This is a genomic window from Streptomyces sp. NPDC018833 (genome assembly GCF_044390825.1).
Classification (GTDB): domain Bacteria; phylum Actinomycetota; class Actinomycetes; order Streptomycetales; family Streptomycetaceae; genus Streptomyces.
Map to the genome: position 1 here is coordinate 29,874 of NZ_JBIRZM010000019.1, position 56,509 is coordinate 86,382.

Below are 56,509 nucleotides of genomic sequence, written 5' to 3' on the forward strand. Positions count from 1 at the left end.
GGCAGGTGTCGCGGCATGGTGCCGGTGGTTTGACGGCAGGTGTCGCGGCATGGTGCCGGTGGTTTGACGGCAGGTGTCGCGGCATGGTGCCGGTGGTTTGACGGCAGGTGTCGCGGCATGGTGCCGGTGGCCTGACCTCAGGCGCGCATACGGCCGCCGGACGCGGGCCCGGAGGCGTACACCGCCGCGGGGCAGCGCACTGCTCCCGCATACGGCCGCCGCCTGTCGCGATCAGCGACACCGGCGGCCGCCGGCTTTTCCGGGCCGGGGCGTACACGGCTTCCAGCCGGTCCCCGGCGCAATCGTTCAACGAATCGCGGGATGATCGCGCTGTGCCAGCTCCTGGGGGTATCTCCCACGGCCGCCAGGCCGCAGGGGGAGGGTGATGCGCGCGGCCGTGGCTCTGCGCGCGGCCGGGTGTGCGCACATCGCAGCACATCGCCGACGCGGCGCCGGCGAAAAATACCGCCCGTCCTCTTTCCAAAAGGAAAAAGGACGGGCGGCTTTTTTGTGCCCGTGTGACCTGACCAGGTCGTGGCCATACTTTCCGGATTCGACGTCAGGTGACAGAAAAAGGCCCCTACTTTGTCTCGGAATTGTGGTGCCTTCGTCACGTGACGAAGTTCGGAGGTCGGTTTTGACCCATCAAATCGGGGCAAGGAAACTCGACTTGGGGTTCGATTCTCGGAAATCCGTGACGGGGGGTCCGGAGTCGATGCACCGGAGCCGTAGTAACGATGGGGAATTCTCACGATGGAGGTCCTGGGTGACGAGTCATACAATCTCGGAAAGGCCGACCGGATTCGGAGAAGTGCTTCCTGAGGGTGAAACGCAGCGCTGGCGAAAGCTGCCGGCTCTCCAGCAGCCGGAATGGGAGGACGCAAAGGACGCGGCCCATGCGGTGCGCGAACTCTCCCGGCGACCACCGCTCGTCGCGATGGAGGAGATACGGACCCTCGGCTATCTGCTGGCAGAGGTGGCCGAGGGGCTGCTCCACGTGGTCCAGGCGGGCGACTGCGCCGAGGATCCGCTCGAATGCCAGCCCGAGCACGTCATACGCAAGACCGCGCTGCTGGACGCTCTCGCCGGCGTCATGTCGCTGAACTCGCTGCGTCCGGTCCTTCAGGTGGGCCGGATGGCGGGGCAGTTCGGCAAGCCGCGCTCCAGTTCCACCGAGGTCGTCGGCGGGGTCGAACTGCCGGTCTACCGCGGCCACCTGGTCAACAGTCCCGAGGCCGACCCGGAGCTGCGCAGGCCCGACCCGCGCCGGCTGCTGTCCGGGCACGATGCGGCGGCCACGGCGATGGACGCGCTGCGCTCGCGGTCCGTCCGTTCGCTCTCGCCGGTCGACGCACCGGTGTGGACGAGTCACGAGGCGCTGGTGCTGGACTACGAACTCCCCCAGCTGCGCCGGGACGAGGAGGGACGTCTCTTCCTCACCTCGACGCACTGGCCGTGGATCGGCGACCGGACCAGGCAGCTGGACGGCGCTCACGTCGACCTGCTGGCCACCGTCGCCAACCCGGTGGCCTGCAAGGTGGGCCCGACCATGGACCGCGACGGGCTGCTCGCCCTGTGCGAGCGGCTCGACCCGGACCGTACGCCCGGCCGGCTGACGCTCATCTCCCGGATGGGCGCAGACCGGGTCGCCGAGCGGCTGCCCGGCTTCGTCCGCGCGGTGCGGGAGGCCGGACACCCGGTCATCTGGATGTGCGACCCGATGCACGGCAACACCTTCAGTTCGCCTGACGGCTTCAAGACCCGCCTGGTCACCACGGTGGTCCGGGAGGTCGAGGAGTTCCAGAAGGCGGTCACGGAGGCCGGCGGCACGGCGGGCGGGCTGCACCTGGAGACCACGCCCGACGAGGTCTCCGAGTGTGTGCACGACGCCTCGCTGCTGGAGAGGGTCGGGGACAAGTACACGAGCCTGTGCGACCCGCGGCTCAATCCGGGACAGGCGCTGGAAGTCGCCTCCGCCTGGCACATGTAGGCGCCCGGCACAAAGGAACGGCGCGAAACGCAACAGGTGTCGGACACGACAACCGACACGCTTCTTGAGAAACCGCACGGGTACGGAATTCGTGCGGAAGGCACACCCCGTACGTCCGCAGCAGGAAATGGCGGAAAGCCGCCGGGATTTCGTGGTGCGGCACAACAGTCCACCGAATCCCGGCGGCCCTGGCCGCCGCAATCCCCGAGCTTTGGGACCACGATGAATGTCGACAAGACGGAAAAGAAGGTAGCCCTCGTCACCGGCGCCGCGGGCGGCATCGGCGAGGCAGTGGTGCGCGCTCTGGCGGCCGACGGCGCCGCGGTCGCCATGGTCGACCGGAATCTGGAGCCACTGGAGGAACTGGCCAAGGAACTGCGCGCGGTGGGGCAGGTGGCCGAGGCCTACCCCGCGGATGTCACGGACAGCGCGGAGGTCGAAGCCGTGGTGGACGCGGTCGAGCAGCAGCTCGGCGGCATCCAGTACCTGGTGAACGGCGCCGGCGTGCTCCGCCTCGGCAAGGCGAAGGCGCTCACGGACCAGGACTGGGCCACGACCTTCGCGGTCAACACCAGCGGCGTGTTCTTCATGTCCCGCGCGGTGGTCAACCGCATGGTCGACCGGGGCTCCGGAGCGATCGTCACGATCGCCTCCAACGCCGCCGGCACGGCACGCGTGGACATGTCCGCGTACTCGGCCTCCAAGGCCGCGTCCACCATGTTCACCAAGGTCCTCGGCCTCGAGGTCGCGCGGTACGGCATCCGCTGCAACGTGGTGGCGCCCGGCTCCACCGACACCCCGATGCTGACCTCCCTGTGGGACGACGGCAGCGCGGCACGCTCCTCGATCGACGGCGTGCCCGGCGCCTTCCGCGTCGGCATCCCGATGGGACGGCTGGCCGCGCCCTCGCACATCGCCGACGCCGTGCTGTTCCTCCTGTCCGACCGTGCCGCGCACATCACCATGCACGACCTCACGGTCGACGGCGGTGCGGCGCTCGGCCACTGACTGTCCGCCACCCACCAGCCGAGAGGAAGATCCCGGATGGCTCTGCCCACGATCAGCCCCTATCCGATGCCGGGTCAGGGGGACATGCCCGAGAACATCGCGAAGTGGACCGTGGACCCGCAACGCGCGGTCCTGCTGATCCACGACATGCAGAAGTATTTCCTGCGGCCGTTCCCGGCCGGGGAGTCACCGGTGACCGACCTGGTCCGCAACGCCACCGCTCTGCGGGAGCGCTGCGCGGAACTCGGCATACCGGTGACGTACACCGCCCAGCCGGGCGGCATGACCGACGAGGAGCGCGGCCTGCTCAAGGACTTCTGGGGCCCCGGCATGACGGTGGAGCCGGAGCACCGGAAGGTCGTCGACGGCCTCACCCCGGCCGAGGGTGACACCGTCTTCACCAAGTGGCGCTACAGCGCCTTCTTCCGCACCGAACTGCTCGACCTGTTGCGCAGTACGGGACGCGACCAGCTCATCGTCTGCGGGGTGTACGCGCACGTCGGCGTCCTCATGACGACCACGGACGCCTTCACCCACGACATCCAGCCCTTCCTCGTGGGCGACGCCATCGCGGACTTCAGCCACGAGTACCACCGGATGGCACTCGAGTACGCGGCGCAGCGCTGCGCCATGACCGTGACCACGAAGACCGTGCTGGACCAGCTGGCTCCGGCGCAGAGCCGAGGGACGCGATGACCGACGACACCATCCTGGATCTGGTCCTGGCGGCGGATCCGCCTCCGTTCGCCCTGCTGCACCGCCCCGAGGCGGGCGGTGCTGACCGGGTCGACGTGCTCATCGGCGAGCTGTCCACCCCGGCCGTGCTCGCGGACGTGCCTTCCAGCGGCGGCGTACGGATGGCCGGCACCGGGCGCGCCGAGCACGACGTGCTCGTGGTGGTGCCCTACCGCCAGATCACCGAGCGTGGTTACGCGGCGGCCGACGACGGCGCCCCGCTGATCACCCTGTCCGTGCGCGACCAGGACTCCCTGCCGCTGCTGGAGGTGCTGGACCGGCTGCCGGACCAGGCCATCTCGGTGTCGGAAGGCGCCTTCGACGTCGACGACGACAACTACGCACAGACCGTGCGGGAGATCCTCGCCGACGAGATCGGCAGCGGTGAGGGCGCCAACTTCGTCATCCGCAGGTCCTTCGTCGCCGATATCGGCAACTGGTCCCCGACGGCCGCGCTGACCTTCTTCCGCCGCCTGCTCGAGGGCGAGCGCGGTGCCTACTGGACCTTCGTCGTGCACACCGGCGACCGTACGTTCGTCGGCGCCAGCCCCGAGCGGCACGTGAGCCTGCACGGCGGCACCGCCGTGATGAATCCCATCAGCGGCACCTACCGCTACCCGGCCACCGGACCGACGCTGGAGGGCGTGACCGCCTTCCTCGCCGACCCGAAGGAGGCCGACGAGCTCTACATGGTGGTCGACGAAGAGCTCAAGATGATGGCCCGGATCTGCGACGGCGGCGGTCGCGTGGTGGGCCCCTACCTCAAGGAGATGGCCCGCCTCGCGCACACCGAGTACTTCATCGAGGGACGCAGCGGCCGCGACCCGCGGGAGATCCTGCGCGAGACCATGTTCGCCCCGACGGTCACCGGCAGCCCGCTGGAGAGCGCGGCGAAGGTGATCGCCAAGTACGAGCCCCAGGGCCGTGGTTACTACAGCGGGGTGCTGGCCCTCATCGGCCGGGACGCCCAGGGCGGACCGACCCTGGACTCGGCCATCATGATCAGAACCGCGGAGATCTCCACCGCCGGCCGGGTCACCATCGGCGTCGGCGCCACGCTGGTCAGGGACTCCAAGCCGGAGTCCGAGGTGGCCGAGACGCGCGCCAAGGCGTCCGGGCTGCTCGCCGCGCTCGGCGCGACGGAGACCGGGCTCGCCCGGCACCCGGACGTGCTGGCCGCGCTGGACCAGCGCAACCGGTCGATCTCGGCGTACTGGCTCCAGGAGCCGGGCGCCCGGGACCGCACGGTGCCCGCGCTCGCCGGCCGGAAGGTCCTCGTCGTCGACGCCGAGGACACCTTCACCGGCATGCTGGCGCACCAGCTGCGCTCGCTGGGCATGGAGGTGACGGTCCGGCGCTTCGACGAGGAGTACACCTTCGACGGACACGACCTGGTCGTGCTCGGGCCCGGCCCCGGCGACCCGCGCGATGTGGGCCACCCGAAGATCGCCCACCTGCACGGCGCGACCAGGGAACTGCTGGCGAAGGGCATGCCGTTCCTCTCGGTGTGCCTGAGCCATCAGGTGCTCAGCACGATCCTTGGCCTCGACCTGGTCCGCAGGGACCGGCCCAACCAGGGCGTGCAGCGGAAGATCGATCTGTTCGGCAGGCCGGAACAGGTGGGTTTCTACAACACCTTCGCCGCGCGCAGTGCCACCGAGACCGTGCGGCCCGAGATCATCGGGGCACCCGTCGGTGTGAGCCGGGACGCGGCGACCGGCGAAGTGCACGGACTGCGCGGACCGGGCTTCCGCTCGGTGCAGTTCCACCCCGAGTCGATCCTGACCGAGGACGGTGTGCGGATCATCGGTGATCTGCTCACCCCCCTGACGGCCGACTGATCCAGGGCAGTTCCTGCCCCGGTCGGCCCGCCGGTCCGGCACCATCCCCCGCCGCCGGACCGGCACGGACGGCGGGCCGCGGGCGCGGTGTTTCCTCCCCTGACACCTCGCCCGCGGCCGCTGCTCCACAGCCCGACACACAGCAGACCGGACAGCAGACCGGACAGCGGACCGGACAGCGGACCGGACAGCAGACCGAGAACAGACCGGACAACAGACCCGACACAGGCGGGTGTTCACCGCCGAGGAGGAACAGCCATGCATGCCGTAGTCGTCTGGTGGGAGCTCGCGGGCACCGGCCGCACCATCGCCGGGCTGCGCGAATTCCTCCGGGACGAGGCCGTGGACCGGTTCGCGGCCGTCCCCGGACTGGTGCTCAAGACCTGGATCTCCGACGAGGCCGGCCAGCGCTGGGGCGCGATCTTCCTGTGGGAGTCCGCCGAGGCTGCCGCCCAGCCGATCCCCACCCGCGCGGCCGAGATCATCGGGGCACCGCCCGGTCACCGCCACGCCTTCGAGGTGGAAGCCACCGTCCAGGGTCTGCACACCCTGGACTCGCTCGCCGGACACGGCCGTGCCCTCGCGTCCTGACCGCCGTCCGGCCGCCGTGCTCATCGGCGCGCCGGGTGCGGGGAAGACCACGGTGGGGCGGCTGCTCGCCGGCCTGCTCGGCGTCGGTTTCCGGGACACGGACGCCGATCTGGAGGCGGCGGCGGGCAGGGCGATCGCCGACATCCTGCACGGCACGGGCGAGGCGCACTTCCGGCTGCTGGAGCGGGCCGCGGTGCATCGTGCGCTGGCCACCCACGCGGGGGTCCTCGCGCTCGGCGGCGGGTCGGTTCTGGACTTCTCGGTGCAGCAGGCGCTGCGCTCGCACACGGTCGTCCATCTCGCCGTTCCGCTGGAGCAGTTGCTGGCCCGCATCGGCGACGCGTCGAGCCGTCCGCTGCTCGCCGACGACCCGGACGGACGGCTGCGCACGGTTCTCGGCGTACGTACCCCCATCTACCGCAGACTGGCCCGCCACACCGTGACGGTGGGGACCGGGGAGCGCCCCGAGGAGGTGGCCGGCCGGATCGCCGCGCTGCTCTCCGGGCGGTCCGCGGGGGCCTTCCCACGAGCGAAGGAGCCCGTGTGAGCACCGTATTCCCAGGTCTCGTGCCCGCCTCTCCCGAAGCGCTGGGCGGCCGGCATCCGCTGCGCGTCAGAGCGGGCGGTGAGCGGCCGTACGACGTCCTGATCGGCCAGAAGGCCGCCTCCGCGGTCGTCAGCCTTCTTCCGGAGCGGGCGAAGACGGTCGCCATCGTCCTCGACGAGTCCCTGAGCTGTCAGGTGCGGTCCATCCGCGCGGCGCTGGAGGCCGACGACCGCCGTGTCGCCGTGCTCCAGATCCCGCAGGGCGAGGCGGCCAAGCAGATCGGCGTCCTGGCCGGTGTCTGGTCCCGGTTCGCCGCGGCCGGGGTCACCGGCGCGGACGCCGTGGTCGCCTTCGGCGGCGGTGCGACGCTGGACCTCGCCGGTTTCGCCGCGGCGACCTGGCGGCGCGGTGTGCCGCTGGTCCTGGTGCCGACGACGCTGCTCGGCATGGTCGACGCGGCGGTCGGCGGTGCCGCCGGCATCAACGTGCCCGAAGGACGGGAGCTGGTGGGCGTGTGCCATCCGCCGGCCGGAGTGGTCTGCGATCCGGAGCTGCTCGCGACGGTCCCCGAGGGGGGTCATCTCGGCGGGCTCGCCGAGATGATCAAGGCGGGCTTCGTGGGCGACCCCGTGATCCTGGACCTGATCGCCGCCGATCCGGTGCGTGCCACCCGTCCGGCCGGCTGCGACGCCGCCGGACTGATCGAGCGCGCCGTACGGGTCAAGACCGCGGCCCTCGCCCGGCAGGACGAGGATGTGGCCTGGAGCCTCGCCTACGGGCACACCCTCGGCCGCGCGATCGAGCGCGTGGAGCACTACCGCGTACCGCCGGGGCACGCCCTGGCCGTGGGCATGGTCTTCGCCGCCGAACTGGCCCGGCTCGCGGACCGGTTGGACGACGAGTCCGTGGAACGCCACCGCGAGGTGCTCGCCGCCGTCGGACTGCCCACGTCGTACCCCCGCGAGGCGTGGGCCGGGCTGCGGAAGGTCCTGACGGCCGGCGCCGGGGACGACGCGGCGCCGCTGGTCGTGCTCGACGCCATCGGCAGGCCCGGTCTGCTGCACGACCCGGAGGGGGCGCTGCAGGACGAGGCGTACCGCCGGATCGGCTCGTGAGCGCCGTGCGCAGGCCGCCCGGCCGGCGTCCCCCGGACCGGCGTCCTCCGACGGCCGGCCGGGAGATTCACAGCATGCGCGGTACGGAAAGAAATGTGTGACGATTTTGTGGTGACCAGCAACTGACAGAAAACAGACTAACATCCTTGTTTTTAAGCCCCGAGAGGTCCGCTGCGTGATGACCCTCTCGGGGCTTTGAGCTGCCCATTGCCCCCTTCACCCGCCGGCCTGGCTGCATATGCCAGTGGCTGGCCCCTTTGACCTGACGAACTGTGACTGGCTTATTTCGAATAAAAACCGACTGCGTGGTTTGGTATGGTGGTCGAGTTGGCCAGGTCAGGCACTCCGCGGCGAGCCCGCACCGAGTCCGCTGACCAGGTCGCATCCAGGGAAGGGGGCCCTGTGGAAGGGACCAGGGACAGGGAAGGACGACCGGACATCGCCTGGGGCGATGTCGACGACAACTTCGTGACCGAGTTCTCCAAGCGCATGCTCACGTCACTGCCGCGCCGGGATCAGCGCGAGCGCGGCGAGTGGTACATCTCCGGACTGCTCTCGATCCCCGGGCGCAAGTCCATGCGGTCGATCGCCTCGGTCATCGGCGGGGGAGCTGCCGAGCAGCGGCTGCACCACTTCATCAGCAAGTCTTCGTGGGACTGGCTCGCGGTGCGCAGAGCACTGGCCGGCCACCTGGACCGGACGCTGCTGCCGCACGCCTGGGTGGTCCGGCCGATGTTCGTGGTCAAGACCGGTGAGCACACGGTGGGGGTCGAGGAGTCCTTCGTGCCGCAGCTCGGCCGGGTCGTCAACAGCCAGAAGTCCTACGGCGTCTGGCTGGCCAACGAGGAGCAGAGCGCACCCATCAACTGGCGGCTGATCCTCCCGGCGGACTGGCTCCAGGACAAGGAACGGCGCAGGCGCGCAGAGATACCCGACGGCGAGGGCGAGGCCGATCCCGGTGCCGTCGCGCTGCACGCCGTCCTGGAACCGCTGCGCGCCTGGGGACTGCGCTGCCGTCCGGTGGTGATGGACGCACGCGACCACGACGCGGCCGTGCTCGCACGGAACTTCGCGCGCAAGGGTGTCCCGTTCGTCCTGCGCATCGGCGGCACGACCCTGCTCGTGCCCAACGACACCCTTTCCACCGGGCACGCCGAACGACGGCTTCAGGCACAGCAGTTGATCGAGTGGGTGAAGAAGGCGTCCCGGCAGGTCGGCTGGGTCGATCCGAACAGCTCGATCAACCGCTCGGCGCTCGTGACCGGTACGCGGGTCAGCCTGCCCGCTCCGGGCGGCGGGCTGCCGCTGCAACTGGCGGGCGCCTGGTCGGGATGGGAGCGGCAGCCGGGGGAGCTGTGGCTGACCAACCTGACCGAGGCACCGCCCGCCGTGCTGCTGAGGCTCGGCAGGCTCACCGAACGGGTCGAGCACGACTTCGCCGAGATCAGCACCCGGGTCGGCGTACGGGACTTCGAGGGCCGCACGTTCGGCGGCTGGCACCGTCATGTCACGCTCAGCTCCGTGGCGCACGCCATCGTGACGCTCTCCGCCGCACGCCACCAGGAAGAGCGCAGTGCACGCAGCCTGATCCGCTCCGCCTGAGCGGCCGGGGCCGACGAGCCCCGGACCCGGCCCGCGGCGTTCCCCGCGCTGCGGCCCGGCGTGCCCGCCCCGTGTTCCTCCCGCACGCGCCTGCCCGCGGTGAGTCGCGGAGAGAGGTCTAGGCGGCCCTTCGGTCGAGCTCCGCGCCCACGGCGTGGCGCATGTCCTCCACCGGCACGTCCGAGCGACCGGTCATCAACTCGACCTGACGGACCGCCTGATGCAGCAGCATCGCGTGCCCGCCGACCGACCGTGCGCCGCCGAAGCGCGCGGCCCTCGCGAGCCGCGTCGGCCAGCCCGTGTACACGACGTCGAAGACGTCGGCGCCGCTGCGCGCGATCGCTCCGGCGTACGGATCGGCCGCGCCCGCCGGCAGAGTGGAGACGACCAGGCGTGCGCCGGCGAGGGCGTCGCCCAGCTCGTCGAACGTGTGGAAGCGCACGGCCACACCGAGCCGCGTGGCGGCCGCGCAGACCAGGGCACCGCGGCTGAGTTGCCGTACGACGACCGGGATCTCTCTCTGCCCGAGTTCCCGCAGCGCCGCCAGCGCCGAGCACGCGGTAGCGCCGCCGCCCAGGACCACGGCGTCCGGCCTTCCGTCGCCGCCCAGGCCCTCCTCGCGCAGCGTGGTGGTGATTCCGTGGACATCGGTGTTGTCGCCGTACCGCCTGCCGTCGCGCAGCACCACGGTGTTCGCGCCGCCGACGTCCAGCGCCAGCGGTGTCACCTCGTCGACGTGGGGCAGCACCGCGCGCTTCAGCGGCATGGTCAGGGACAGCCCCGCCCACGACTCGTCGAGCGAGTCCAGCAGTGCGGGCAGCCCCTTTTCGTCGCACTCGACGGAGGAGTACGACCACGCGAGGCCCAGGGCGGTATAGGCGGCGCGGTGCAGCACGGGGGAGAGGGAGTGCGCGACGGGCGAGCCCAGCACCGCCGCACGCATTCCGCTGCGTGGCCTGGACGAGGCGGGTTGGCGGGGGGAGAGGCGAGCGGTGCTCATGTCGGTGCTCCTTGTCGGATCGGCCGGGGCGGAAGGCGACGGCGGTACGGCCGTGGGGGCGGCCGGGGCATGGGCGATCACAAAGGGCAACGGCCGCAGGGGGACCACCCGGCGGTCGAGGTCCGGGGGCGGGTACGAGCACTCCCGGTGGGCGGGAACGACCGCACGGATTGCCGGCTTCCGTTATCTGACACAGGGTTACCCGTAGCGCTTGGTGTGTGCATGCATCGGCCGATACTTCGTCAGTTGCCTCCCCCTCGTGAGCGAGCGGATCTCACGGCGTGCGGCGCGGGGCCTTGCGCCGCGCCGCCGACCGCCCGCCCGGGCCGCGCCGGGTACGGGTCGCGAGGGACGTGTCGTGGTCCTCGCGCACCCGAACGGGCGTGACAGCTCGGCCTCCTGGGCGTCGGTCGGGCAGGAGCGGGCGGCGCCGGACCGGTGTGCCGTCCAGACACCGCCGGGCCGCACGCCCGGTGGGGCGGTTCCCCCGCCGCACGTGACGAAATCGCCGCGAATCGTTTGAGAGCTCAATGACCCGTGGGGGATGGTCAGGTGCGGTTCCGAACCGACCATGCATCGCATTTCCGACAAGGAGCGCACCACCGTGACCAACGTCGCAGTCATTTACTACTCGTCGACCGGTAACGTCCACAAGCTCGCCCTGGCCGCCGCCGAGTCGGCGGAGAAGGCGGGCGCCGAGGTCCGGCTGCGCCAGGTGGCGGAGCTGGCTCCGGAGGCCGCCATCGCCTCCAACGCGGCTTGGTCCGCGCACCGCGAGGCCACGAAGGACATCGCCGTGGCGTCCCTGGACGACCTGGTCTGGGCCGATGTCATCCTCTTCGGCACACCCACCCGCTACGGTCTGCCGGCCGCCCAGCTCAAGCAGTTCATCGACACCACGGGCGGCATCTGGGCCCAGGGCAAGCTGGTGAACAAGGTGGTCTCCTCGTTCACCTCGACCTCGCAGACCCACGGCGGTCAGGAGAGCACCATCCTGGCCCTCAACAACACCTTCTACCACTGGGGCGCGATCATCGTTCCGCCCGGCTTCGCCGACGGCGTGCAGTTCGACATCAAGAACGGCAACCCGTACGGCGCCAGCCACGTCGGCTACAACAACGAGGTTCCCGGCACCGAGAACCTGGCCGCCGCCGAGTTCCAGGCCCGTCGTGCCGTGGAGATCGGGACCGCGCTGAAGCGCGGGCTCGAGGCCGCGTCCTGATCCAAGGGCTCCTCCCCCTGTGCGCCGCGGGCGCGGGCGGACCCACGCGCCCCCGCGCCCCCGGATGCCGCAGGGGACCGGGCGTGGCGGGGATCGATCCCTCGTCCGACGGCCCAGGTCCGCCCCGTTCGTCGACACACCACAGGGAGCCAGTGCTGTGAAACGCGCGTTCTTCCACCTGCCGGTGGTGCTGACGGTCGCCCTCGCCGCGGCCCTCATGCCCGCAGCCGCGGGGTCGGCCTCCCCGTCCGGAGCCGACATCCGCGCCCGTACCACCTGGGACGACTTCCGAGGCGGATTCGACCACACCGGCGACGACGCCAAGTGGTCGCTGACGCCGCTGGGCCCCTTCCCCCACGGCGACGGCCTGACCTCCACCTCGCAGGCGGGGCTGCGCGTCGTGCCCACCGGCACCAATCGCGCGACCGGCGCTCCTGCCTTCGCCTACACCACGGGCAAGGAGTCCGACGGCGGCAATGGCGGCCTCGACCACATCAAGTGGCTCGCCCTCGCCAACCACCCGGCGAGCAGCGGCGTCCTGGGTTTCGACGCCACGCCCGGCACGGTGCTGACGTTCGACTCGACGCTCAGCGCGCGGACGTTCGGAACCGAGCAGCATCCGTTCGGCGACGCCGTGGCGAACCCGCGCGTCGACCTGCGGCTCGCGGCGGGCGCGATGACCACGATCGACCTGGAGTCGAACATGGTCTTCGACTTCTTCGTCACCAACGGCTGGATCTACGCCCTCTACGAGCGGCTGCCCACCCCCGGCGCCGACCACGCGGCCTTCTCCTACGCCCTCCCGGTCGAGCGGCGCCTCAGCGCCGACCAGGTCAACGACCTGGCCATCTCCTACGACCGGGCCGCGGGCACGGTGGTGTGGAAGGTGGACGGCCGCGAGGTCTACAAGGTCGACAGGATCGGCTTCCGGCCCAAGGACCGCACCCATCTCCTCATCGACCTCGGCGGGCGCGAGGAACTGATCGCGCCGCGCCAACTGGCGGCGGGGTTCGGGATGTTCACGCTCCTCGACGCAGACGCGCCCGGCCTGGACGGCACGGCTGCGCAGGCCGACGGCGCCCTGGTGAAGCTCACCGACACCACCTCGTACCACGACCCCGATGCCGGCGCGCCGGTGCCGCAGACCTTCGTCGACCCGGAGAGCCTGCCGGGCAACAGGCTCTGGGGACAGGGTGCGCGTCTTGACGTGCGCCAACTGAGCGTCACCGGCGCCCGGTTCTGACGCCCAAGCCCCCCGCGCAGGGCCCCGCTTTTCCATTCCCGGTCCGACCGGAAAGGAAAAGCGGGGCTTTTTCCATGTGCTCGGGCATATCCGGCCAACTGACGAAGTAACCGGCCACACATTGATCGAAGGCCATGGCGCAACGCAGAGTTGAGGGGACTCCAGAGGTTATTCGCATCGCTTACTTGCGAGCGGAATGAATTGCTCGCGGCCGTCCAGCGGTGTGAATCCACTGTCCCGTCCGCGGAGCATCGCCCCTTCAGCCCGCTACCAGGAGAATCCTGATGACAGCACGATTCACCGGCAAGGTCGCACTTGTCACCGGAGGTGGTTCCGGTACCGGCAGAGCGACCGCGCTGGCCTTCGCCAGGGAGGGCGCCACCGTGGTGGTCGCCGGGCGGGAACCCCGGGACCTGACGGACACCGTCACCCTGATCGAGAAGGAGGGCGGCGAGGCCGACGCCGTCATGGCCGACGTGACGCACGCACTGGACGTCATACGGCTCGTGAAATCAACGGTGGAACGCCACGGCGGGCTGCACATCGCGTTCAACAACGCCTGCTGGGTCCCCCACCCGCACATGATCGTGGAAACCTGCGAAGCCGTATGGGGTGAAGTCCTTTCCACCAATCTCACCGGTGTCTGGCTGTTGATGAAGCACGAGATCGCCCATATGCGGGAGCATGGCGGCGGTGTGATCGTCAATCATTCCACCAATGTCAGCGTCAACGGCCGCCGGCTCGGATTCGGGGCCTATGCGTCCACGAAAGCGGCGCTGTCCGCTCTCACCAAGGCCGCCGCGCAGGAGCACATCGGCGACGGCATCCGCATCAACTCGATCAGCCCCGGTGACGTGGAGGCCACCAACGGCCGCGCCGAATGGGAGGAGCACGTGAAGACGTCGGCCCCGGCCGGCCGGGTCGCGCGCACCGAGGAGATCGCCGACACCGTGACATGGCTCGCCGGCCCCGAATCCAAGTTCGTCGTCGGGCACGACCTGGTACTGGACGGCGGGGTGACCCTCTGATGTCCGGGACACGTGCCCGGACCGCCCGTATCCCAGGGTCCAAGTCCCTCACCAACCGGGCCCTGCTGCTGGCCGCCGCCGCCGACGGGACGAGCGAACTGACCGCTCCTCTCCTCAGCGACGACACGGTCGCCTTCCGTCAGGCGCTCATCGACCTCGGCGTCGGCGTCGAGGTGCGCGACGACCGCTGGACGGTGACGGGACTCGGCCGCGCGCCGCGGGCCGGAGCAGCTGTCTGGTGCGCCGACGCGGGCACAGCGGCACGCTTCCTGCCCGTCCTCGCCGCGGCGGGCGAGGGCGAGTTCCACTTCGACGGGTCGGATCAGCTCAGGGCCCGGCCGCTCGGCCCCCTCACCCGCGCCCTGGTCGAACTGGGCGCACGCGTGGAGACGGGCGACGGCGGCGGACTGCCGCTGCACATCACCGCTCGGGGGCTGGCGGGCGGCGAGCTGACGCTCGACTCCTCGGTCAGCAGCCAGTACCTCACCGGCCTGCTCCTGTCCGCGCCGCTGATGCGCGAGCCGCTGACCGTCGCGGCGCAGGGGCTGGTCAGCCGCCCGTACATCGACATGACGACGGCGCTGATGCGCCGGTTCGGCGCCCAGGTCGGCATCGACGCCGAGGGCCGGCTGCGGGTGGAGCGCGGGGGCTACACCGGCACCGGGCTGCGGATCGAACCGGACGCCTCCACCGCCTCGTACGTCTTCGCCGCCGCGGCGGTCACCGGCACCGCCGTCACCGTGCCCCACCTGGGCAAGGACAGCCTGCAGGGCGATCTGCGGTTCGCCGAGGTGCTGGCCCGTACCGGCGCCGAGGTCGAGATCGGCCCGGACGCCACGACGGTCACCGGCACCGGGCGGCTGTCCGGCGGCTTCGACGTCGACATGGGAGACATCTCCGACACCTTCATGACCCTGGCCGCCGTCGCTCCTCTGGCCGACGGTCCGATCACCGTCCACGGCATCCGCCACGCGCGGTTCAAGGAGTCCGACCGGATCACCGCGATCGCGGCGAACCTGCGCGCGGGCGGCATCAGGGTCGAGGAGGGCGAGGACCGGATCACCGTCCACCCCGGACGGATGGCGCCGACCGAGATCGCCTGCCACCGCGACCACCGCATCGCCATGGCCTTCTCCGTCCTCGGGCTCCGCACTCCCGGAATCACCCTCGACGACCCGGACTGCGTCGCCAAGACCTTCCCCGGCTTCCACGAGGAGCTCACAAGGCTCTTCGGCCCGCAGGCGAGCTTCCCCGCGCCGGCGCGCTGAGCCCGGCGCGGCACCCAAGGGGCGCACGGCACTGCACTGCACCCACGGCGCACACCCATGGCACGCACCGCACGGCATGCACGGCACAGCAGACGCCCAACGAGCAGCAGACACACGTAGCGAGAAGAGAGAGCGAGATGACGGACATCATCATTGCGGGCGGTGGGATCGGCGGTCTCGCGGCGGCCCTCAGCATCTCCCGCCGCGGCCACCGGGTCACGGTCCTGGAGGCACGCGACACCTTCACCGAAATCGGCGCCGGCATTCAGCTCGGCCCGAACGCCTTCCAGGCACTCGACCAGCTCGGCGTCGGCGACGAGGTCCGCGCCCGCGCCGTGCACATCGACGAACTGCGCTTCATGGACGGCACCACGGGCGAGAAGGTCGCCTCCATGCCGCTCACCGGCGAGTACCGCCGCCGCTTCGGCAACCCGTACGCGGTCGTCCACCGGATCGACCTCTACGCGCCGCTGCTCGAGGCGTGCCGCGCCGTCGACACGATCGAGCTGCGCACGAACGCCTCGGTGCTGAGCTACGAGCAGAACGCCGGCTCGGTCACCGTACGTCTCACCTCGGGCGAGGAGGTCACCGGCGCTGCGCTCATCGGCGCCGACGGCATCAACTCCTTCGTCCGCAAGCAGCTCGTCGGGGACGGCTTCCCGCGCGTGTCCGGGCACACCATCTACCGTTCGGTGATCCCGATGGAGAAGGTCCCCGAGGAGCTGCGCTGGAACACCGTCACGCTGTGGGCCGGGCCCAAGTGGCACTTCGTCCACTACCCCATCGGCGAGGGCAAGTTCCTCAACCTCGCCGCCACCCGCGACGACGGCGCCACGAAGGCCGTACTGGGCGAACCGGTCGCCAAGGAGCGCGTGCTCGGCGAGTTCCCCGAGCTGGGCGAGACCGCACGCCGTCTGCTGAACCTCGGCGAGGACTGGCGCAGCTGGGTCCTGTGCGACCGCGACCCGGTCGCGAACTGGGCCGACGGCCGGGTCGTCCTCGTCGGCGACGCCGCCCACCCGATGCTCCAGTACGCGGCCCAGGGCGCCTGCCAGGCGGTCGAGGACGCGGTCGTGCTCGGGGAGCTGATCGGCACCGAGGCGTCCGAGTTCGAGGTGAACTTCCAGAAGTTCAACGCCGAACGCCGCGAGCGCACCGCCGCCACCCAGCGCGTGGCTCGCGAGATGGGCCGGCAGCTGTACCACCCGGCGGGCGAGGCGGCCAAGGAGCGCAACGCGATGCTGGCATCCCTCAGCGCCGACGACATGTACGACAAGGTCGACTGGCTGCACGGAAGCAAGGTCGGCGTCCCCGGCCACGTCGCCCCGGCCGTTCCCGCCGGACTGATCTGATCATGGGCAGTCTGCGCTGGCTCACCGCGGGTGAGTCGCACGGTCCGGCGCTGGTCGCGACGCTGGAGGGGCTGCCGGCCGGTGTTCCGGTCACCACGGAGGTGGTGGCCGGCGCGCTGGCGCGGCGGCGTCTGGGGTACGGCCGCGGCGCGCGGATGAAGTTCGAGCGGGACGAGGTGACCTTCCTCGGCGGCGTCCGGCACGGCCTGACCCAGGGCGGCCCGGTCGCCGTCATGGTCGGCAACACTGAGTGGCCCAAGTGGGAGCAGGTCATGTCGGCGGACCCGGTCGATCCGGAGGTGCTGGCGAACCTGGCCCGGCACGCTCCCCTGACCCGGCCGCGGCCCGGTCACGCCGACCTGGCCGGTATGCAGAAGTACGGCTTCGACGACGCGCGCCCCGTGCTGGAGCGGGCCAGTGCCCGCGAGACCGCGGCGCGCGTCGCGCTGGGCGCGGTGGCCCGTGCGTTCCTCAGGGAGACGGCCGGGATCGCGGTCCTGTCCCACGTGGTGGAGCTCGGAGCCGCGCGGACACCGTCCGGGACGCTGCCGCTCCCCGGCGACGTGGACCGGCTCGACGCGGACCCGGTGCGCTGCCTGGACGAGGCCGGGAGCAAGGCGATGGTCGCCGAGATCGACCAGGCCCACAAGGACGGCGACACCCTCGGCGGCGTCGTGGAGGTCCTCGCGTACGGCGTGCCTGTCGGTCTGGGCTCGCACGTCCACTGGGACCGCAGGCTCGACGCCCGGCTCGCCGCCGCGCTCATGGGCATCCAGGCCATCAAGGGCGTCGAGGTCGGCGACGGCTTCGACCTCGCCCGGGTGCCCGGTTCCCAGGCGCACGACGAGATCGTGCGCACGGAGCAGGGTGTGCGCCGCACCTCGGGCCGCTCGGGCGGCACCGAGGGCGGTATGTCGACGGGTGACGTGCTGCGGGTGCGGGCCGCGATGAAGCCGATCGCGACCGTGCCCAAGGCGCTCGCGACCTTCGACATCCGCACCGGCGAGCCGGCCAAGGCGCACCACCAGCGCTCCGACGTGTGCGCGGTGCCCGCGGCCGGGATCGTCGCCGAGGCGATGGTCGCGCTGGTGCTCGCGGACGCCGTCGCCGAGAAGTTCGGCGGCGACAGCGTCAACGAGACCCGCCGCAACATCCGTTCCTACCTGGACGCGCTCGCCGTCGGCTGATGGGAGGGTCCGCGGCCGGGCCTCCGGCCGCGGACCTGACCAAGTAGCGGCGCACCGGTTCGGTGCGGGGACGCGTGAGGGAACACTGGGCGCCGTGGGCAGACGACGGAGGGGGCGCGGCGAGCATCTCCTCTCGCGGGACCCGTACCGGCAGGCCGGCCACCGGAGTGAGTCCGGGCGGAGATGGGATGGACAGCATGCAGTTCGGCATATTCAGCATCGGGGACGTGGGCAGGGATCCGAGCACCGGCCGCACGCCCAGCGAGCACGAGCGCATCAAGGCGATGGTCGCGCTCGCCGAGAAGGCCGAGGAGATCGGTCTGGACGTGTTCGCCACCGGCGAGCACCACAACCCGCCGTTCGTACCGTCGTCCCCGACGACGCTGCTCGGCCACATCGCGGCGCGGACGCAGCGGATCATCCTGTCCACCGCCACCACGCTGATCACCACCAACGACCCGGTGAAGATCGCCGAGGACTACGCGATGCTCCAGCACCTCGCGGACGGCCGGGTCGACCTGATGATGGGCCGCGGCAACACCGCGCCGGTGTACCCCTGGTTCGGCAAGGACATCCGCCAGGGCATCCCGCTCGCCGTCGAGAACTACGCGCTGCTGCACCGGCTGTGGCGCGAGGAACCGGTGGACTGGGAGGGCCGGTTCCGTACGCCGCTGCAGAGCTTCACGGCGACACCCCGGCCGCTGGACGGCGTGCCGCCGTTCGTCTGGCACGGTTCCATCCGCTCCCCGGAGATCGCCGAGCAGGCCGCGTACTACGGCGACGGCTTCTTCGCGAACCACATCTTCTGGCCCAAGGAGCATTTCGTCCGGCTGGTCAATCTGTACCGGGAGCGTTACGCGCACCACGGGCACGGCGCGCCCGAGCAGGCGGTCGTCGGACTCGGTGGCCAGTTCTTCCTGCGGAAGAATTCCCAGGACGCGGTCCGGGAATTCCGCCCCTACTTCGACAACGCCCCTCTGTACGGCGGCGCCCGTCTGGAAGATTTCATGGAGCAGACACCGCTGAGTGTCGGCTCCCCGCAGGAAGTGATCGACAAGACACTGGGATTCCGGGAGACGTTCGGCGACTACCAGCGACAGCTGTTCATCGTCGACGCACACTCGATTCCGCTGAAGACCGCGCTGGAACAACTCGACCTGTTCGGGGATGAAGTGCTCCCGGTGCTCCGCAAGGAGTTCGCCGCGGGCCGCCCGGCAGACGTGCCCGCGGGGCCCACCCATGCGGAGCGGGTGGCCCGGCGGGACCGGGAGCGCGCCGCGCAGTAGGCGCGAGGGGAGTGGAGCAGGGGCTCGTCGGCCACAGCCGGCGGGCCCCTGCTCCGTTACGTGGTCGAGGCTCCGTTCGATCCGCGCCCGGCCACTTCGTCGCGCCGCCGCCGCGAAAATGACGAAGTCCCGTGCGTCCGCTGACACCCCCGCGCGGCGGCGGCCACACTGTCCGGGCCGCGCTACGGCCGGCGGTGGTTCTCCCCGGCCTCAAGCACGGCCCGGACTCCAGGAAAGAGGACCCCTGATGACCCCCTTGGCCGACGCCCGGCCCCAGTCGGTGACGCACGAGACCCCGGCGGACGAATCGCTCTTCTCCTCCGACGCGGGGACCGTGACCGTGTGGTCGGACATCGGCTGCCCCTGGGCGACGCTGGCGCTGCACACCCTGCACGCGGCCGCGAAGCGGCGGCGCGCCGAACTCGTCGTGGACCACCGGATCTTCCCGCTGGAGCTGTTCAACAGCCAGTCCACACCCAAGCCCATCATCGACGCCGAGATCGTGGCGATAGGCGCCAAGGTGCCGGCGCTGGGCTGGCGGCTGTGGTCGGCACCCGAGTACACCTATCCGGTCACCACCCTGCCCGCGATGGCGGCGGTCCAGGCCGCGAAGGCCCCCGAAGTGGGCGGACTGCGCGCCTCCGACCAGCTCGACACCGCGCTCAGGCACGCGTTCTACGCCGAGAGCCGGTGCGTCAGCATCACCTCGGAGATCCTCGCGGTGGCCGAGGTGTGCCCGCTCGTGAACGCCAAGGCGCTGGCCGTGGCCCTCGAGCGCGGCGAGGGGCGGTCCGCCGTGCACCGCAACTTCGCCGTGGCGCAGGGCCCCCGGGTCCAGGGCAGCCCGCATCTGTTCACGGCGGCAGGTGTCGACGTGCACAACCCAGGCGCCGACTTCCGCTGGACGGGGAACCCCCAGAAGGGCGGCTTCCCCGACTTCCATGCGTACTCCGCCGACTGGGCCGACGAAGTCCTCGACTCCGTCGCAGGACCGCAGCAGCGGTGACCGGTCGCCAATTTCCTGTCTGCACCACCTGACAGAGTAAATTGGCTGACTTTGCCGGGGTCGATGGCCGGGTATTTCAATGAGGACAACAAGCTGACTTGTTCTCGCCCTTGTCGTTTCCCGAAGGGAGCACGTCGATGCCTGCCATCGATCCCATTCTCGAGCTGCCTTACGGTGTCACTCCGGACCCGGACGAATTCCTTCGCGCGGCGCTCCGCTGGCATTTCTCGCCGGAGACCGGTTCGCCGTTCTGGCTGGCGCAGGCGGAGGAGCTCGATTTCGACCCCATAGCCGACGTGCGCGGGTTCGACGACCTCAAGCTGTTCCCCAACGTGGCGAACTCCCTGCGCGACGTCCGCGCGGAGGACCTGATCCCCCGCGGCTACGGTCCCCGGCCCAAGGTCGTCGGCGTCTTCGACAGCGGCGGCACGACCGGTGCGCCGAAGCGGATCGTCATGCTCCAGGAGTGGCTGGAGATGCTGATCGCGCACAGCAGCGGCCAGCTCGACGCGCACGGCGTGCCGCGCGACGTCAACTGGCTGCTGTCGATCCCGTCCGGCCCGCACATGGTCGGTGCCACCTTCCAGCAGCTGGTGGCTGCCCGTGGCGGCCTGTCGTTCATGATCGACGTGGACCCGCGCTGGGTGAAGAAGATCATCGCCCGGGGTGCCGAGACGGAGGCCGATCTCTACACCGACCACCTGGTCGACCAGCTCTCCCACGCGCTGGCCAGCCAGGACATCGGTGTCCTGATGCTCACGCCGCCGGTGCTGGAGCGGCTGAGCCGGCGCGACGACCTCGTCGAGCTGATCCGCAAGAAGGTCAAGGCGATCATGTGGGTCGGCACCCAGCTCGACCCCGACACCCGCCACCTGTACCGCACGGAGCTGTACCCGGGCATCCCGCTCTACAGCGGCTTCGGCAACACGATGACCCTCGGGCACGTCAGCGAGCGTCCCGGGCTGAGTGACGACGAGCCGTGCGTCTACGACCCGTTCTCGCCGTACATGACGTACAACGTCATCGACCTGGAGGCCCGCAGGCCCGTCGAGTTCGGCGAGCGCGGCCGGGTCGTCATGAACTACGTCGGCAAGAGCCTGTTCCTGCCGAACAACCTGGAGCGGGACTTCGCCACCCGTATCCGCCCGCTGGAGGGCCAGATCGGCGACTCCGTCGCGGACATCGCCCCCGTGCGCGAGTTCGACGACGAGAAGGTCATCGAGGGGGTCTACTGATGACCGCCGAACCGGTCGCACTCGACGCGCTCGGCCCGAGCGGCCCCTATCGGTCCCGCAAGCGGCTCACCATCCCCGACGTGGCCGGCACCCCCACCGCCGAACTCAGCCTCGTTCCCGCGCTGTTCGTCGGCCGCGCCATGGTCGCGCTGCGCAAGGCGCGCCCCCTGCCGCGGGAGGAGCGGCTCGCCGCCCTCTCCCGCGCGGGCCGCGTCTTCCGCGAGCAGGAGGTCGGCGGGCTGTCGTACGAGGAGTACGAGCGGACCGTGTCGCGGATCTGCGGTGTGCCGCTGCAGGCCGTGCGCTCGGCGGCCGACGAGATCGCCGACTCCGCCGAGCGCGTGCTGACCCCGTCGTACAACGCGCGCCCCACCGGCGCGGTCTCCCACTGGCGCGACCCGCTCACCCGCAACGGCCGTGCCGTGTGGACCCGGCGCGGCGAGGTCCTCGCGGTCAACGCGGCGGGCAACCACCCCGCACCGCACGCGCTCTGGCTGGAGGCGCTCGCCCTCGGCTACCGGGTCGCCGTGCGGCCCTCGCGGCGCGAGCCGTTCACCCCTCACCGTCTGGTGCTGGCGCTGCGCGCCGCGGGCTTCGGTGACGACCAGGTCGTCCTGCTGCCCACCGACCACTCGGTCGCGGACGAGGTCATGGCCGGCGCGGACCTGAGCATCAGCTACGGCGGCGACGACGTGGTCAAGAAGTACGCCGCCGACACGACGGTGCTCGCCCAGGGACCCGGGCGTTCCAAGATCCTCGTCACCGCGGACGCCGACTGGCGCGACCACCTGGACACGATCGTCGACTCGGTCGGTCACCACGGCGGCGTCAAATGCGTCAACACGACCGCCGTGTTCGTCGAGGGGGACCCCGCGCCGCTGGCCGAGGCGCTCGCCGAGCGGCTGGCCGCGCTGCCGTCGCTGCCGCCCGAGGACGAGAAGGCCGTGCTGCCCGTGCAGCCGGCCGAGACCGCACGGAATCTCGAGCGCTACCTGCTTGCGCAGGCCGCCGGGACGACCGCGCACCTCGGCGGGGACGGCGTCGTCGACGAACTGCCCGACGGCAGCGCCGTGCTGCGGCCCGCCGTGCACGAGCTCGCCGGCACCGAGGGCGGCCGGCACCGCATCGAACTGCCCTTCCCCTGCGTGTGGGTGGCGCCCTGGCGACCCGAGGACGGCATCGAGCCGCTGCGCGAGACGCTGGTGCTCGGTGTGATCACCGGCGACGAGGAAGGGCACGCGGACCTCATCGACGCACTGGTGGAGGACCCGACCATCTGCAACGTCCACCTGGGGGACCACCCGACCCACTGGATGGACCGCAGCGTGCCGCACGACGGCTACCTCGGCGAGTTCCTGATGCGCACCAAGACCGTCATCCGCGGCTGACGGGGTCCGCCGTCGCAGGCACCCCAGCCCCACGCGGGCGCGCCCGAGCGCCTGCCCCACGAGCGGGAGGCCCTGTCCATACCCCGGACAGGGCCTCCTCCTGCTCGTCGGCCTCAGCCGCGGCCCAGGCCGATGTGCCGTGCTGCTGCTACCACTCGCCCACGGCCGGCGGCCAGTTGACGCGGGAGGTGAGGACGCAGCGGAAAGTGAGCTCACCATGCTGGCTGCCGGTGACTTCGATCGCCCTGCTGCCGGGGAGCGCGCCCTGTACGTCGCGCGCCTCGATCCAGCAGGGCTCGTCGAACTCCACGTACTTCGTGGGCACGATGGAGGTCGACGTGGGCACGAAGCCGTCGGGCCCCGCATGGGCGAAGGCCGCCTGGTGGGCGGCCTCGACGAGGACCAGACCCGGCACGTGGTCGACCGGGTGGTCCAGCAGGGCCAGGTGCCCGGTGTCGCCGCGCAGTTCCCACCGGCTGGGCCGGTCGGTGGGCGCGAGCGTCACCTCGTCCTCGGCACGCCGGCCGACGAGGGCCGGGGCGACGGGGGCGGGGGCACCGTTCGGCCGGGCGGCTGCGTGCTCTCCGCGCAGTCGTCCGTACACGTTCGCAGGCACCCAGCTGAACGCGGCGCTGCAGGTCACGAAGATCGTGCCGTCGTGCGAGAACACGAAGTGCATGTCCAGGCTGCGACGCCCGGACGGTACGCACCGGACGTCGATGTCGACGACGTCCATGGTCCGGTCCACCGTGGGGTAGTCCGGATCCGAGGAATACTGCAGCTTGTTCATGAGGTACTGGTCCGAGGTGGGGGTCTCGAACCCCGCGTGGGCCAGGAGCAGACCGGCCTGGCGGATCGTCTGCGCCACGAGCATTTCGTTGTGCCTGGCCCTCGGGGCCGGGGCGAAGAATCCGTGCGCCACCGTCCAGTCGGCGGAGAGGTGGAACCGGTCCTCGCCCAGTCGCGTCCACGAGGTGATCAGGATGTCGTCCTCGGCGACGCGGTGCACGAACTTCGGGGTGATCGTTCCGCTCGGCCGGCTGCCGAGTGTGGAGACCACCGCTGCCGTCGGCGTGGAGACCGCCCGACGGATCTTACGTGCGGGCCTTTTTCGGGCGTGGATGGACAACTGAGACATAGAACCCCCCAGGCTCGTAAACCTTCTACGTGAGAACGGCCGTCCGTTCCCCTGCTAAGATACGGACTGCCCGGTTTGTTTTGTCAATCGATCCGCGGCAAACTCGAAAAGAACTTGAACGCGAACGGGGAGTGAGAGGAGGCCTGATGGCACGTCAGGAACGCGCGACCAGGACTCGCGCGGCGATCCTGGAGGCGGCGGCGGCCGTCTTCGCGGAGCGTGGCTACGAAGCCGCGACCATCGCGGACATCCTGGCCCGCGCCGATGTGACGAAGGGCGCGCTGTACTTCCACTTCTCGTCCAAGGAAGACCTGGCCAGAGGGGTCCTCGCCTACGCGGTGACCACCGAGGGCGTCCCCGAGCAACCGTCCAAGCTGCAGGAAGTCGTGGACGTCAGCATGGTGCTGGCCCACCGGCTGCCGCGAGAGGCCATGCTGCGCGCGTCCGCCCGGCTCGCCGCGGACCAGAGCTCGCGGGAGCTCTTCGGCGCTCCGTACAGCGAGTGGACCGACCTGGTCGCGAGCCTGCTCAGTCAGGCCAAGGCGCAGGGTGAACTGCTCCCGCACGTGCTGCCGGAGGAGACGGCCGCGATCCTGGTCGGCGCCTTCACCGGTCTGTCACTGACCTCGCAGGAGTCGGCCGACCTCTCCTGCCTGGAGCAGCAGGTGGGCCTGATGTACGACCACATGCTGCCCGCCATCGCCGTCCCTGGAATCCTCGGCAGGCTGGACACCAGGCCGGGCCGCGGCGCCCGGGTGACCGCCCAGGCCGCCGAAGGCGACGGGCCGGACCCGGCGGACGACGACGTGGCCGACATGGCCGAGGAGGGCGCTCAGGCCGAGGAACCGCTCGCGTCGGGGACACCCGCGACGACGGCGGCCGCGGGAGCGTAAGGCACATCCGTCGTCCGGTTCTGCCCGGCGGGGCGCCCGCCCTGCCGGACGACCGGCACATCGATGCGCGACAACGATCACTTCGAAGGGGAGGGCGGTCGCATGACTGCTTCGGGTGCAAGGACAGCGCTGGTCACAGGGGCGAGCCGGGGTATCGGCCGCGGCATAGCGCAGCGGCTGGCGGGGGACGGCTTCCTCGTCGCCGTCCACTACGGGAGCAACGAGGCCGCCGCGAAGGAGACGGTCGCCTCGATCGAGGCGGAGGGCGGACGCGCCTTCGCCGTACGCGCCGATCTCGGCGCCCGCGACGGCGTGGCCGCGCTCTACCGCGGCTTCGGCGATGGCCTGGCCGCGCAGGACGCCGAGCCGGGCCTCGACGTGCTGGTCAACAACGCCGGGCTCGGGCCGACGGCCCGCATCGGGGAGGTGACCGAGGCCGACTTCGACCAGCTGCTCGCGGTCAATGTCAAGGCGCCGTTCTTCCTGGTCCAGCAAGGGCTCGGACTGCTGCGCGACGGCGGGCGCGTGGTCAACATCTCCTCGGGCGTGACCCGGATCGCGTTTCCGGAGGCCATCGCCTACTCGATGACCAAGGGTGCCCTGGACACCTTCACGCTGGCCCTGGCCAAGGAGCTGGCCGGACGCGGGATCACGGTGAACACCGTGGCCCCCGGCTTCGTCGAGACGGACATGAACGCGCCGCTGCGCTCGACCCCGGAGGGAGCGGCCTTCCTGGAGAGCTTCTCGGCCTTCGGCCGGATCGGGCAGCCGGCCGACATCGCGGACGTGGTGGGCTTCCTGGCGTCCCCGGAGTCCCGCTGGGTCACCGGGCAGTACATCGACGCGACGGGCGGCTCACGGCTCTGACAGGGGGCTGAGTCTGGGCGCAGGGCCCGTGCCAGGAGGCGGTGTTCAGGGCCGTACGGGCCGTGGCGGGCTGTGGGCTGTGGGCCATACGGGCGTGGCGGGCCGGCTGCCGGTCGCCGGCCCTCAGGGCTTCGCGACCGGGTGCCCCAGCGGGCAGAGCACGCCCCGTCCCCGGGAGCCCTCCGCCACCAGCATCGCCAGGTGCCCCGCGGCAGCCACCTCCGGCAGCACGAGCTCCCAGATACGGCTGAGCCAGGCCCGGGGCGGCTCCGGCAGATCGTCGGGCTCCCGCTGCGGTACGAGTTCGGCCAGGACTCCGCGGTCGCGCACGGTCGTCTCCAGACCTGACATCAGGTACGCCACAAGGACGGCGACCGTGTGGACGTTCGTACCGGCGAGCAGGGACCCGTCGGCCTGGGCGTGGTGCAGCAGACGGCGTACGGGCTCCGCCCAGGCCACGTTCCAGTGGCGCGGGAGTGCGGCGGTCGCGGCGCGCTCCCGGCCCAGCCGGGCACCGGCCCGGGCGACCGGGTCGGTCTCCAGCAGGACGGCGAGCTCGTGCGTGATGTCGATGACGGACTGCAGGGCCGGGCCGGAGCGGCGGCGGACGCTGTCGACGACGGCCCGGGCGGCGAGATGGGCCGACTCCTGGACGGCGTCGGCGAGTTCGTCCTTGGAGGAGAAGTGGAACGACAGCGCGCCCTTGGACACACCGGCGGCGTCGCTGATGCGGGTGAGGGAGGAGCGCTCGTAGCCGACGTCGTCGAAGGTCAGGGCCGCCGCGCGGATCAAGGACCGCCGGGTCTGTTCCGCCCGCTCCTGCTTGGCCACCGCCGCCACCCCTTCCTCGCGATCCGGCAATACCGGGACATCTCCTGTCTCAGAAACCTACCATGCGGTTTATTTACTGTCTCTTGGCGGGTACGGTCCGACTCGATTTCGCTCTCATTGGTCGTTGAAACTACCGCGAACCGGGAGGTCGGAACCTCGAAGCAGGCCAGACATTGTCACCTCCGCGGGGGTGCGGACGAGAAAGAAACCGTTTAGTCGGTTGTTTGTTTCATCCTCGGTCGTGAGCGGCCCGGGAACATCGGACAGAAGGGGGAGGATCGACCGTGCGTGCGATCCGGTTCAGTCGATTCGGCGGTCCCGAGGTGCTGGAGACCGTCGAGGTGCCCGATCCCGTACCGGGACCGGGCGAGGTCTTGATCACCGTGGAGGCGGCCGGTGTGAACTACGCGGACACTCTGGTGGTCGACGGCTCCTACGCCGTAGCGGAATCGCTGCCCTTGATCCCGGGCAGCGAGGTCGTCGGCCGCACCGAGGCCGGCCGCCGGGTGCTCGCCCGGGTGGCGAACGGCTACGCCGAGCTGGCCGTCGCCAAGGAGTCCGCCGTCGTCGGGATACCGGAGGAGCTCGACGCGGGGCAGGCGCTCGCCCTGCTCATGCAGGGCCTGACCGCCTGGCACCTGCTGAAGTCGGCGGCCCGCCTCCAGCCCGGCGAAACCGTGGTCGTGCATGCGGCGGGCGGGGGTGTGGGCAGCCTCGCCGTACAGCTCGCCGGGGTGTTCGGCGCGGGGCGGGTCCTCGCCCAGGCCTCCACCCCCGAAAAACGCGAACTGGCGCTCGAGCTGGGAGCGGACGAGGTGGCGGAGTACCCGCTCGCGGACCGTGCCGACGTGATCCTGGACGCGACGGGTGGGGAGCTGTTCGCACAGGCGCTGTCGTCGCTCGCGGACTTCGGCCGCCTGGTGACCTACGGCGACGCCACCGGGGCGGGCCTGCCGCCCGTCGACCCGGCGCGCCTGTCCCGCCTGAACGCGGCGGTGGTCGGCTTCTGGCTCCGCCCGACGCTGGCACGCCCCGGGGCGGTGTCGGGCCCGTTGCGGGAGATGCTGCGTCTGGTGTCGGAGGGCCGCCTGACGCCGGTGACGTCATCGGCGTACGCGCTGCCGGAGGCGCGGGCGGCCCACGAGGCGCTGCGGGGGCGCCGCACGACGGGCAAGACGCTGCTGATTCCGTGACGGGGTCGCATCTCCAGCCCGTTCCGGTGGCACCTCCGACGGCTGCCGAACCGTGGGGGAGTTCGAGGACATGCCCGCAGGGCGTGCCGCGACACCGTGGAGTGACCGGGTACGAAGCCTCGGCGGGGCTCCATCGCCGGGCGGGCTGGAAGTGACCGGCGGCGAAGTCCCGGCCCCCGCGGCTCCATCGCCGACGGGTTGGAGGTGTCCGGCGGCGAAGTCCCGGCCCCCGCGGCTCCATCGCCGACGGGTTGGAGGTGTCCGGCGGCGAAGTCCCGGCCGGCGGTCCGGCCCGCGGTCGCGCGCGGCCCCGTGTCCGGTGCCGCAGAAGTGGGCACGCGGTGCCGGTTCACATGCACCCTTTCCGGGCGCGCCCGGTGTCCGGGGGCGTTGCGCCCCCGGGTGCCCTATTTCGCGTCCGCGTACCGCTGCACCACCGCCACCGTGAAAGGAAACCGCACCGGGGTCTCGCCGAAGGCGATGCGGCCCGCCAGCGTGCCCGCCTCGCGGACCGCCCGCGTCACCTGCTCCGCCTCCTCCGCCGGGCAGTGGACGATCACCTCGTCGTGCTGGAAGAACACCAATTCCGCCCGCATCCCCGATACCGCCCGCCGCAGCGCGGCCAGCATCAGCAGCGCCCAGTCCGCAGCACTGCCCTGCACCACGAAGTTCCTGGTGAAGCGGCCCCTCGCGCGCGCGTCCGAGGTCGCGGAGCGGGCGCGGGCCCCGTCCTCCTCCTGGGGGATGCCCGCCTCCTCGGCCTGGCCCTCCTCCGCCCGCGGACTCGTGCGCCCGAGCCAGGTCCGTACGAGGCGGCCCTCCTCGCCAGCCTTCGCCGCATCGTCCACATACGCCACTGCCTCGGGGAACCGGCGCCGCAGGGCCGCCAGGTTCTTGAGGCCGTCGCCCGACGTCTGTCCGTAGATCGCGCCGAGCAGCGCCAGCTTCGCGTGCGCGCGGTCGCCGGAGAACGCGCGGTCGGACAGGGCCGTGTACAGGTCGCCGTCGTGACCGGCGACCTCCATCAGCCCCCGGTCACGGGAGATCGCGGCCAGCACGCGCGGCTCCATCTGGTCCGCGTCGGCCACCACCAGCCGCCAGCCCTCGTCCGCGACCACCGCGCGCCGGATCACCTTGGGGATCTGCAGCGCCCCGCCGCCGTTGGTCGTCCACCGTCCGGACACGGTGCCGCCCGGTTGGTACTCGGGCCGGAAACGACCGTCGCGCACCCAGTCCTGCAGCCAACTCCAGCCGTGCGCGGTCCAGATGCGGTACAGCTTCTTGTAGTGGATCAACGGCTCGACCGCCGGGTGGTCGATGCCCTCCAGCTCCCAGCGCCGGGTCGATGACACCCTGATTCCCGCCCCGGCGAACGCCTTGACGACGTCCGCGGGCAGATCCGGCCGCACCCGACGCCCGAACGCCGCCGACACCTCGTCCGCCAGTTCCGCGAGGCGGCGCGGCTCCCCACCGCCCGCATACCGTTCACCGAGCAACTCGTGCAGCACCTGGCGGTGCATGTCGGCCCGCCACGGCAGACCCGCTCGGTGCATCTCGGCGGCCACCAGCGTCCCGGCGGACTCCGCGGCGGTCAGCAGCCGCATCCGCCCGGGGTGCTCGGCGGCGTCGTGCCGTCGCTGCTGGTCGGCGTAGACCTCCAGCAGCGCCTCCAGCGGAAGGGGGACCGGCTGCGGCTCGAACAGTGAGGACTGCGCGCCCGGCACCGCCGCACGCGCCGGCGGATCGGGCGGTACGGGCGCGTTCCGCAGCCGCGCCCAGGCGGCCGCGGCCGAGCGAGGCTCGCCCAGCCGTCCCTCGTGGCCGAGCAGCAGCAGCTCCGCGGCCTCGATGTCGTAGCACCGGTCGACCCTGACGCCCGCCGCGAGCAGGCGCGGGTGGATCCCGGCCGTGGACCGCCACACCCACCGGTCCACGCCGGGGCGGGACCGGACCGCCTCGACGAGATCGGGCTCGGTGTGGACGGGCCCCGAGGGCAGGCCGTCGGCACCGAGGGGGACGAGCCGCGCCGCCCCGTCCCCGTCCGCCGCCACAGCCCACCGTTCGCCCATGGGTTCGATTGTGGCAGCAGGGTCGGACAGCGCGAGGTCACGCGGCCATCGCGTGGAAAGCGCCGACGTCTCGTCCCGCGAGGTGGCCGGCCTGATCCGGGCGCCCGGTCGCGGCATCAGTCGACGAGGGCGCGGACGACGCGGGCCGGGCTGCCGACCGCGAGCACGCCCGCGGGCAGGTCCCTGGTGACGACGGACCCCGCGCCGACCACGGTGCTCTCGCCGATCGTCACCCCGGGGCACACGATCACCCCGCCTCCCAGCCACACGTTGTCGCCGATGCTCACCGGGGCCGCCCGCTCCCAGCCGGCCCGGCGGCGTTCGGTGTCCAGCTCATGCGTGGGCGTCAGGAGCTGGACGTTCGGCCCGATCTGCACATCGGCGCCGATCGTGATGGGAGCGGCGTCCAGGAAGACCGCGTTGAAGTTGACGAACGTACGGTCCCCGATGCGGATGTTGAAGCCGTAGTCGCACTGGAACGGGGGACGGATCCGCACGTCCCGGCCCAGGCCGCCGAGCAGTTCGGCGAGGATCGGCTCGCGGTCGGCGGGCGCCGCGCCGCCGCCCGCGTTGTATGCGGCGCAGAGCACGAAGCGCCGCTCGGTGTCCTCGGCCAGTTGGGGATCACCAGGCAGGTACCAGTCGCCCGCCAGCATCCGGTCCTTGTTCTCGCCCATGCTCGGGTCCGCCCTCACGTCCGGTCCGCGCCTCCGTACGATGATCCCCACTACGCGGCAGGTCATGGCCGCGAGCACATACACAGGGTGGGGATCCTTCGGTGCGAGAAATGATGCGGGGGCGTGTGCGCGCCGCGGCCGTCACGGCGGCGACGGCCGTGCTGGCGCTGGGCGGGCTGACCGGTTGTTCGTCGGAGACGCAGCCGGAGCCGGAGCCGGCGGCGGCCGCGGGCGACGCGGGCGGGAAGCCCGAGAGGGCGGCCGAGGCGACGCCCGGCTCCGAGCAGCGCGGCACCGCGAACTCCGTGCGCAAGGGCGCCACGATCGGCGCCCCGGGTTCGCCGTGCCCGATGCCCGTCACCTTCGACGTCGCCGCCGACTGGAAGCCCGAAGCGGTCGCGAGCGCCGCGGACGAGGAGTTCGGGGCGCTCCTGAAGCAGGGGCCGGTCACTCTCGTCTGCGAGATCGACGCCAAGCCCGCCGGGAACATCGGCTTCATACGCGTCTGGACGGGCGGCACGGCAGGCGACGACGCCCGCGAGGCGCTGCGGGCGTTCGTCGCCGACGCGGCGAAGAAGCGCGAGAAGGAGTCGTACACCGACACGAAGGCGGGCGGCCTGGCGGCTGTCGAGGTCACGTATGTCAACACCGACGAGATGCTGGACGAGCCGAAGAAGGAGCGTGCCTTCGCCGTGACGACGCCGAAGGGCGTGGTGATCGTGGACCTCGGCGGTTTCGACACGGCGGAGCACGAGGCGATGCTGCCCGCGTACGAGCTGGCCAGGAAGTCCGTGCGCGTCGGCTGAGCGCCGATACGGCTGCGGGGCCCGGCCACGGGCGCGGTGCTCGCCACCGGGACGCCCACCTGGACCGGCCCCCGCCCGCGCCGGGGTCCGTCCCCGTCAGGGGTGCGTCGGCTGGGTCCCGTGCTACTCCGCCGGGGCATTCGTGCCTGGCCGAAGGCGTTGGCCGTCCCCGGCACTCCGCCGCCGGGGTCCGTTCCCGGCAGAGGCACGCCGGCTCCGGCCTGTACCCCCGGCACCTGGCCGGGACGCGTCGGCTCGGGCCGCACCCCGCTGAGGGCCTCGCCGGACCTTTCGGTGTCACGTCCCCAAGGGCGTCCGCCGGGCGGCCGTCGATCACGTCCACCAAGGGACGCCCGCGGGGGAGGCCGGCCCTGCCCCCGTGACACCATCTGGTGTGTGAGTACGGTCGAGAAGGCGCTGGCAGCAGCGCTGTACGCGGACGGCGACGAGGCGCTGGACACCGCCGCCTCCCTCCTCGCGGCCGACCCGTCCGCCGACGCGGAGCTGCGCGGGCGCGGTGAGGAGCAGCTGCGTCGTGCCTGGGAACGCGGCTGGCAGCCCGCCGATGTCATACGCCTGGTCCGGCGTGATCTCGACGACGCCCATGAGCGCCTGACCGCCGAGCTGATCACCGGCGAGTCGCAGGGCTACGGCGACCGGATGGCACCGCGCTGGCGGGCCCAGCTCGTCGATCTGGCGGACCATGAGCCGTACCGGGCCGACCGGTTCACCTACGCGACCGCCGTCCTTCAGCTGTACCGCCTGCTCGCTCGCCTCCCGCGGATCGAGCCGGTCGCGCCGCCGCCCGGTGCGCCCGTCACGGCGGTCGCCTCCCCGCACGAGCCGCGCATGCTCACGCGTATCCGCGCGCTGCTGGCCAAGGCGGAGGCGACGGGCTATCCGGAGGAGGCCGAGGCACTGTCCGCGAAGGCGCAGGAGTTGATGGCCCGTCACAGCATCGACGAGGCCGTCCTCGCCCACGGCGCCCGGAGCAAGGACGCGCCGTCCGCCTGCCGCATCGGCGTGGACGCCCCGTACGAGACGGCCAAGGCGGTCCTGCTGGACGCGGTCGCCTCCGCGAACCACTGCCGCGCGGTCTGGAACAGTCCCTTCGCCTTCTCCACCGTCGTCGGCTTCGAGGGCGACCTCGAATCGGTCGAACTGCTCTACACCTCGCTCCTCGTCCAGGGCACCGCGGCCATGACGACGGCGGAATCCGCGCAGCGGGCGGGCGGACGCCGGCGTACGAAGACGTTCCGCCAGTCGTTCTGGACGGCATACGCGTCCCGGCTGGGCGAGCATCTCGCGGCGGTGGCGGAGGAGCAGGTCACCGCCGACCTGCTCCCGGTCCTGGCCACCCGCGAGGTCGCGGTCGCGCAACGGGCGGACCGGATGTTCCCGCGAACGACAACGACACGTGTCCGCGGGGCGAGTGACCTCGACGGCTGGCGCGACGGCATGTCGGCGGCGGACCGGGCGCGACGCGGGCCGCAGTCCCGCCGCCCGCTCCCGTAGAGGTCCCTGAGACGTCCCCATCAGACGTCGGTGCGGACGATCACGGCCAGGGTGCGCGGGCCATGGACGCCCTCCACGCGCTCCAGCTCGATGTCAGAGGTGGCCGACGGGCCGCTGACCAGTGTGGTGGGCCGCCCGGGCACGAGCCGGGCGACGGCCTCGGGGATGTCCGCCTCTACCGTGGAGAGGTCGACCACGCACACATGGAGATCCGGTACCAGGGACAGCGCCCGGCGGCCCTGGTCGGCCGAGCCGTCGAGGAAGATCGTGCCGGTCTCGGCGCAGGCCACCGCGGACGCGGTGACCACGCCGTCCAGCGCGTCCAGTTCGCGCGCGGGCACGTCCGGCGAATCGACGCGCACCTCACCATCGTGGCCGGCCAGCCAGCCGCGGTCGAGCCCCGCGGGGACGCCGACCAGGCGGGCGCTTCGCTCGCGCAGGACACGGGCGACGACCTCGGCGGTGCGGTCGGCGGTGCAGGGATGGACTTGCGCCCGGTAGTCGACGAGCCGGTCGGCGAAGAGGGCCAGGCGCTCCTCGTCGGGCAGGACGCGGCCGGTGCGGTAGGCACGGGGCACCGTCAGCTCGGCCCGGGGCGCGAGCGCGAGGGCGTCGCGGACCCGGCCGAGCACGGTGTCACGCGCCGACGCCGGTACGTCCGGGGACGCGGTCACCGCTGCTCCTCGTGCTCGCCGGGGCCGTTGCCGCGATCAGGCCCGTCGCGGCTCGCGTCGGCGGCACCGCCGTCAGGGCCGTCGCGGCCCGCGTCGCCGGCACCGGGGCCAAGGCCGTCCCGGTCCGTCGCGCCGGCGTCGGGTTCAGGCGCGTTGTGGTCGACCGGGCCGTCGGCCGGCCGCGGGAGCGCGTGGTGCGCCGCGCCGGCGCCGGCGTCAGTGCCGTCGGCCGCCCGCGTCCGCTCGCCCTCCCGGGCCGCCTCCCGCATCGCCTCGGCTCCCGCCCCGGACGCGAGCCAGGCGCGGAACGTCTGCCGCGGCGGAGCGGGCGTGTCCCTGCTGTCGCTCCAGCCGCGCAGCGGCGGCGGCAGATGCGCGATCGTGCCGTCCCGCCCGGCGGCCACCCGGCCCACCGCCGCGGCTGCCCGCTGCGCGGCGGTGTAGAGCCGCGGCCGCCGCATCACGGCCGCGGCCGCTTTCATCGCCAGCTGCTCCGCGCCGCGCCCGGACCGCTCGGTCTTCTGGTGGCGCAGCTCCACCAGCAGCGACGGGATGTCGATCTTCACGGGGCAGGCGTCGAAGCAGGCGCCGCAGAGGCTGGAGGCGTATGGCAGCGAGGCGTTCGGGTCGTTGCCGACGGCGTGCATCCCCGCCAGTTGCGGCGTGAGCACGGCTCCGATCGGGCCCGGATACGTCGATCCGTACGCATGGCCGCCGACGCGCTCGTACACCGGGCAGACGTTCAGGCAGGCCGAGCAGCGGATGCAGTTGAGCGCCTCGCGCCCGATCCGGTCGGCGAGCGCGGCGGTGCGGCCGTTGTCGAGGAGGACGAGGTGGACGTCCTGAGGACCGTCGCCTTCGGTCACCCCCGTCCACAGCGAGGTGTACGGGTTCATCCGCTCGCCGGTCGAGGAGCGGGGCAGCAACTGGAGGAAGACCTCCAGGTCCTGATGCTTCGGCAGGATCTTCTCGATGCCCATGACGGTGATCAGCGTCTCGGGCAGGGTCAGGCACATCCGGCCGTTGCCCTCGGACTCGACGACGCACAGCGTCCCGGTCTCGGCGATGCCGAAGTTGGCGCCGGACACGGCGACCTTGGTGGTCATGAACTTGTGCCGCAGGTACGCGCGCGCGGCGGCGGCGAGATGCTCGGGCACGGAGTCCAGTTCCGCATCGACGCCCGGGATCTCCCGGAGGAAGATGTCGCGGATCTCCTCGCGGTTGCGGTGGATCGCGGGGACCAGGATGTGCGAGGGCCGGTCGTGACCGAGCTGCACGATCAGTTCGGCGAGGTCCGTCTCCCAGGCGGTGATGCCCTCGCCCGCCAAGTGCTCGTTGAGACCGATCTCCTGGGTCGCCATGGACTTGACCTTGATGACCTCGTCGCTGCCGGCCGCCTTGACCAGGCGGGTGACGATCGCGTTGGCCTCGTCGCCGTCGCGCGCCCAGTGCACCGTGCCGCCGCGTTCGGTGACCTTCTGTTCCAGTTCCTCCAGCAGCTCCGGCAGCCGGTTCATGGTGTCGGTCTTGATCGCGGAACCGGCGTCCCGCAGCCGCTCCCAGTCGGGGAGTTCACCGGTGACCGAGAGCCGCTTGGCGCGGATGGTGCGGGTGGCCCTGCCCAGGTTGCGGCGCAGCTGCCCGTTGCGCAGCTCCCCCTCGGCGGCCTCGGGGAACGGGACGTCACCGCGCAGGTTCCCGCTGCCGTACGGGACGCGCGGCGGCCTGGCGGGCATGCCGAGGAAGGTGCTGCTGCTCATCGGGCGGCCTCCGTCGGGGCATACGGCGAGGTGCGGGTGGCGGCGAGGATCTGGGCGAGGTGCAGGGTGCGGGTGCCGGCGCGGAGGCGGGAGAGACCGCCGCCGATGTGCATCAGACAGGACGCGTCACCGGCGGTGCAGACGTCCGCGCCGGTCGCGAGGACGTGGCGCGTCTTGTCCAGGAGCATCGCGGCAGACGTCCCGGCGTTCTTCAGGGCGAAGGTGCCGCCGAAGCCGCAGCACGCGTCGGCTTCCGGCAGCTCCACCAGGTCGATGCCGTCCACGGCGCGCAGCAGCCGCAGCGGCTTGTCGCCGACCCGTAGCAGCCGCAGCGAGTGGCAGGTGGGGTGGTACGTGACGCGGTGCGGGAAGTGGGCCCCGACGTCCGGGACACCGAGCACGTCGACGAGCAGTTCCGAGAGTTCGTACGTCTTCGCCTTCACCCCGGCGACCGCCGCGACGAGCGCCCGGTCGCCGTACCGCCGGGCGACGAGCTCGTGCTGGTGGCGCACCGACCCGGCGCACGAACCGGAGGGCATGACGACCGCGTCGATGGAGGAGTCGCCGAACCGGTCGGCGAAGTTCCGTACGAGCGGTAGCGGTTCACGCTGGTAACCGGTGTTGATGTGCATCTGGCCGCAGCAGGTCTGCTCGGGCGGGAAGACCACTTCGTGGCCGAGGCGGGCGAGCAGGAGGGCGGTCGCTTTCACCGCGTCGGGAAAGAGGGTGTCTCCCAGGCAGGTGGCGAAGAGTCCGATGCGCATGGAGCGAGCCTCCCGTGGCATGTACGGTCCGACCATACTAACGCGGGCCGTCCACGGGGAAGCGGTCGACGCGGCTTGTTCCCCGGCTTGCAACCTGGCCTACCGGGCGTCGGACTCCGGGCCGTTGGACGCCGGCCCGTCGGACGCCGAGTCGCCTGACGCCGAATGATCGGACGTCGAGCCGTCGACCAGCGCGCCGTGGAATCCGCGGATGTGGCGCTCGGCGAGATCGGCTGCCGCACGGCCGTCGGCCTCCCGCACCAGCCGCAGCAGCTCGGTGTGTTCGGCGTCGAGAGCGGCTGCCGTGGCGGACCAGTCCTCCACCGACTCCAGGGCGCGCAGGATCAGCGGACGCACCGACTCGCGTACGGCGGAGGTGAGCGTCGAGGTGAGCCGGTTGCCCGAGCTGCGGGCGATCAGGACGTGGAAGCGGGTGTCCAGGTCGTTGAACTCCTCGACGCCGATGCCGGGTTCCCGCAGGCGGGCGACGATTTCCGCCGCCTCGGCGAGGTCCTCCGGTGAGGCGTGCCGGGCCGCCGCCTCGAAGCTCGAACGCTCCAGGACGACCCGTGCCTCCAGCATGTCCGCCACGGTGTAGCTGCCGAGCGCGAAGTGCAGCCGCAGGAGTCGGCCGAGCGCGTCGTCCGGATTGCGCACCATCCGCGCGCCCGAGTCCGGACCGCGCCCCGCATGGGCGGTCAGCACGCCCACGGTCTCCAGTACGCGCAGGGCTTCCCGGAGGGCGGACCTGCTGACTCCGAGAGCCGGAGCGAGCTCCCGCTCGGGAGGCAGCCGGTCGCCCGCCTTGAGATCCCCGGAGAGCACGCGCTCCTCGATGCTCTGGAGCACGAGCTCGTGCGTACGGGACTGCCGCACGGGGCGCCATTCGGCAGTCATCGGACACTCCTCGGCTCGGGTGACGGGTTGGTGCGGGGTGGGTGTGCCGGACGCAAAAAATATGTCACACAAGGTCAATGGTCCGACCGGTCGTGCCCCGGTTGTCCGACGCCCTGGACGGGGAAGGCCGCGGACCCCACAAGGGTCCGCGGCCCGACAGGCGGTGCGGCCGCCTCAGGACGACGTCGGCAGGCCCGTGGGCAGCTCGCCCGGGAGTTCGCCGGCGGCGCTCTTTTTCAGCGTGTCCTTCTTGCCCGCGTCCCAGGAGATGACCAGCGTCGTGCCGTCGTTGGACTCGACCGAGCCCAGCGTGCGGTCGGTGTTCCCGTCCGCACACTTCAGCGACAGCGTCATGGTGCCCGTGTCCTTCACCTCGCCGGTGCACGCGTGGCCGTCGGCGAGCAGCGCCGCCCTGCCCTGCTTGACGGACAGCGCGAGGGGCTTGCCGTCGCTCGTGCCCGTCCAGGTGCCCTCGACGTCACGGGGCCTGCCCTCGCCGGTGCCGGAGCCGCCGGTGTCCGCGGACGCGGTGGGTGCGGTGGACGCCTTGTCGCCGCCGGTGTCGTCACCGTCGCTGCTGCCGCAGCCCGTCAGGGCGAGGACGGCGACGACACCCGCCGCGGCGGCCGTCATACGAACGAGCTTGAGCACTGATCTGTCCCCCTGCGGCGACGGACCAACGTGCCCGCCGACCTGGTTGGTTGCAAGACCGCGCCAAGCTACCAGGACGACTTGCGCACGCCGGGGAGGAAGCCGGCGTGGGCCTGCTCACGCACCCGGACCCGGGACAGCCCGAACTTCCGCAGGTGGCCCCGCGGCCGGCCGTCGACGCTGTCGCGGTTGCGCAGGCGGGTCGCGCTGGCATCCCGCGGCTGACGCCGCAACTCGGCCTGCGCGGCCGCGCGTTCGGCGTCGGTGGCCGACTGCCTGCGGATGACCTCCTTCAGCTCCGCGCGGCGCTCGGCGTACCGCTCGACGACGTTCCTGCGGTGATCGTTGCGGGCGATCTTGCTCTTCTTCGCCATCAGACCTTCACCCCCCGGGCCCGGATACGGGCCACGGCGGCCTCGATGCCGATGGTGTCGACGGTCTTCACGGCGCGGGCGCTGAGCGTGAGCCGCACATGGCGGCCCTCGCTCGCCAACCAGTAGCGCTTGCGCTGGATGTTGGGGTCGAAGCGGCGGGATGTGCGCCGGTGGGAGTGGGAGATCCGGTTGCCGAAGCCGGGCTTCGACCCGGTCAGCATGCAATGGGCGGACATGGGTGATGCACCTCTCGTCAGACGAGTTTGGTAATGGAAACCATTTCCATATACTAGCGCCATGGCTCGTAACGAACTCCGCCCGGTCATCAAGCTCCGCTCCACCGCGGGCACCGGCTACACCTACGTCACCCGCAAGAACCGCCGTAACGACCCCGACCGCCTGACCCTGCGCAAGTACGACCCGGTCGCGGGCCGGCACCTCGACTTCCGAGAGGAGCGCTGAGCGCGATGAAGCCCGGCATCCACCCCCGCTACGAGCCCGTCGTCTTCCGTGACAAGGTCGCGGACTTCGCGATCCTGACGCGCTCCACGGCCACCAGCGACAAGACGATCGACTGGGAGGACGGCACCACGTACCCGGTCATCGACGTCGAGATCTCCTCGGCGAGCCACCCCTTCTCCACGGGTCAGGCGCGCGTCCTCGACACCGCTGGACGCGTCGAGCGCTTCGAGCGCCGCTACGGCCCGCGCGAGGCTCGCTGATGTTGCCCGTCGCGATCGTCGCCGGGCTGCACGCCGACGCCCGCAGGGCGACCGTGGAGCGGCTGCTCTCGACGGTGTCCGGCAGCGTCGCGCTGCACCACGACCTGTCGACCGCGGAGCGGGGCACCGTGGTGCGCACGGTCCGCGACGTCTTCCGCGTCCGTGACACCGGCGAGGCGCCGCTGGTGAACGACTGCGCCTGCTGCGCGCTGCGCGAGGACCTCGTGCCCGAGCTGGTGCGGCTCGCCGACGACGGGGCGACGAGCCTCGCGGTCGTCGAACTGTGGGACTCCGTGGAACCCAAGGCGATGGCCGAGGTCGTCGCCGCGAACGGCGGCGAACGGCTCTCCGTCACTTCGGTGATCTGTGCCGTCGACCCGGCGCTGCTCCTGCCGTATCTCGGCAACGGCGACGACCTCGCCGAGGCCGGGCTCGCCGCGGCCGCGACGGACCGGCGGACGATCGCCGACACCTGGGCGCGGCAGCTGGAGTACGCGCCGGTGCTCGCCGTCGTGGACAGCGAGGACGCCGACGAGGAGGACCGCGCGCTGCTGACCCAGCTGCATCCGACCGCCCGGCACATCCCCGTCGGATCGGACGAGCTGGCCACGGCGGCCATGGCCGGGTTCGACGTCGAGGCCGCCGCTGCCGCCCAGCACCCGGCCTGTGCGCTGTTGCCGCAGGAGGCGGACGACTGTGGGGTGAGCACCTACGTGTGGCACCGCGCACGTCCCTTCCACCCCGGGCGGCTGTACGAGGCTCTGGAGGACCTCACCTGCGCGGCCGCCCGAAGCCGCGGCCGCTTCTGGCTGGCCGACCGGCCGGACACCCTGCTGGCCTGGGACGCGGCGGGCGGCGCGCTGTGCGTGGAGAGCGCGGGCCCCTGGCTCGCGTCGCTGCCGGACGCCGCCTGGGAGATGGTGCCACCGGTGCGCCGGGCCGCCGCGGCGCTGGACTGGCACCCCGAGCACGGGGACTGCTGCCAGCACCTGGTTTTCACTTCACCGGGCCTGGACCGCGAAGGCCTGGAACTGCTTCTCGAATCCTGCCTGCTGACCGACGCCGAGTACGCCGCGGGCCGCGACGCCTGGAAGCGGCTGCCACCCGCCTTCGACTCCCTCCTGGAGGTCTGAAATGTCCCCCCGCCGCTCCGACGCGCGCAAGCCCCTGACGTCCCGCCCGAACCCGCTGGACAAGGCGGGCATCACCTACATCGACTACAAGGACACCGATCTGCTGCGGAAGTTCATCTCCGACCGGGGCAAGATCCGCAGCCGCCGGGTGACCCGGGTGAGTGCCCAGCAGCAGCGACTGCTGGCCCGCGCCATCAAGAACGCCCGGGAGATGGCCCTGCTGCCGTATTCCTCCGTGCGCTGAATTCCGCGTGCCGGGCAGGTGTTCCGGCCGCGAGGGAGGGAATCTGTAGTCGCGACGCCACAACGCGTGCACGTGCATCTGCCAGTGCATCCGTCCATGCATCGGCACTTGAATCACAGCTATGATCCCGGATAGTTGACACCCGCACCTTGCACCCCGGGAGCGACCTGTGCACCACGTGTACAACGGCATGGCGGCCACGGAGCTTCAGGGCGTCGTCTGGCAGAAGAGCAGACACAGCAACTCCCAAGGGTCATGCGTGGAGTTCGCGAAGCTGCCCGGCGGTGATGTGGCGATGCGCAATTCACGGCACCCGGACGGCCCCGCACTTGTGTACACGCCCGCGGAGATCGAAGCGTTGCTTCTGGGGGTCAAGGACGGGGAATTCGACCACCTGGTGGCATGAATTCCCTGCGTTCCGCGGGCCCCAGGTCATGAGTGGGGCGGGCCGGCCCCCGATCCGGCCCGCCCTCATGAGGTCAGCCCAGGCGGAACAGCGCCCAGACGACCTTGCCGCGCAGCGATCCGGCGAGCGGATGCCAGCCCCAGCCGTCGCTGAAGGAATCGACGAGAAACAGCCCGCGCCCGGACTCCGCCGAGAAGTCCTCGTCGGACTCCCGTGCCGTGGGCCCGTCATGGCTGGGGTCGCGCACCGCGCACACCAGCCGGCTCGTCCAGCGCATCAGGTGCAGCCGCACCGGCGGCTCCCCGCACGGCGCCGCATCGGAGGGCAGCGCGTGCCGCAGGGCGTTGGTGACGAGTTCGGAGACGACCAGGGCGACATCGTCGAAGCGGTGGTTCAGCTCCCACTGGCCGAGCGTCGACCGCGTGAACTGGCGTGCGCCGCGCACCGCTTCGTAGCGGGCGGGCAAAGAGCAGGAGACGGAGCTGGAGACGGCCGAGGGATCGATCGGCGGAAGGCCCTGCCTTAACGGCTCGAGCATGGTCGATCCATTCGTCCCCATGCGAGGCACTCCCGGGAATCGCGGCTGTGACGCTACAACACGAACGAGCACGCAGGTGCGCGAGTTCCATGGTTCCCAATGCGCAGGGCAGATGCAAGGGCAGATGCACGTGCACGCGCCGGACCTGTCCCGCCTCGTGCCGGTTCTTGCTCATTTCTTCCGGGAATCTCTTACGCAGCTCGTGCGGCCCGCCGTTGCGGTCTTCTCGTTTCCGTAACCGGACGAGTACACGCTGAAGCGTTTTGGTGGCAGAATCCGGCTCTTGGGTTCGGGGGGACCCCTCGTGGAGGATCGACTTCCGCGAAGCGGTGCAGAGATGGGGAGGGTTGGTCGTGGCGGCAGGCGAGGCGGCAGGGTCATGGGGTTTCCCCGGTGGTGACGGTCCGGGCGGAGGCTCGGTGGTGCGCCGCATCCTGTTGGGATCACAGCTCAGGAGGCTCAGGGAGTCGCGCGGCATCACCCGGGAGGCGGCCGGATATTCCATCCGCGCGTCCGAATCCAAGATCAGCCGCATGGAGTTGGGCAGGGTGAGCTTCAAGGCGCGGGACGTCGAGGACCTGCTCACCCTCTACGGGGTCGCCGACGAGGCCGAGCGCCGGTCCCTCCTCGGCCTGGCCAAGGAGGCGAACGTCGCCGGCTGGTGGCACAGCTTCGGCGATGTGCTGCCCGGCTGGTTCCAGACGTACGTCGGACTGGAAGGCGCCGCCTCCCTCATCCGTATCTACGAGGTGCAGTTCGTGCACGGACTGCTGCAGACGGAGTCGTACGCCCACGCCGTCGTCACCCGCGGCATGCCCAACGCCCCCGCGGCGGAGATCGACCGCCGCGTCGCCCTGCGCCTGGAGCGGCAGAAGGCCCTCGTCTCCGAGCACGCCCCGCAGCTGCACGTGGTCCTCGACGAGGCGGCGCTTCGCCGGCCGTACGGCGACCGGTCGGTGATGCAGGCGCAGCTGAGGCATCTGATCGAGGTGGCTGAGCAGCCGAACATCACGCTCCAGGTCATGCCGTTCAGCTTCGGCGGTCACGCCGGCGAGAGCGGGGCGTTCACGATGCTGCGCTTCCCCGAGTCGGACCTCTCCGACATCGTCTACCTGGAGCAGCTGACCAGCGCCCTCTACCTGGACAAGCGCGAGGAAGTGGCCCAGTACGAGCGGGTGATGCGGCGGCTGGAGGAGGACAGTCCGGATGCTGCCGAGACCCGTGACCTTCTTCGAGGTCTCCTCCAACTCATCTGAAACACCCGTACGATGACGTCACATCAGACTCGGCACATCTGACTTCTGTGCTTCCGTCGGCCATCGCCGCGTATGCCTCTGGAGCGATCACATGTCCTTCTTCGATGAACTGGCACTTCAGTACATAGACGGCGAATGGAGGCCGGGCAGCGGCTCCTGGGACATCATCGACTTCAACCCGTTCGACGGCGAGAAGCTGGCGTCCGTCACGGTGGCCACCGCTGCCGAGGTCGACCAGGCGTACCGCGCCGCCGAGCGCGCCCAGGGAGCCTGGGCCGAGACCAACCCGTACGCCCGCCGACTGGTCTTCGAGCGCGCCCTGCGGATCATCGAGGACCGCGAGCAGGAGATCACCGAGGCGATCATCGCGGAGCTCGGCGGTACGCACCTGAAGGCCGGATTCGAGCTCCACCTCGCCAAGGAGTTTCTGCGCGAGGCGATCCAGATCGCGCTGCGCCCCGAGGGCCGCATCCTGCCCTCCCCGGTCGACGGCAAGGAGAACAGGGTCTACCGCCTCCCGATCGGCGTCGTCGGTGTCATCAGCCCGTTCAACTTCCCGTTCCTGCTCTCGCTCAAGTCGGTCGCCCCGGCGCTAGCCCTCGGCAACGCCGTGGTCCTCAAGCCGCACCAGAACACACCGATCTGCGGCGGCTCCCTGGTCGCCAAGGTCTTCGAGGACGCGGGCCTGCCCGCCGGCCTGCTGAACGTGGTGATCACCGACATCGCAGAGATCGGTGACGCGCTGCTGGAGCACCCCGTCCCCAAGGCCATCTCCTTCACCGGCTCCGACAAGGTGGGCCGTCATGTCGCCACGGTCTGCGCCGCCAACTTCAAGCACGTCATCCTCGAACTGGGTGGCAACAGCGCGCTGATCGTCCTCGACGACGCCGACATCGACTACGCGGTCGACGCCGCGGTCTTCAGCCGCTACGTGCACCAGGGCCAGGTCTGCATGGCGGCCAACCGCATCCTGGTCGACCGCTCGGTGGAGAAGGAGTTCACCGAGAAGTTCGTCGCCAAGGTGAAGACGCTGAAGGTTGGCGACCCGGCCGACCCGTCGACCCACATCGGCCCGCTGATCAACTCCTCGCAGGCGGACGCGGTCACCTCGCTCGTCGAGCAGACGGTCGGGGCGGGCGCGACCGCGCTGCTGCACGGTACGGCGGACGGCAACCTGGTCGCGCCGTCGGTCCTCACCGACCTGCCGGACGACTCGCCCGTCCTCACCCAGGAGATCTTCGGCCCGGTCGCCCTGATCATCCCCTTCGACGGCGAGGACGAGGCGGTACGGATCGCCAACGACACCCCGTACGGCCTGAGCGGGGCTGTGCACACAGGCGACATCGAGCGGGGCGTGCGGCTGGCGAAGCGGGTCGACACGGGAATGATCCACATCAACGACGGCACGGTGCACGACGAGCCGATCGTGCCCTTCGGCGGCGAGAAGCACTCGGGCGTCGGGCGGCTGAACGGCGACTCGATGCTGGACGCGTTCACGACCCAGAAGTGGATCTCGGTGCAGCACGGCCGCTCGCAGTTCCCGTTCTGACGCTGCCGTGACGGCACCTGCGTCACGCACTCGGGCCCTTGTGGACAGAAGTTGTCCGCAAGGGCCCGTAGTGTGGCAGGTGTTGCAGGGGAGATCTCGTCTCCCCGGTGATGATCCGATCCCGGAAGGCGGACATCGTGACTCCGCTCCCCGTCTAAGGGGGCTTCCAACCGAAGGGTTGCGGTCCAGCCCGAACCGGCCCCTTGCGGGGCGTGACGAAGCTACCACAAAGCGGGGAAGTGATTCCCCATCAGCTGAAGCCCAGGAGGCGACTCATGGTCACTCACGTTCCCGCGGAAGCCCCCGGCGACGAGCGAGGCGCGCTGCTCTCCTTCGTGGAGGAGCAGCGGGGCGGAATCCGCCGCGCGGTGCTCGGACTGACCGAGGAGCAGGCCGCTTCCCGGCCGACCGTCAGCGAGCTGTCGCTGTCCGGTCTGGTCAAGCACGTCGCCGAGGTGGAGCTGCAATGGCTCCGGCTGGCGCAGCAGCAGCCCAATCCGAAGCAGCGCACCCGGGACACCTGGGCGGAGGGCTTCCGCCTGGCCGGTGACGAGACGGTCCCCGGCATGCTGGAGTTCTGGGCCGCGGTGGCGAAGGAGACGGAGGAGTTCATCCGCTCGGTGCCCAGCCTGGACGACACCTTCCCGCTGCCGCCCGCGCCCTGGTTCCCCAAGGACGGCAGGGTCTCCCTGCGCTGGATGCTGCTGCACCTGATCCGTGAGACCGCCCGGCACGCCGGCCACGCCGACATCATCCGCGAGTCCCTGGACGGGAAGGGTGCCTTCGACCTGGTGGCCCTGGAACAGGGCGGCGGCGCCTGAAGCGCTCCACCCGCGTACCCTAGTCAAAGTTGAGTAGGGAGGTACGCGGATGTCCGCGATCCGGCTTCTGGTCCTGGGCGCCGTGCGCCAGCACGGGCGGGCACACGGCTACCAGGTCCGCAACGACCTGGAATATTGGGGCGCGCACGAGTGGTCGAACGCCAAGCCCGGCTCGGTCTACCACGCGCTCAAGCAGATGGCGAAGCAGCAACTGCTGCACGCCCACGAGACCGCGCCGTCGACGGCGGGCGGCCCGCCGCGCACCGAGTACGAGATCACCGACCAGGGCACGCAGGAGTACTTCGCCCTCCTTCGCGAGTCCTTGACCGCCTACGACCAGAAGCCGGACGTGCTCTCCGCGGCCCTCGGCTTCATCGTGGACCTGCCGCGCGCCGAGGCGGTGGAGCTGCTCCGGCAGCGGGTGCGGGGCATCGAGGAGTGGCGGTCGTCGGTCACGGACTACTACACCCCCGAGGAGGGGCCCCAGTCGCTCGGCCACATCGGCGAGATCATGAACCTGTGGGTGACGCAGGCCGACTCCGGCGCCGAGTGGACGCGGGGGCTGATCGAGCGGATCGAGTCCGGCGCGTACACGTTCGCGGGGGAGGGCGCCCCGTTCGTCGGCGTCCTCGGCGAGGGCGAGGAGAACCCGTACGCCACCGGTGAACCCCATGCGGGGGACGACCGGTAACCGTCACGGGGGACGATCGACAGCCGTCAGTGGTGGAAGGCCGTCGCCGCCGCTGTGTCCCTGCTCAGCGGCTGCGGCTGGTCCCGCAGCTCCGGCAGCAGCATGCGCAGGTCGTCCAGCAGCAGCGCCGCCAGGTCCGCCGAGAAGCCGTTGCGGCACACCACCCGCAGCACCGACAGGTCCTCCCGGTTGGCGGGGAAGGTGTACGCGGGCACCAACCAGCCCCGCTCACGCAGCCGCCGCGAGACGTCGAACACGTCGAAGCGCGTGACGTCCGGCGCCGTCGTGAACGCGAACACGGGCAACTCCTCGCCCTGGGTGAGGAGCCGGAAGTCGCCCAGCGCCCCGATCTGCCCCGCGAGCCCCCGCGCGACGTCCCGCGCCGCCTGCTGCACGGCCCGGTAGCCCTCCCGCCCCAGCCGCAGGAACGTGTAGTACTGCGCCACCACCTGGGCCCCCGGCCGGGAGAAGTTCAGCGCGAAGGTCGGCATGTCCCCGCCCAGGTAGTTGACCCGGAAGACCAGCTCCTCGGGCAGCTCGGCCTGCGAGCGCCACAGCGCCCAGCCGACCCCCGGGTAGACCAGCCCGTACTTGTGCCCGGACGTGTTGACCGACGACACCCGCGGCAGCCGGAAGTCCCAGACCAGGTCCTCGTCGAGGAACGGCGCCACCATCGCACCGGACGCGCCGTCGACATGGACGGGGATGTCGAGACCCGTGCGTTCCTGGAGCGCGTCCAGTGCGGCACACACCTCGGCCACCGGCTCGTAGGAGCCGTCGAAGGTCGAGCCCAGGACGGCGACGACGCCGATGGTGTTCTCGTCGCACAGCTCCGCCGCGGCCTGCGGGTCGAGGTGGAACCGGTCGCCCTCCATCGGCACCAGGCGCGCTTCCACCTCCCAGAACGTGCAGAACTTCTCCCAGCACACCTGGACATTGACGCCCATCACCAGATTGGGTCGGGCGCTCGCGGGATAGCGGTCCGCGTTCCGCTTCCCCCAGCGCCGCTTGAGCGCCATCCCCGCGAGCATGCACGCCTCGCTCGACCCGGTCGTCGAGCACCCCACGGCCGCGGCCGGGTCCGGTGCGTGCCACAGGTCCGCGAGCATGGCCACGCAGCGGCGCTCCAGCTCCGCGGTGCGCGGGTACTCGTCCTTGTCGATCATGTTCTTGTCCCGGCACTCTCCCATCAGGATCCCTGCCTGGGGCTCCATCCAGGTGGTGACGAAGGTGGCCAGATTGAGCCGGGCGTTCCCATCGAGCATCAGCTCGTCGTGCACGAGCTGGTACGCGGTGGAGGGCGGCAGCGGGCCGTCCGGGAGGCGGTGCGTGGGCGGTGCCGACGTCATGCCGCCGACGGGGTCCGCCTCGCCGAAGAACGGGTTGAGCGACAGCCTGCGCCGCTCCGCTCCACCGTCACCGGTCGCGCCCTGATGAAGTGCCATGGGACTCAGGCTCACCCGGGCTTGCACCTCACGCAACGTGAGGCAGCAGCCTGGGACGCGTCACGGAAAGGAAGGAGCGGAAAGCATGAGCCACTCCGTGGGAGAGGTCGCCCGTTTCGCCGGCGTCACGGTGCGCACCCTGCACCACTACGACGAGATCGGGCTGCTCAGCCCGGGCGGGCGCAGCCACGCGGGCCACCGGCGGTACGACGACGCCGACCTCGACCGGCTGCAGCAGATCCTGTTCTACCGAGAGCTCGGCTTCCCGCTCGACGAGGTGGCGGCACTTCTTGACGACCCGAATGCGGATCCGCAGGCCCACCTGCGGCGGCAGCACGAGCTGCTGACCGCCCGGATCACCAGGCTCAGGGAGATGGCCGCCGCCGTGGAGCGAGCCATGGAGGCGAGGAAGATGGGCATCGATCTCACGCCCGAGGAGAAGTTCGAGGTCTTCGGCGACTTCGACCCCGATCAGTACCAGGAAGAGGTCGAGGAGCGCTGGGGCGGCACGGACGCGTACGCGGAGTCGCGGCGGCGCAGTGCCTCGTACACCAAGGAGGACTGGCTGCGGATCCAGCGCGAGTCCGACGAGATCACGCGGCGGTTCGTCGCGCTGATGGAGGCGGGCGCGGCGGCGGACTCCGGGGAGGCTATGGACGTCGCGGAGGAGCACCGCCGGTGGATCTCCCGCAACCACTACGAGTGCACGTACGAGATCCACACGTGCCTCGGCGAGATGTACGTCGCGGACGAGCGCTTCACCCACAACATCGACAAGGCGAAGCCGGGTCTGGCCGTGTACGAACGCCAGGCGATCCTCGCGAACGCGGCCCGTCGGGCCTGAGGGCGGGGTGGGTGTCCGCGGGTGTCCGCCCGGCGGTTCGGCTGCGGTCCTGAGGCGCTCCTCTGCCGGGCGGACACCCGAGCCCCACGGACGCGCCGCGCCCTTCACCGGACCTGCCCGCGACAGGGGACCCCGCCGGGCGGGTCGCCGCCCGGCGGGGGTCTCCCGTCGGGTCACGTGGGTCGCCCCCGCGGGGGCGACAGCGGGTGTGGGCCCGGAGACTGACCCCTGGCGGTCCCGACTGCCGGACCGCCGAGTCATGGCGGCCTGACGACGGGCAGTCGGCCGTGTTGTGGGCCGACACCGGGATGTCGACCGCCACAAGGGCCGACAGCCGGCTGCCCGCCGGCGCCCCGAGCGAGCCGGGCCAACGCGGCCCCGCTCGCCCGAGCTGCCTGCCGCCGGCCTACCCACACGCCTGACAGCCAGGCCGCCGTGGCGCGCCGTTCCCATGGCGGCGGGGCCGATACCGGGCCCGCCGCCACCCGGCGGAGCTGATATCGGGCCGCCGTCCGCCAGGCGGAGCTGGTATCGGGCCGCCGCCCACCCGGCGGGTGTGGGGCAGCCTGGTGCCTGACACCTGGCGGGCCCACACCGGACCCGCCGACCTACGGCGGCCTGACGGCGGGCCGTCGGCCCTCCTGCGGGCCGACACAGTGACGCCGACCGACACACGGCCGACAGCCGGCTCCCGGCGCCGCCCGGAACGGCCACCGCCCGGCCGGAAACAGCCACAGGCCGCCCGGGAAGCCGGCCCGGCCGCCCGACCGCCACCCGGGCGACTCCGCGGCGTGGGCCGTCGGCCAAGCGTCTCCGGCCGGGCTTTGTCCCGGCTCGGGCACAGTGCATCCTGAGCAGGCCGGTGGAACGCGGCGGCGGGCCGGTCCGTTGATAGCTTTGGGCCGACCTCGCACGCCGCCGCGTACCGGCGCATCGCCCGACTACCGACTCAGGAGCCCGGACCTCGTGAACACCCTTGCGCTCGGACCGAGCTGGCTCGACCCGGACTACCTGATCACCACCTTCGGGCTGATCGGTGTGCTCGTCATCGTCTTCGCCGAGTCCGGCCTGCTGATCGGCTTCTTCCTGCCGGGCGACTCGCTGCTGTTCACCACGGGCCTGCTGGTGACCGCGGGCAAGATCGATATGCCGCTGTGGCTGGTCTGCACGCTGATCGTGCTCGCCGCCGTCATCGGCGACCAGGTCGGCTACCTCTTCGGCCGCAAGGTCGGCCCAGCTCTCTTCAAGCGTCCGGACTCCAGGCTCTTCAAGCAGGAGAACGTGGAGAAGGCCCACGACTTCTTCGAGAAGTACGGCCCCAAGTCGCTGGTCCTGGCCCGCTTCGTGCCCATCGTGCGTACGTTCACGCCGATCATCGCCGGTGTGAGCCGGATGAACTACCGCTCGTTCGTCACCTTCAACATCATCGGCGGTGTGCTGTGGGGCGCGGGCGTCACGCTGCTCGGCGCCGCACTCGGCAAGGTCGAGTTCGTCCACAAGAACATCGAGGCGATCCTGATCCTGATCGTCCTGATCTCGGTGGTGCCGATCGCCATCGAGTTCCTGCGCGCCCGCTCCAAGAACAAGAAGGAGGCGGCCGCCGCCCCCGACACCGAGGTGCCGCCGGGCTCGCGCGGCCGCCACGCCAGGCGCTGACCCGGCGCGGGAAGGGGCTGTCCGGCTGCCAGGCCGGACAGCCCCTTCCTTGTTGCACGCGGTTGTACGCGGCGTCCCAGCGCGACGTCCCCGCGCGGCGTACCACCGCGTACGCGCGGACCCGGTCGTCAGAAGCCGCGCGTCCGCTTGGCCGCGCGGCGCCCCCCGGGCGTCTCCGCGCCGGGCACACCCACGGCTCCCGGCACCCGCAGGAACAGCCGGGTGATCTCGGCGCCCAGGTTCACCCCGATCGCGATGGCCAGCGCCAGCGCCGCCGCCTTGCTGAGCGAGGTGAGACCCGTGTTCAGGTCGCCCCTGGCGATCGAGAGCAGTCCGAAGTACGTGGCGCTGCCCGGCAGCAGCGGCCCGATCGCGGCCGTCACATACGGCAGGGCGGACGCGAACCGGTAGCGGGAGAGCATCTGGCCGAACAGGCCCACGAGCCCCGCGGCGGCGGCCGTCGCCGCGACCGGCGAGGCGTCGGCGGTGTCGGCCAGCGCCGCGTAGACGACCCAGGCGACGCCGCCGTTGAGGGTCACCAGCCACACCGTGCCGCGTTCCTGCTGGAGCAGTACGGCGAAGCACAGGGACAGCGCCATCGCGGCCAGCGTCTGCACCACCGGCCGCTCCACGGTGTGGATGGCCGTCTCGGGCTGGAGCCCGGCATCCAGCGCGAAGCCGAGGTACAGCACACTCAGCACGCCGACGACGATGCCGACCACCAGGTAGCCGACCTCCAGCAGACGCGCGGCGGCCGTGATGTAGAAGCCGGTGAGACCGTCCTGCACCCCGGCGACGAGCGCCCGCCCGGGGATCAGCGCGAACAGGCCACCGGTGATCACCGCCGACGCCCGTACCTCCAGCGGGGACAGCGTCAGCGCCACGCCCACCGCGGCCGGCGGCATCGCGGCCGCCACGAACTGGTAGAACTCCGGGAGCCCGCGCCCCGCCGCCAGCCAGGCCAGCCGGTCGCCGAGCATCGCGCTGACCGCGGCCGCGAGGAACACCACGGCATCACCGCCCACCAGTACCGACGCCGCGCCGGCCAGCAGGCCGCCGGCCAGAGTGAGCGCCCAGCCCGGGTAGGGGTGCCTGTTCCGGCGGATCTCCGCGAGGCGCCGGTAGGCCTCCTCCAGCGTCACGTCCGACTCATCGACGCTGATGTCGTGGACCAGCCGGTAGACCGCGGCGAGCCGGGTGTAGTCGGTGCCCCGCCGCCGGACGGTGCGGTTGGCCGTCACCGGGTCGTCGACGAGGGACGGCTGGTAGGTGATCGACAGCAGCGTGAAGGTGACGGTCGGCTCGCAGCGGTCCAGACCGTACGAGCGCGAGATGGCGAACATCGCCGCCTCGACGTCCTCGGCGCCCTCGCCGCCCGCGAGCAGCAGCTCGCCGATACGCAGCGTCAGGTCGAGCACGCGGGGCACGGCGGGGCCGGCCTCGTCCTGCCGGTGCGCGGTCTCCGGCACCGGGCGCTCGCCCACGGGCATGCGCAGCATGGCCCGCATCCGGTCCTGCCAGGGAGCGTCCTTGGTGACCCGTACGACGGGGACACCGTGCGCGGGGGTGAAGGCGGGCGGGGAGTTCCTGGCGCTGTACGTGCTCGGCGGGGCGAACGCCGACCCCTCCGGCTCCGGCGGCGGCTCGGGCACCAGCCCCTCGGGAACGGCGAACTCCGAACTCGGGTGGTCCTCTTCGGGCGCTTCCGGCTGCTCCACGCCCGCGGGCGGAGCGAAGGCGCTGTGCGCCTCGTCGGACTGAGGCTTCCGGTCTTCCGGACCCTCGGGCTCCGCCATAAGTCGCTGTCCTCGCTCCCACTCCCTGGCCCTGTGTCCGGCCCTTCTGCCCAGTATGGGCGCGGGTATGGGGTGCTACGCGACGCGGGCGGGACACCCAGGGTGTCCCGCCCGCGTCAGGGTGTGTCAAGCGGCGTCAGTGCGCGCCGCCCTGCGCCTCCAGGCGCTTGAAGGAGGCCTCGATCTCCGCCTCGGCCTCGGCGCGGCCGACCCAGTTGGCGCCCTCGACGGACTTGCCGGGCTCCAGGTCCTTGTAGACCTCGAAGAAGTGCTGGATCTCCAGGCGGTCGAACTCGGACACGTGGTGGATGTCGCGCAGGTGCTCCACCCGCGGGTCGGACGCCGGCACGCACAGCAGCTTGTCGTCGCCGCCCGCCTCGTCCGTCATCCGGAACATGCCGATGGCGCGGCACTTGATCAGACAGCCCGGGAAGGTCGGCTCGTCAAGAATGACCAGCGCGTCCAGCGGGTCGCCGTCCTCGCCGAGGGTGTTCTCGACGAAGCCGTAGTCCGCCGGGTAGCTGGTCGAGGTGAAGAGTCGACGGTCCAGGCGGATCCGACCGGTCTCGTGGTCCACCTCGTACTTGTTCCGCGAACCCTTCGGGATCTCGATGGTGACGTCGAACTCCACGGGTGGCTCCTCCATGATCAAGACATAGCAAGACGTGATTGACGGTGATTAAGTGTCCCTCACGCATCTGCATGATCGCGAAAGGGGGCGGTGCGGGGTGGTGCCGAAGGTCAGGACGTGGCAGCTCACAGTGGGTGCCGCCGTTGTCGGCCTCGCCCTCGCCGCCGGGGTCGTGGCCGCGGCGGGCCCCTGGGACTCGGGCCAGCGTAAGGCCGAGAGGCAGTGGGCGGTGGCCCACGGCCCCTTGGGTGGCGTACATCACGAGCGCCCGGCGCCCAGGCGCCCGGCCCCCGCGCCCAGCGCCCCCGCCGTGCTCGCCGCTGTCGGCGGCCCGCGGACCACGTCCGTGAAGGCCCCCGCGACCGCACCGGCCGACCTCGCCGAGACCCTCGGACCGCTGCTGGCGGACCCCGGCCTCGGCCCGGCGCCCACCGCGTGCGTCGTCGACCTCGTCACGGGGGAGCGGCTGTACGGGAAGGGGGCGACGACGCCGATGACCCCCGCCTCCAGCGTGAAGATAGCCACGGCGGCCGCGGCCCTGACCGCCCTCGGACCCGAGCACCGCATACCCACCACGGTCGTCGCGACCGCCGAGGCGAAGGAGATCATCCTCGTGGGCGGCGGCGACGCCACCCTCGACCGGGCCGGCCTGGCCCGGCTCGCCGAGCGCACGGTCCGTGTACTGCGCGACCGCCGCGCCGATTCCATACGCCTCACCCACGACACCTCTCTCTACACCGGGCCCCTGCTGCACCCCATCGGCCCCAACGACAACATCGCCCCGGTCAGCGCCCTCATGGTCGACCAGGGACGGAACGACCCCGAGAGCACCGGCGACGCGGTCCGCACCGCCGACCCGGCGGGCGAGGCCGCCCGCGTCTTCGCGACGATGCTCGAGGGACGGGGCATACGCGTCACCGACACCCCCCGCCCCGGCCGGGCGGCAGCCCGCGCCGTCCCGCTCGCCCAGGTCTTCTCCGCACCCCTGTCGGCGGTCGTCGAGCGGATGCTGACCAGCAGCGACAACGACATCGCCGAGTCGCTCGCCCGCCAGACCGCCGTGGCCACCGGCGCCGAGGCCGACTTCGCCGGTGCCGGTCAGGCCGTGACCGCGCAGCTGCGCCGGCTTCAGGTGCCGCTGACCGGAGTCCGGATCGCCGACGGCAGCGGCCTCAGCAGGCAGGACAAGGTCTCCGCCGCCCTCCTGACCACCCTGCTCGCCCGTTCCGCGGACCCGGCCCACCCCGAGCTGCGCCCCGTCCTCACTGGCCTGCCCGTGGCCGGCTTCACCGGCACCCTGGAAAGCCGCTACGAGCCCTCCTCGGCGGGCTCGGGCCTCGTACGCGCCAAGACCGGCACGCTCACGGGCGTGAACGCGCTCGCCGGCACCGTCGTTGCCCCGGGCGGCCGACTTCTGGGCTTCGCCTTCCTCGCCGGCGGCACCCCCTCGCCGGGCGCGGCACAGCCCGCGCTCGACCGCCTGGCGGCGGCGCTCGCCGAATGAACGGACGGGCTCCGGCGCCCGCGCGCACGGCCGGTCCCGCCCGCCGACACCGCTACGCCCGCGCGGTGGAGAACGTACGGTTGACGCATGACGAGCATCGGTGGTGCCGAGATGGTCGACTGGAACCTCGCCGTGGCGACCGCGACCCGCTTCGTGCGGCCCGGTCCCGACGTCAGCCGGGACGAGGCGCGAGCCGTCGTCGCCGAGCTGCGCCGGCACGCCAAGGCGTCCGAGGAACACGTGCGCGGCTTCACCCGGCTGATCCCGCCCGGCTCCCGGCCACAGGACACTCCGGTCCTCGTCGTGGACCGGGCGGGCTGGATCAAGGCGAACGTCGCGGGCTTCCGCGAACTGCTGCGCCCCCTGCTGGACAAGATGCAGGAACGCCGCTCCGGCACCCCCGGCGGCGCCGTGCTCGGCGCGGTCGGCGGCAAGGTGACCGGCGTGGAGCTCGGGATGCTGCTGTCGTTCCTGGCCTCGCGGGTCCTCGGGCAGTACGAGACCTTTGCCCCCGCCACCCGCGACCTGCCGGCCGGCGACCCGGCCGATCCCGACGGCAACGGCAGCGGCAGGCTCCTCCTGGTCGCCCCCAACATCGTCCACGTCGAGCGCGAACTCGAGGTCGACCCGCACGACTTCCGGCTGTGGGTCTGTCTCCACGAGGAGACCCACCGCACCCAGTTCACCGGGGTGCCGTGGCTGCGTGATCATCTCGAGGGTGAGATCCAGTCATTTCTCGGGGAGACCGAGGTCGACCCCATGACCGTTCTCGAGCGGTTCCGGGAGGCCGCGCAGTCCCTCGTCGGGGCCCACCCCGAGGGCGAGGAGGACGAGGGCGGCCACTCCATCGTCGAACTGGTCCAGACGCCCGCCCAGCGCGAGATCCTCGGCCGGCTGACCGCCGTCATGTCCCTGCTGGAGGGCCACGCGGACTACGTGATGGACGGTGTCGGACCCGACGTGGTGCCCTCCGTCGCCGAGATCCGCGAGAAGTTCCAGCAGCGCAGGGCCCGCGGGGCGAGCCGCCTCGACCTCGCCCTGCGCAAGCTGCTCGGCCTGGACGCCAAGCTGCGGCAGTACCGCGACGGCGAGCGCTTCGTGCGGTCCGTCGTGGAGCAGGTGGGCATGGACGGCTTCAACCGGGTCTGGACGTCCCCCAACACGCTCCCGACCAAGGCGGAGATCGCCAAACCGGCGGACTGGGTCGCGCGGGTGCACCGCAAGGCGGAGGGTGCACCGTAGAGGAGAGTCGTGAACGACAGGCCCGCGACGGCGGAAGAGCGCCCCTTCCATCACCCATCCGAGGGACCGTGGACGGTGGCAAGGCGTGCAATGCTCGGCTATTGGCTCGGTTCTGTCACCATCGACGCACTCTGAGTGACTGATCTCCGGTCGCTCTCGTTCCCACCCGACCGAGACACCCCCTCCCGAACTTCACGAAGGGCACCGGACATGGGTCCCCATCCTGCGGTCGCGGCGATACGCCTGGCGGTCCGCCGCGTACTCCACGAAGTCATCACCCAGCACGCCGAAATCGACGAGCGCACCGGCACCGCGCGTGCCGCCACCCGCGCCACGCGCGAGCGCCCGCTCGTCCTCGTCGCCTGCTCGGGCGGCGCCGACTCCATGGCGCTGGCCTCCGCCCTCGCCTTCGAGGCCCCCAAACTCTCCGTCCGCGCCGGCGGCATCACTGTCGACCACGGCCTTCAGGACGGTTCCGCGCAGCGCGCCGCCGAAGTGGCCGCCCGCCTCACCGCCCTGGACCTCGACCCCGTCGAGGCCGTCAGCGTGCGGGTCGGCCGTGAGGGAGGGCCCGAGGCCGCCGCCCGCGACGCCCGCTACGCCGCGCTCGACGAGGCCGCGCAGCGTCTCGGTGCTGCGGCCGTGCTGCTCGGTCACACCCGCGACGACCAGGCCGAAACCGTTTTGCTCGGTCTCGCCCGCGGCTCCGGCATCCGCTCCCTGTCCGGTATGGCCGCCGTCTCGGGGGCGGCCGGCCGCTACCGCCGCCCCTTCCTCCAGATCGACCGCCAGACGGCCCGCAAGGCGTGCATGGTCCAGTCGCTGCCCGTATGGGACGACCCGCACAACGAGGACCCCGCCTACACCCGCTCCCGGCTGCGCCACGAGGGCCTGCCGGCCCTGGAGAAGGCGCTCGGCAAGGGAGTCGTCGAGGCTCTCGCCCGTACCGCCCAGCTCTCCCGCGACGACGCCGACGCCCTCGACAGCTGGGCCGCCGACGCGGCCGCCCGCGTCCGGGACGAGACCGGCGGCCTGGAGTGCACCAAGCTGTTCGCCCTGCCCCCCGCCGTACGGCGCCGAGTGCTGCGCCGGGCCGTCATCGAGGCCGGCGCACCCGCCGGATCCGTGTTCGCCCGGCACGTCGAAGAGGTCGACCGGCTGATCACCGGCTGGCGCGGCCAGCGGGCCATCAATCTGCCCGGCCGGGTTCAGGCGCGTCGGCAGGGTGGCAGACTGGTCATTCGGCAAGGCTGAACCGCCGAGACAGAAAGCGACGCGGGTGAACGAGAAGGACATGGGCAACGACCTTCAGTCGGTGCTCATCACCAAGGAAGAGATCGACGCCAAGCTCGAAGAGCTTGCCGCGAAGATCGACGCGGAGTACGCGGGCAAGGACCTGCTCATCGTCGGTGTCCTCAAGGGCGCCGTGATGGTGATGGCGGACCTGGCGCGTGCGCTCGCCACCCCCGTCACGATGGACTGGATGGCCGTGTCGTCGTACGGCGCGGGCACGCAGTCGTCCGGCGTCGTCCGGATCCTCAAGGACCTGGACACCGACATCAAGGGCAAGCACGTCCTGATCGTCGAGGACATCATCGACTCGGGCCTGACCTTGTCGTGGCTGCTGACCAACCTCGGTTCGCGCGAGCCGGCCTCCCTGGAGGTCTGCACGCTGCTGAGGAAGCCGGACGCCGCGAAGGTCGCGATCGACGTGAAGTGGATCGGCTTCGACATCCCGAACGAGTTCGTCGTCGGATACGGCCTTGACTACGCGGAGAAGTACCGCAACCTCCCCTTCGTCGGCACGCTCGCGCCGCACGTCTACGGGGGCTGAGGCACCGGCACACCCAGGGGGAACCCAGACCGCCTTTCCGCCGTTGGAGCAAGGGAAGGCGGTCCCCGGTGGCCATGCTGAGGTACCGTCCGAAGAACAGTTGTCTTTTCCCATAGCAATCTCATAGCAAGTCCCACAGCAGCATTAACCTACGGGCAGGAGGGACGGAGCGGATTCGCTCCGTATGGATGGACGTGAAGCGATACTTCCGTGGGCCGGTCATGTGGATCGTGCTGGCCGTCCTCGCCGTGGTCGTGCTGATGCAGGTCGTCGGCTCGTCCGGCGGCTACAAGACGGTGGACACCGGCAAGGTCGTCCAGGCGATCGACAAGAACCAGGTCAAACAGGCAAAGCTGACCACTGGCGACGAGCAGATCATCAAGATCGAGCTCAACAAGGGCCTGAAGGTCGACGGCGGCACCAAGGTGCAGGCCAGCTACATCG

55 protein-coding genes (1 of these 55 running past the window's edge) are annotated in these 56,509 nt (G+C 71.3%); 39 read left to right on the plus strand and 16 right to left on the minus strand.

Going from position 1 to position 56,509, the window contains the following annotated elements:
• Positions 1-766: 766 nt before the first annotated feature.
• From ACH5AF_RS29750 to ACH5AF_RS29785, 8 genes are all read left to right on the plus strand, one after another.
• Positions 767-1,990, plus strand: a complete 1,224-nt coding sequence (locus ACH5AF_RS29750; RefSeq protein ID WP_398905867.1) for a 3-deoxy-7-phosphoheptulonate synthase — start codon at positions 767-769, stop codon at positions 1,988-1,990.
• A 222-nt stretch (positions 1,991-2,212) separates the two neighbouring features.
• Complete coding sequence (locus ACH5AF_RS29755) at positions 2,213-2,998, plus strand: 2,3-dihydro-2,3-dihydroxybenzoate dehydrogenase (RefSeq protein ID WP_398905869.1); 786 nt, start codon at positions 2,213-2,215, stop codon at positions 2,996-2,998.
• Positions 2,999-3,034: 36 nt separating this feature from the next.
• Positions 3,035-3,694 (plus strand): isochorismatase family protein, encoded by a 660-nt coding sequence (locus tag ACH5AF_RS29760; protein WP_398905871.1) that lies wholly within the window; start codon positions 3,035-3,037, stop codon positions 3,692-3,694.
• Positions 3,691-5,574, plus strand: coding sequence for an anthranilate synthase family protein (locus ACH5AF_RS29765; protein WP_398905872.1), 1,884 nt, complete (start codon positions 3,691-3,693; stop codon positions 5,572-5,574). The genes ACH5AF_RS29760 and ACH5AF_RS29765 overlap by 4 nt, the downstream gene beginning before the upstream one ends.
• Positions 5,575-5,832: 258 nt before the next feature.
• Entirely contained in the window at positions 5,833-6,165 is a 333-nt protein-coding gene (locus tag ACH5AF_RS29770; protein ID WP_398905874.1) for a hypothetical protein, read from the plus strand.
• Positions 6,149-6,712 carry a shikimate kinase gene (locus ACH5AF_RS29775; RefSeq protein WP_398905876.1) on the plus strand — a complete coding sequence of 188 codons (564 nt, stop codon included), beginning with the start codon at positions 6,149-6,151 and terminating at the stop codon, positions 6,710-6,712. The genes ACH5AF_RS29770 and ACH5AF_RS29775 overlap by 17 nt, the downstream gene beginning before the upstream one ends.
• A complete protein-coding gene (locus ACH5AF_RS29780; RefSeq protein WP_398905878.1) occupies positions 6,709-7,827 on the plus strand; it encodes a 3-dehydroquinate synthase family protein in 1,119 nt (372 codons plus the stop codon). Before ACH5AF_RS29775 ends, ACH5AF_RS29780 begins: the two co-directional genes overlap by 4 nt.
• A gap of 402 nt (positions 7,828-8,229) precedes the next feature.
• A complete protein-coding gene (locus tag ACH5AF_RS29785) occupies positions 8,230-9,429 on the plus strand; it encodes an IS701 family transposase (protein WP_398905879.1) in 1,200 nt (399 codons plus the stop codon).
• Positions 9,430-9,547: 118 nt separating this feature from the next.
• Here the strand turns inward: ACH5AF_RS29785 and ACH5AF_RS29790 are convergent, their stop codons facing one another.
• On the minus strand, positions 9,548-10,429 hold the full coding sequence (locus tag ACH5AF_RS29790) for a shikimate dehydrogenase (RefSeq protein ID WP_398905881.1): 882 nt from the start codon (positions 10,427-10,429) through the stop codon (positions 9,548-9,550).
• A gap of 604 nt (positions 10,430-11,033) precedes the next feature.
• Between ACH5AF_RS29790 and wrbA the strand changes: the two genes are divergently transcribed.
• From wrbA to ACH5AF_RS29840, 10 genes are all read left to right on the plus strand, one after another.
• On the plus strand, positions 11,034-11,651 hold the full coding sequence (gene wrbA, locus ACH5AF_RS29795; protein WP_398905883.1) for an NAD(P)H:quinone oxidoreductase: 618 nt from the start codon (positions 11,034-11,036) through the stop codon (positions 11,649-11,651).
• Positions 11,652-11,808: 157 nt separating this feature from the next.
• The gene (locus tag ACH5AF_RS29800) at positions 11,809-12,894 is read left to right on the plus strand and encodes a DUF6081 family protein (RefSeq protein ID WP_398905885.1); all 1,086 of its coding nucleotides are present in this window, start codon (positions 11,809-11,811) and stop codon (positions 12,892-12,894) included.
• Between the two features lie 284 nt (positions 12,895-13,178).
• On the plus strand, positions 13,179-13,922 hold the full coding sequence (locus tag ACH5AF_RS29805) for an SDR family NAD(P)-dependent oxidoreductase (RefSeq protein ID WP_398905886.1): 744 nt from the start codon (positions 13,179-13,181) through the stop codon (positions 13,920-13,922).
• Positions 13,922-15,190, plus strand: coding sequence for a 3-phosphoshikimate 1-carboxyvinyltransferase (gene aroA / locus ACH5AF_RS29810; protein ID WP_398905887.1), 1,269 nt, complete (start codon positions 13,922-13,924; stop codon positions 15,188-15,190). The genes ACH5AF_RS29805 and aroA overlap by 1 nt, the downstream gene beginning before the upstream one ends.
• A gap of 137 nt (positions 15,191-15,327) precedes the next feature.
• Complete coding sequence (locus ACH5AF_RS29815; protein WP_398905889.1) at positions 15,328-16,542, plus strand: 3-hydroxybenzoate 6-monooxygenase; 1,215 nt, start codon at positions 15,328-15,330, stop codon at positions 16,540-16,542.
• Positions 16,543-16,544: 2 nt separating this feature from the next.
• Positions 16,545-17,729: a chorismate synthase gene (gene aroC / locus ACH5AF_RS29820; protein WP_398905891.1), complete on the plus strand. Its 1,185-nt coding sequence runs from the start codon at positions 16,545-16,547 to the stop codon at positions 17,727-17,729.
• Positions 17,730-17,926: 197 nt separating this feature from the next.
• Positions 17,927-19,015 (plus strand): LLM class flavin-dependent oxidoreductase, encoded by a 1,089-nt coding sequence (locus ACH5AF_RS29825; protein WP_398906048.1) that lies wholly within the window; start codon positions 17,927-17,929, stop codon positions 19,013-19,015.
• A gap of 247 nt (positions 19,016-19,262) precedes the next feature.
• Positions 19,263-20,021, plus strand: a complete 759-nt coding sequence (locus tag ACH5AF_RS29830; protein ID WP_398905892.1) for a DsbA family protein — start codon at positions 19,263-19,265, stop codon at positions 20,019-20,021.
• Positions 20,022-20,158: 137 nt separating this feature from the next.
• The gene (locus ACH5AF_RS29835) at positions 20,159-21,256 is read left to right on the plus strand and encodes a phenazine antibiotic biosynthesis protein (RefSeq protein ID WP_398905893.1); all 1,098 of its coding nucleotides are present in this window, start codon (positions 20,159-20,161) and stop codon (positions 21,254-21,256) included.
• Positions 21,256-22,644, plus strand: coding sequence for an aldehyde dehydrogenase family protein (locus ACH5AF_RS29840; protein ID WP_398905895.1), 1,389 nt, complete (start codon positions 21,256-21,258; stop codon positions 22,642-22,644). The genes ACH5AF_RS29835 and ACH5AF_RS29840 overlap by 1 nt, the downstream gene beginning before the upstream one ends.
• Before the next feature lie 148 nt (positions 22,645-22,792).
• On the opposite strand, the gene ACH5AF_RS29845 is transcribed toward ACH5AF_RS29840, so the two are convergent.
• Positions 22,793-23,704, minus strand: a complete 912-nt coding sequence (locus ACH5AF_RS29845) for a ScbA/BarX family gamma-butyrolactone biosynthesis protein (RefSeq protein WP_398905897.1) — start codon at positions 23,702-23,704, stop codon at positions 22,793-22,795.
• Positions 23,705-23,928: 224 nt separating this feature from the next.
• Here ACH5AF_RS29845 and ACH5AF_RS29850 point away from each other — a divergent pair, with 224 nt between their 5' ends.
• Positions 23,929-24,675: a ScbR family autoregulator-binding transcription factor gene (locus tag ACH5AF_RS29850; RefSeq protein WP_398905898.1), complete on the plus strand. Its 747-nt coding sequence runs from the start codon at positions 23,929-23,931 to the stop codon at positions 24,673-24,675.
• A gap of 102 nt (positions 24,676-24,777) precedes the next feature.
• A complete protein-coding gene (locus ACH5AF_RS29855; RefSeq protein WP_398905900.1) occupies positions 24,778-25,542 on the plus strand; it encodes an SDR family oxidoreductase in 765 nt (254 codons plus the stop codon).
• A gap of 123 nt (positions 25,543-25,665) precedes the next feature.
• Here the strand turns inward: ACH5AF_RS29855 and ACH5AF_RS29860 are convergent, their stop codons facing one another.
• Positions 25,666-26,403 (minus strand): ScbR family autoregulator-binding transcription factor, encoded by a 738-nt coding sequence (locus ACH5AF_RS29860; protein WP_398905901.1) that lies wholly within the window; start codon positions 26,401-26,403, stop codon positions 25,666-25,668.
• Between the two features lie 254 nt (positions 26,404-26,657).
• Between ACH5AF_RS29860 and ACH5AF_RS29865 the strand changes: the two genes are divergently transcribed.
• A complete protein-coding gene (locus tag ACH5AF_RS29865) occupies positions 26,658-27,566 on the plus strand; it encodes a zinc-binding alcohol dehydrogenase family protein (protein ID WP_398905903.1) in 909 nt (302 codons plus the stop codon).
• Between the two features lie 407 nt (positions 27,567-27,973).
• Here ACH5AF_RS29865 and ACH5AF_RS29870 read toward each other — a convergent pair whose 3' ends face one another.
• Both ACH5AF_RS29870 and ACH5AF_RS29875 read right to left on the minus strand, forming a co-directional pair.
• Positions 27,974-29,635: a bifunctional 3'-5' exonuclease/DNA polymerase gene (locus ACH5AF_RS29870; protein ID WP_398905905.1), complete on the minus strand. Its 1,662-nt coding sequence runs from the start codon at positions 29,633-29,635 to the stop codon at positions 27,974-27,976.
• A gap of 116 nt (positions 29,636-29,751) precedes the next feature.
• Positions 29,752-30,312, minus strand: a complete 561-nt coding sequence (locus tag ACH5AF_RS29875; protein ID WP_398905906.1) for a sugar O-acetyltransferase — start codon at positions 30,310-30,312, stop codon at positions 29,752-29,754.
• A gap of 110 nt (positions 30,313-30,422) precedes the next feature.
• On the opposite strand from ACH5AF_RS29875, the gene ACH5AF_RS29880 reads away from it, so the two are divergent.
• Positions 30,423-31,118, plus strand: a complete 696-nt coding sequence (locus ACH5AF_RS29880) for a lipoprotein (protein ID WP_398905908.1) — start codon at positions 30,423-30,425, stop codon at positions 31,116-31,118.
• Between the two features lie 396 nt (positions 31,119-31,514).
• Positions 31,515-32,633, plus strand: a complete 1,119-nt coding sequence (locus tag ACH5AF_RS29885) for a DUF2786 domain-containing protein (RefSeq protein ID WP_398905910.1) — start codon at positions 31,515-31,517, stop codon at positions 32,631-32,633.
• Positions 32,634-32,653: 20 nt separating this feature from the next.
• Here the strand turns inward: ACH5AF_RS29885 and ACH5AF_RS29890 are convergent, their stop codons facing one another.
• From ACH5AF_RS29890 to rpmB, 7 genes are all read right to left on the minus strand, one after another.
• Complete coding sequence (locus tag ACH5AF_RS29890) at positions 32,654-33,307, minus strand: lactate utilization protein C (protein WP_398905912.1); 654 nt, start codon at positions 33,305-33,307, stop codon at positions 32,654-32,656.
• Positions 33,304-35,067, minus strand: a complete 1,764-nt coding sequence (locus tag ACH5AF_RS29895; protein ID WP_398905914.1) for a LutB/LldF family L-lactate oxidation iron-sulfur protein — start codon at positions 35,065-35,067, stop codon at positions 33,304-33,306. Before ACH5AF_RS29895 ends, ACH5AF_RS29890 begins: the two co-directional genes overlap by 4 nt.
• The gene (locus ACH5AF_RS29900; protein WP_398905916.1) at positions 35,064-35,831 is read right to left on the minus strand and encodes a (Fe-S)-binding protein; all 768 of its coding nucleotides are present in this window, start codon (positions 35,829-35,831) and stop codon (positions 35,064-35,066) included. Before ACH5AF_RS29900 ends, ACH5AF_RS29895 begins: the two co-directional genes overlap by 4 nt.
• Positions 35,832-35,930: 99 nt before the next feature.
• Positions 35,931-36,728 carry a FadR/GntR family transcriptional regulator gene (locus ACH5AF_RS29905; protein ID WP_398905917.1) on the minus strand — a complete coding sequence of 266 codons (798 nt, stop codon included), beginning with the start codon at positions 36,726-36,728 and terminating at the stop codon, positions 35,931-35,933.
• 174 nt (positions 36,729-36,902) lie between these two features.
• A complete protein-coding gene (locus ACH5AF_RS29910) occupies positions 36,903-37,361 on the minus strand; it encodes a hypothetical protein (RefSeq protein ID WP_398905919.1) in 459 nt (152 codons plus the stop codon).
• 86 nt (positions 37,362-37,447) lie between these two features.
• Positions 37,448-37,753 (minus strand): 30S ribosomal protein S14, encoded by a 306-nt coding sequence (gene rpsN / locus ACH5AF_RS29915; RefSeq protein WP_398905920.1) that lies wholly within the window; start codon positions 37,751-37,753, stop codon positions 37,448-37,450.
• Entirely contained in the window at positions 37,753-37,989 is a 237-nt protein-coding gene (rpmB, locus tag ACH5AF_RS29920; RefSeq protein WP_215185951.1) for a 50S ribosomal protein L28, read from the minus strand. Before rpmB ends, rpsN begins: the two co-directional genes overlap by 1 nt.
• Positions 37,990-38,050: 61 nt before the next feature.
• Between rpmB and rpmG the strand changes: the two genes are divergently transcribed.
• The 5 genes from rpmG (at position 38,051) to ACH5AF_RS29945 (ending at position 40,258) form a co-directional block, all read left to right on the plus strand.
• Positions 38,051-38,215: a 50S ribosomal protein L33 gene (gene rpmG / locus ACH5AF_RS29925; RefSeq protein WP_398905922.1), complete on the plus strand. Its 165-nt coding sequence runs from the start codon at positions 38,051-38,053 to the stop codon at positions 38,213-38,215.
• A gap of 5 nt (positions 38,216-38,220) precedes the next feature.
• Complete coding sequence (locus ACH5AF_RS29930; RefSeq protein ID WP_398905923.1) at positions 38,221-38,475, plus strand: type B 50S ribosomal protein L31; 255 nt, start codon at positions 38,221-38,223, stop codon at positions 38,473-38,475.
• A complete protein-coding gene (locus ACH5AF_RS29935) occupies positions 38,475-39,608 on the plus strand; it encodes a GTP-binding protein (protein ID WP_398905925.1) in 1,134 nt (377 codons plus the stop codon). The genes ACH5AF_RS29930 and ACH5AF_RS29935 overlap by 1 nt, the downstream gene beginning before the upstream one ends.
• Before the next feature lies 1 nt (position 39,609).
• Positions 39,610-39,852 carry a 30S ribosomal protein S18 gene (rpsR, locus tag ACH5AF_RS29940; RefSeq protein WP_398905927.1) on the plus strand — a complete coding sequence of 81 codons (243 nt, stop codon included), beginning with the start codon at positions 39,610-39,612 and terminating at the stop codon, positions 39,850-39,852.
• Positions 39,853-40,021: 169 nt separating this feature from the next.
• Complete coding sequence (locus ACH5AF_RS29945; RefSeq protein WP_215185943.1) at positions 40,022-40,258, plus strand: DUF397 domain-containing protein; 237 nt, start codon at positions 40,022-40,024, stop codon at positions 40,256-40,258.
• Between the two features lie 73 nt (positions 40,259-40,331).
• On the opposite strand, the gene ACH5AF_RS29950 is transcribed toward ACH5AF_RS29945, so the two are convergent.
• Positions 40,332-40,796: an ATP-binding protein gene (locus ACH5AF_RS29950; protein ID WP_398905929.1), complete on the minus strand. Its 465-nt coding sequence runs from the start codon at positions 40,794-40,796 to the stop codon at positions 40,332-40,334.
• A gap of 353 nt (positions 40,797-41,149) precedes the next feature.
• On the opposite strand from ACH5AF_RS29950, the gene ACH5AF_RS29955 reads away from it, so the two are divergent.
• The 4 genes from ACH5AF_RS29955 (at position 41,150) to ACH5AF_RS29970 (ending at position 45,113) form a co-directional block, all read left to right on the plus strand.
• Positions 41,150-42,052, plus strand: a complete 903-nt coding sequence (locus ACH5AF_RS29955) for a helix-turn-helix domain-containing protein (protein WP_398905931.1) — start codon at positions 41,150-41,152, stop codon at positions 42,050-42,052.
• A 91-nt stretch (positions 42,053-42,143) separates the two neighbouring features.
• Positions 42,144-43,601 carry an aldehyde dehydrogenase family protein gene (locus ACH5AF_RS29960; protein ID WP_398905933.1) on the plus strand — a complete coding sequence of 486 codons (1,458 nt, stop codon included), beginning with the start codon at positions 42,144-42,146 and terminating at the stop codon, positions 43,599-43,601.
• Between the two features lie 275 nt (positions 43,602-43,876).
• Positions 43,877-44,422 (plus strand): DinB family protein, encoded by a 546-nt coding sequence (locus ACH5AF_RS29965; protein ID WP_398905935.1) that lies wholly within the window; start codon positions 43,877-43,879, stop codon positions 44,420-44,422.
• 49 nt (positions 44,423-44,471) lie between these two features.
• A complete protein-coding gene (locus ACH5AF_RS29970; protein ID WP_398905937.1) occupies positions 44,472-45,113 on the plus strand; it encodes a PadR family transcriptional regulator in 642 nt (213 codons plus the stop codon).
• Positions 45,114-45,139: 26 nt separating this feature from the next.
• On the opposite strand, the gene ACH5AF_RS29975 is transcribed toward ACH5AF_RS29970, so the two are convergent.
• A complete protein-coding gene (locus ACH5AF_RS29975; protein ID WP_398905939.1) occupies positions 45,140-46,558 on the minus strand; it encodes a glutamate decarboxylase in 1,419 nt (472 codons plus the stop codon).
• Between the two features lie 85 nt (positions 46,559-46,643).
• On the opposite strand from ACH5AF_RS29975, the gene ACH5AF_RS29980 reads away from it, so the two are divergent.
• Positions 46,644-47,402 carry a MerR family transcriptional regulator gene (locus tag ACH5AF_RS29980; RefSeq protein ID WP_398905940.1) on the plus strand — a complete coding sequence of 253 codons (759 nt, stop codon included), beginning with the start codon at positions 46,644-46,646 and terminating at the stop codon, positions 47,400-47,402.
• A 966-nt stretch (positions 47,403-48,368) separates the two neighbouring features.
• Positions 48,369-49,058 (plus strand): DedA family protein, encoded by a 690-nt coding sequence (locus ACH5AF_RS29985; RefSeq protein WP_398905942.1) that lies wholly within the window; start codon positions 48,369-48,371, stop codon positions 49,056-49,058.
• A 128-nt stretch (positions 49,059-49,186) separates the two neighbouring features.
• Here ACH5AF_RS29985 and ACH5AF_RS29990 read toward each other — a convergent pair whose 3' ends face one another.
• Both ACH5AF_RS29990 and ACH5AF_RS29995 read right to left on the minus strand, forming a co-directional pair.
• A complete protein-coding gene (locus ACH5AF_RS29990; protein ID WP_398905944.1) occupies positions 49,187-50,854 on the minus strand; it encodes a threonine/serine exporter ThrE family protein in 1,668 nt (555 codons plus the stop codon).
• 136 nt (positions 50,855-50,990) lie between these two features.
• On the minus strand, positions 50,991-51,485 hold the full coding sequence (locus tag ACH5AF_RS29995; protein ID WP_017949744.1) for an inorganic diphosphatase: 495 nt from the start codon (positions 51,483-51,485) through the stop codon (positions 50,991-50,993).
• Positions 51,486-51,537: 52 nt separating this feature from the next.
• Here ACH5AF_RS29995 and dacB point away from each other — a divergent pair, with 52 nt between their 5' ends.
• The 5 genes from dacB to ftsH all read left to right on the plus strand — a co-directional run.
• Positions 51,538-52,989, plus strand: a complete 1,452-nt coding sequence (gene dacB / locus ACH5AF_RS30000; protein WP_398905946.1) for a D-alanyl-D-alanine carboxypeptidase/D-alanyl-D-alanine-endopeptidase — start codon at positions 51,538-51,540, stop codon at positions 52,987-52,989.
• A gap of 87 nt (positions 52,990-53,076) precedes the next feature.
• Positions 53,077-54,231 (plus strand): zinc-dependent metalloprotease, encoded by a 1,155-nt coding sequence (locus tag ACH5AF_RS30005; protein ID WP_398905948.1) that lies wholly within the window; start codon positions 53,077-53,079, stop codon positions 54,229-54,231.
• A 210-nt stretch (positions 54,232-54,441) separates the two neighbouring features.
• On the plus strand, positions 54,442-55,485 hold the full coding sequence (gene tilS, locus ACH5AF_RS30010; RefSeq protein WP_398905950.1) for a tRNA lysidine(34) synthetase TilS: 1,044 nt from the start codon (positions 54,442-54,444) through the stop codon (positions 55,483-55,485).
• A 40-nt stretch (positions 55,486-55,525) separates the two neighbouring features.
• Positions 55,526-56,065 (plus strand): hypoxanthine phosphoribosyltransferase, encoded by a 540-nt coding sequence (gene hpt, locus ACH5AF_RS30015; protein ID WP_398906051.1) that lies wholly within the window; start codon positions 55,526-55,528, stop codon positions 56,063-56,065.
• Positions 56,066-56,253: 188 nt separating this feature from the next.
• On the plus strand, positions 56,254-56,509 hold the 5' portion of the coding sequence (gene ftsH, locus ACH5AF_RS30020) for an ATP-dependent zinc metalloprotease FtsH (protein WP_398905951.1). Its footprint extends 1,778 nt past the window's final position; the window shows 256 of its 2,034 coding nt (coding positions 1-256); the start codon lies at positions 56,254-56,256; the stop codon falls past the right edge of the window.

Bases quoted from the DNA above. Each gene is read 5' to 3' on its own strand.
- ACH5AF_RS29755 (WP_398905869.1), top strand. From the start codon at position 2,213: ATGAATGTCGACAAGACGGAAAAGAAGGTAGCCCTCGTCACCGGCGCC.
- ACH5AF_RS29760 (WP_398905871.1), top strand. From the start codon at position 3,035: ATGGCTCTGCCCACGATCAGCCCCTATCCGATGCCGGGTCAGGGGGAC.
- ACH5AF_RS29765 (WP_398905872.1), top strand. From the start codon at position 3,691: ATGACCGACGACACCATCCTGGATCTGGTCCTGGCGGCGGATCCGCCT.
- ACH5AF_RS29770 (WP_398905874.1), top strand. From the start codon at position 5,833: ATGCATGCCGTAGTCGTCTGGTGGGAGCTCGCGGGCACCGGCCGCACC.
- ACH5AF_RS29790 (WP_398905881.1), bottom strand. From the start codon at position 10,429: ATGAGCACCGCTCGCCTCTCCCCCCGCCAACCCGCCTCGTCCAGGCCA.
- ACH5AF_RS29805 (WP_398905886.1), top strand. From the start codon at position 13,179: ATGACAGCACGATTCACCGGCAAGGTCGCACTTGTCACCGGAGGTGGT.
- aroA (WP_398905887.1), top strand. From the start codon at position 13,922: ATGTCCGGGACACGTGCCCGGACCGCCCGTATCCCAGGGTCCAAGTCC.
- ACH5AF_RS29815 (WP_398905889.1), top strand. From the start codon at position 15,328: ATGACGGACATCATCATTGCGGGCGGTGGGATCGGCGGTCTCGCGGCG.
- aroC (WP_398905891.1), top strand. From the start codon at position 16,545: ATGGGCAGTCTGCGCTGGCTCACCGCGGGTGAGTCGCACGGTCCGGCG.
- ACH5AF_RS29825 (WP_398906048.1), top strand. From the start codon at position 17,927: ATGCAGTTCGGCATATTCAGCATCGGGGACGTGGGCAGGGATCCGAGC.
- ACH5AF_RS29830 (WP_398905892.1), top strand. From the start codon at position 19,263: ATGACCCCCTTGGCCGACGCCCGGCCCCAGTCGGTGACGCACGAGACC.
- ACH5AF_RS29835 (WP_398905893.1), top strand. From the start codon at position 20,159: ATGCCTGCCATCGATCCCATTCTCGAGCTGCCTTACGGTGTCACTCCG.
- ACH5AF_RS29840 (WP_398905895.1), top strand. From the start codon at position 21,256: ATGACCGCCGAACCGGTCGCACTCGACGCGCTCGGCCCGAGCGGCCCC.
- ACH5AF_RS29850 (WP_398905898.1), top strand. From the start codon at position 23,929: ATGGCACGTCAGGAACGCGCGACCAGGACTCGCGCGGCGATCCTGGAG.
- ACH5AF_RS29855 (WP_398905900.1), top strand. From the start codon at position 24,778: ATGACTGCTTCGGGTGCAAGGACAGCGCTGGTCACAGGGGCGAGCCGG.
- ACH5AF_RS29870 (WP_398905905.1), bottom strand. From the start codon at position 29,635: ATGGGCGAACGGTGGGCTGTGGCGGCGGACGGGGACGGGGCGGCGCGG.
- ACH5AF_RS29875 (WP_398905906.1), bottom strand. From the start codon at position 30,312: ATGGGCGAGAACAAGGACCGGATGCTGGCGGGCGACTGGTACCTGCCT.
- ACH5AF_RS29880 (WP_398905908.1), top strand. From the start codon at position 30,423: ATGATGCGGGGGCGTGTGCGCGCCGCGGCCGTCACGGCGGCGACGGCC.
- ACH5AF_RS29895 (WP_398905914.1), bottom strand. From the start codon at position 35,067: ATGAGCAGCAGCACCTTCCTCGGCATGCCCGCCAGGCCGCCGCGCGTC.
- ACH5AF_RS29900 (WP_398905916.1), bottom strand. From the start codon at position 35,831: ATGCGCATCGGACTCTTCGCCACCTGCCTGGGAGACACCCTCTTTCCC.
- ACH5AF_RS29905 (WP_398905917.1), bottom strand. From the start codon at position 36,728: ATGACTGCCGAATGGCGCCCCGTGCGGCAGTCCCGTACGCACGAGCTC.
- ACH5AF_RS29910 (WP_398905919.1), bottom strand. From the start codon at position 37,361: ATGACGGCCGCCGCGGCGGGTGTCGTCGCCGTCCTCGCCCTGACGGGC.
- rpsN (WP_398905920.1), bottom strand. From the start codon at position 37,753: ATGGCGAAGAAGAGCAAGATCGCCCGCAACGATCACCGCAGGAACGTC.
- rpmB (WP_215185951.1), bottom strand. From the start codon at position 37,989: ATGTCCGCCCATTGCATGCTGACCGGGTCGAAGCCCGGCTTCGGCAAC.
- rpmG (WP_398905922.1), top strand. From the start codon at position 38,051: ATGGCTCGTAACGAACTCCGCCCGGTCATCAAGCTCCGCTCCACCGCG.
- ACH5AF_RS29930 (WP_398905923.1), top strand. From the start codon at position 38,221: ATGAAGCCCGGCATCCACCCCCGCTACGAGCCCGTCGTCTTCCGTGAC.
- ACH5AF_RS29935 (WP_398905925.1), top strand. From the start codon at position 38,475: ATGTTGCCCGTCGCGATCGTCGCCGGGCTGCACGCCGACGCCCGCAGG.
- rpsR (WP_398905927.1), top strand. From the start codon at position 39,610: ATGTCCCCCCGCCGCTCCGACGCGCGCAAGCCCCTGACGTCCCGCCCG.
- ACH5AF_RS29950 (WP_398905929.1), bottom strand. From the start codon at position 40,796: ATGCTCGAGCCGTTAAGGCAGGGCCTTCCGCCGATCGATCCCTCGGCC.
- ACH5AF_RS29960 (WP_398905933.1), top strand. From the start codon at position 42,144: ATGTCCTTCTTCGATGAACTGGCACTTCAGTACATAGACGGCGAATGG.
- ACH5AF_RS29965 (WP_398905935.1), top strand. From the start codon at position 43,877: ATGGTCACTCACGTTCCCGCGGAAGCCCCCGGCGACGAGCGAGGCGCG.
- ACH5AF_RS29970 (WP_398905937.1), top strand. From the start codon at position 44,472: ATGTCCGCGATCCGGCTTCTGGTCCTGGGCGCCGTGCGCCAGCACGGG.
- ACH5AF_RS29975 (WP_398905939.1), bottom strand. From the start codon at position 46,558: ATGGCACTTCATCAGGGCGCGACCGGTGACGGTGGAGCGGAGCGGCGC.
- ACH5AF_RS29980 (WP_398905940.1), top strand. From the start codon at position 46,644: ATGAGCCACTCCGTGGGAGAGGTCGCCCGTTTCGCCGGCGTCACGGTG.
- ACH5AF_RS29990 (WP_398905944.1), bottom strand. From the start codon at position 50,854: ATGGCGGAGCCCGAGGGTCCGGAAGACCGGAAGCCTCAGTCCGACGAG.
- ACH5AF_RS30005 (WP_398905948.1), top strand. From the start codon at position 53,077: ATGACGAGCATCGGTGGTGCCGAGATGGTCGACTGGAACCTCGCCGTG.
- tilS (WP_398905950.1), top strand. From the start codon at position 54,442: ATGGGTCCCCATCCTGCGGTCGCGGCGATACGCCTGGCGGTCCGCCGC.
- hpt (WP_398906051.1), top strand. From the start codon at position 55,526: ATGGGCAACGACCTTCAGTCGGTGCTCATCACCAAGGAAGAGATCGAC.